Origin of the sequence: Leptolyngbya sp. CCNP1308 (assembly GCF_034932455.1) — a bacterium.
Classification (GTDB): Bacteria; Cyanobacteriota; Cyanobacteriia; order Phormidesmidales; family Phormidesmidaceae; genus Nodosilinea.
In genome coordinates this window covers 1-56,847 of the sequence record NZ_JAYGIH010000012.1, presented here as the reverse complement: position 1 = coordinate 56,847, position 56,847 = coordinate 1, and the positions used below count along the sequence as shown (strand labels likewise).

The 56,847-nt window shown below is 56.8% G+C and carries 55 protein-coding genes (1 of these 55 only partly in view); 28 read left to right on the top strand and 27 right to left on the bottom strand.

Annotation, left to right across the window (positions count from 1 at the left end; all coding sequences use genetic code 11):
* The 7 genes from VB780_RS07220 to VB780_RS07190 all read right to left on the bottom strand — a co-directional run.
* Positions 1-3 carry the 5' portion of a hypothetical protein gene (locus VB780_RS07220; protein WP_323350460.1) on the bottom strand. It extends 294 nt beyond the left edge of the window, so only the first 3 of its 297 coding nucleotides appear in the window; it begins with the start codon at positions 1-3; the stop codon falls past the left edge of the window.
* A complete protein-coding gene (locus VB780_RS07215) occupies positions 4-558 on the bottom strand; it encodes a hypothetical protein (RefSeq protein ID WP_323350459.1) in 555 nt (184 codons plus the stop codon). It abuts the gene before it with no gap.
* A gap of 110 nt (positions 559-668) precedes the next feature.
* Positions 669-1,493, bottom strand: coding sequence for a hypothetical protein (locus VB780_RS07210; protein WP_323350458.1), 825 nt, complete (start codon positions 1,491-1,493; stop codon positions 669-671).
* Entirely contained in the window at positions 1,480-2,235 is a 756-nt protein-coding gene (locus tag VB780_RS07205) for a hypothetical protein (protein WP_323350457.1), read from the bottom strand. The genes VB780_RS07210 and VB780_RS07205 overlap by 14 nt, the downstream gene beginning before the upstream one ends.
* A gap of 797 nt (positions 2,236-3,032) precedes the next feature.
* On the bottom strand, positions 3,033-3,251 hold the full coding sequence (locus tag VB780_RS07200; RefSeq protein WP_323350456.1) for a hypothetical protein: 219 nt from the start codon (positions 3,249-3,251) through the stop codon (positions 3,033-3,035).
* Between the two features lie 159 nt (positions 3,252-3,410).
* Positions 3,411-3,722 (bottom strand): hypothetical protein, encoded by a 312-nt coding sequence (locus VB780_RS07195; RefSeq protein ID WP_323350455.1) that lies wholly within the window; start codon positions 3,720-3,722, stop codon positions 3,411-3,413.
* Between the two features lie 478 nt (positions 3,723-4,200).
* Positions 4,201-5,025 (bottom strand): SDR family oxidoreductase, encoded by an 825-nt coding sequence (locus VB780_RS07190; protein WP_323350454.1) that lies wholly within the window; start codon positions 5,023-5,025, stop codon positions 4,201-4,203.
* 70 nt (positions 5,026-5,095) lie between these two features.
* On the opposite strand from VB780_RS07190, the gene VB780_RS07185 reads away from it, so the two are divergent.
* The 3 genes from VB780_RS07185 (at position 5,096) to VB780_RS07175 (ending at position 7,952) form a co-directional block, all read left to right on the top strand.
* Entirely contained in the window at positions 5,096-5,782 is a 687-nt protein-coding gene (locus VB780_RS07185) for a MerR family transcriptional regulator (RefSeq protein WP_323350453.1), read from the top strand.
* Entirely contained in the window at positions 5,779-7,050 is a 1,272-nt protein-coding gene (locus tag VB780_RS07180) for a vWA domain-containing protein (RefSeq protein ID WP_323350452.1), read from the top strand. Before VB780_RS07185 ends, VB780_RS07180 begins: the two co-directional genes overlap by 4 nt.
* Positions 7,051-7,310: 260 nt before the next feature.
* Positions 7,311-7,952, top strand: a complete 642-nt coding sequence (locus VB780_RS07175) for a Uma2 family endonuclease (RefSeq protein WP_323350451.1) — start codon at positions 7,311-7,313, stop codon at positions 7,950-7,952.
* A gap of 81 nt (positions 7,953-8,033) precedes the next feature.
* Here VB780_RS07175 and recA read toward each other — a convergent pair whose 3' ends face one another.
* A complete protein-coding gene (recA, locus tag VB780_RS07170; RefSeq protein ID WP_323350450.1) occupies positions 8,034-9,116 on the bottom strand; it encodes a recombinase RecA in 1,083 nt (360 codons plus the stop codon).
* A gap of 187 nt (positions 9,117-9,303) precedes the next feature.
* Between recA and VB780_RS07165 the strand changes: the two genes are divergently transcribed.
* Positions 9,304-9,534, top strand: coding sequence for a hypothetical protein (locus tag VB780_RS07165; protein ID WP_323350449.1), 231 nt, complete (start codon positions 9,304-9,306; stop codon positions 9,532-9,534).
* A 26-nt stretch (positions 9,535-9,560) separates the two neighbouring features.
* Here the strand turns inward: VB780_RS07165 and VB780_RS07160 are convergent, their stop codons facing one another.
* Entirely contained in the window at positions 9,561-10,337 is a 777-nt protein-coding gene (locus tag VB780_RS07160; RefSeq protein ID WP_323350448.1) for an SDR family oxidoreductase, read from the bottom strand.
* 117 nt (positions 10,338-10,454) lie between these two features.
* Between VB780_RS07160 and VB780_RS07155 the strand changes: the two genes are divergently transcribed.
* Positions 10,455-11,348 (top strand): DMT family transporter, encoded by an 894-nt coding sequence (locus VB780_RS07155; protein WP_323350447.1) that lies wholly within the window; start codon positions 10,455-10,457, stop codon positions 11,346-11,348.
* Between the two features lie 56 nt (positions 11,349-11,404).
* On the opposite strand, the gene lnt is transcribed toward VB780_RS07155, so the two are convergent.
* The 3 genes from lnt to VB780_RS07140 form a co-directional block, all read right to left on the bottom strand.
* Complete coding sequence (gene lnt, locus VB780_RS07150; RefSeq protein ID WP_323350446.1) at positions 11,405-13,048, bottom strand: apolipoprotein N-acyltransferase; 1,644 nt, start codon at positions 13,046-13,048, stop codon at positions 11,405-11,407.
* 197 nt (positions 13,049-13,245) lie between these two features.
* Positions 13,246-13,962 (bottom strand): heme oxygenase (biliverdin-producing), encoded by a 717-nt coding sequence (locus VB780_RS07145; protein ID WP_190701528.1) that lies wholly within the window; start codon positions 13,960-13,962, stop codon positions 13,246-13,248.
* A gap of 281 nt (positions 13,963-14,243) precedes the next feature.
* Positions 14,244-15,101, bottom strand: coding sequence for a universal stress protein (locus VB780_RS07140; RefSeq protein WP_323350445.1), 858 nt, complete (start codon positions 15,099-15,101; stop codon positions 14,244-14,246).
* Positions 15,102-15,334: 233 nt separating this feature from the next.
* Here VB780_RS07140 and VB780_RS07135 point away from each other — a divergent pair, with 233 nt between their 5' ends.
* The 3 genes from VB780_RS07135 (at position 15,335) to VB780_RS07125 (ending at position 16,796) form a co-directional block, all read left to right on the top strand.
* Positions 15,335-15,754 (top strand): thioesterase family protein, encoded by a 420-nt coding sequence (locus tag VB780_RS07135; RefSeq protein ID WP_323350444.1) that lies wholly within the window; start codon positions 15,335-15,337, stop codon positions 15,752-15,754.
* A 145-nt stretch (positions 15,755-15,899) separates the two neighbouring features.
* Positions 15,900-16,421: a pentapeptide repeat-containing protein gene (locus tag VB780_RS07130; protein WP_323350443.1), complete on the top strand. Its 522-nt coding sequence runs from the start codon at positions 15,900-15,902 to the stop codon at positions 16,419-16,421.
* Positions 16,422-16,445: 24 nt separating this feature from the next.
* Positions 16,446-16,796: a hypothetical protein gene (locus VB780_RS07125; protein ID WP_323350442.1), complete on the top strand. Its 351-nt coding sequence runs from the start codon at positions 16,446-16,448 to the stop codon at positions 16,794-16,796.
* Between the two features lie 46 nt (positions 16,797-16,842).
* On the opposite strand, the gene VB780_RS07120 is transcribed toward VB780_RS07125, so the two are convergent.
* A complete protein-coding gene (locus VB780_RS07120; protein WP_323350441.1) occupies positions 16,843-18,462 on the bottom strand; it encodes a radical SAM protein in 1,620 nt (539 codons plus the stop codon).
* Between the two features lie 372 nt (positions 18,463-18,834).
* On the opposite strand from VB780_RS07120, the gene VB780_RS07115 reads away from it, so the two are divergent.
* On the top strand, positions 18,835-19,791 hold the full coding sequence (locus VB780_RS07115; protein WP_323350440.1) for a tetratricopeptide repeat protein: 957 nt from the start codon (positions 18,835-18,837) through the stop codon (positions 19,789-19,791).
* A gap of 101 nt (positions 19,792-19,892) precedes the next feature.
* Here VB780_RS07115 and VB780_RS07110 read toward each other — a convergent pair whose 3' ends face one another.
* On the bottom strand, positions 19,893-20,906 hold the full coding sequence (locus VB780_RS07110; protein WP_323350439.1) for a type I glyceraldehyde-3-phosphate dehydrogenase: 1,014 nt from the start codon (positions 20,904-20,906) through the stop codon (positions 19,893-19,895).
* A gap of 552 nt (positions 20,907-21,458) precedes the next feature.
* Between VB780_RS07110 and murC the strand changes: the two genes are divergently transcribed.
* Positions 21,459-22,991 (top strand): UDP-N-acetylmuramate--L-alanine ligase, encoded by a 1,533-nt coding sequence (gene murC / locus VB780_RS07105; RefSeq protein ID WP_323350438.1) that lies wholly within the window; start codon positions 21,459-21,461, stop codon positions 22,989-22,991.
* A gap of 50 nt (positions 22,992-23,041) precedes the next feature.
* Complete coding sequence (gene murB / locus VB780_RS07100) at positions 23,042-23,953, top strand: UDP-N-acetylmuramate dehydrogenase (protein ID WP_323350437.1); 912 nt, start codon at positions 23,042-23,044, stop codon at positions 23,951-23,953.
* Here murB and VB780_RS07095 read toward each other — a convergent pair.
* From VB780_RS07095 to VB780_RS07085, 3 genes are all read right to left on the bottom strand, one after another.
* Complete coding sequence (locus VB780_RS07095; protein ID WP_323350436.1) at positions 23,950-25,131, bottom strand: FAD-binding oxidoreductase; 1,182 nt, start codon at positions 25,129-25,131, stop codon at positions 23,950-23,952. The genes murB and VB780_RS07095 overlap by 4 nt on opposite strands.
* Positions 25,132-25,219: 88 nt before the next feature.
* Positions 25,220-25,876 (bottom strand): HAS-barrel domain-containing protein, encoded by a 657-nt coding sequence (locus VB780_RS07090; RefSeq protein ID WP_323350435.1) that lies wholly within the window; start codon positions 25,874-25,876, stop codon positions 25,220-25,222.
* 8 nt (positions 25,877-25,884) lie between these two features.
* A complete protein-coding gene (locus tag VB780_RS07085) occupies positions 25,885-26,073 on the bottom strand; it encodes an NAD(P)H dehydrogenase subunit NdhS (protein WP_323350434.1) in 189 nt (62 codons plus the stop codon).
* A gap of 305 nt (positions 26,074-26,378) precedes the next feature.
* On the opposite strand from VB780_RS07085, the gene recO reads away from it, so the two are divergent.
* From recO to VB780_RS07065, 4 genes are all read left to right on the top strand, one after another.
* Positions 26,379-27,218, top strand: coding sequence for a DNA repair protein RecO (recO, locus tag VB780_RS07080; RefSeq protein ID WP_323350433.1), 840 nt, complete (start codon positions 26,379-26,381; stop codon positions 27,216-27,218).
* A 47-nt stretch (positions 27,219-27,265) separates the two neighbouring features.
* Positions 27,266-28,738, top strand: coding sequence for an MFS transporter (locus tag VB780_RS07075; RefSeq protein WP_323350432.1), 1,473 nt, complete (start codon positions 27,266-27,268; stop codon positions 28,736-28,738).
* A gap of 148 nt (positions 28,739-28,886) precedes the next feature.
* Positions 28,887-30,044, top strand: a complete 1,158-nt coding sequence (locus VB780_RS07070; RefSeq protein WP_323350431.1) for a glycosyltransferase family 4 protein — start codon at positions 28,887-28,889, stop codon at positions 30,042-30,044.
* Between the two features lie 163 nt (positions 30,045-30,207).
* On the top strand, positions 30,208-30,852 hold the full coding sequence (locus tag VB780_RS07065; protein ID WP_323350430.1) for a hypothetical protein: 645 nt from the start codon (positions 30,208-30,210) through the stop codon (positions 30,850-30,852).
* Between the two features lie 358 nt (positions 30,853-31,210).
* Here the strand turns inward: VB780_RS07065 and VB780_RS07060 are convergent, their stop codons facing one another.
* The 3 genes from VB780_RS07060 to uvrB form a co-directional block, all read right to left on the bottom strand.
* Positions 31,211-31,939 (bottom strand): hypothetical protein, encoded by a 729-nt coding sequence (locus VB780_RS07060; RefSeq protein ID WP_323350429.1) that lies wholly within the window; start codon positions 31,937-31,939, stop codon positions 31,211-31,213.
* Between the two features lie 333 nt (positions 31,940-32,272).
* A complete protein-coding gene (locus VB780_RS07055; RefSeq protein ID WP_323350428.1) occupies positions 32,273-33,157 on the bottom strand; it encodes a GGDEF domain-containing protein in 885 nt (294 codons plus the stop codon).
* Positions 33,158-33,234: 77 nt separating this feature from the next.
* Entirely contained in the window at positions 33,235-35,238 is a 2,004-nt protein-coding gene (uvrB, locus tag VB780_RS07050) for an excinuclease ABC subunit UvrB (protein WP_323350427.1), read from the bottom strand.
* Positions 35,239-35,403: 165 nt separating this feature from the next.
* On the opposite strand from uvrB, the gene VB780_RS07045 reads away from it, so the two are divergent.
* The 5 genes from VB780_RS07045 to VB780_RS07025 all read left to right on the top strand — a co-directional run bounded on the left by VB780_RS07045 (position 35,404) and on the right by VB780_RS07025 (position 40,971).
* Positions 35,404-36,744, top strand: a complete 1,341-nt coding sequence (locus VB780_RS07045; protein ID WP_323350426.1) for an acyltransferase — start codon at positions 35,404-35,406, stop codon at positions 36,742-36,744.
* Between the two features lie 142 nt (positions 36,745-36,886).
* Complete coding sequence (locus VB780_RS07040) at positions 36,887-38,326, top strand: PepSY domain-containing protein (protein WP_323350425.1); 1,440 nt, start codon at positions 36,887-36,889, stop codon at positions 38,324-38,326.
* Positions 38,326-39,120: a phytanoyl-CoA dioxygenase family protein gene (locus VB780_RS07035; protein ID WP_323350424.1), complete on the top strand. Its 795-nt coding sequence runs from the start codon at positions 38,326-38,328 to the stop codon at positions 39,118-39,120. The genes VB780_RS07040 and VB780_RS07035 overlap by 1 nt, the downstream gene beginning before the upstream one ends.
* 297 nt (positions 39,121-39,417) lie before the next feature.
* Positions 39,418-40,071 carry an alpha/beta hydrolase gene (locus tag VB780_RS07030; protein ID WP_323350423.1) on the top strand — a complete coding sequence of 218 codons (654 nt, stop codon included), beginning with the start codon at positions 39,418-39,420 and terminating at the stop codon, positions 40,069-40,071.
* A gap of 369 nt (positions 40,072-40,440) precedes the next feature.
* The gene (locus tag VB780_RS07025; RefSeq protein ID WP_323350422.1) at positions 40,441-40,971 is read left to right on the top strand and encodes a universal stress protein; all 531 of its coding nucleotides are present in this window, start codon (positions 40,441-40,443) and stop codon (positions 40,969-40,971) included.
* 182 nt (positions 40,972-41,153) lie between these two features.
* Here VB780_RS07025 and rpsD read toward each other — a convergent pair whose 3' ends face one another.
* Together rpsD and VB780_RS07015 are read right to left on the bottom strand one after the other, a co-directional pair.
* Positions 41,154-41,762, bottom strand: a complete 609-nt coding sequence (gene rpsD, locus VB780_RS07020) for a 30S ribosomal protein S4 (protein WP_323350421.1) — start codon at positions 41,760-41,762, stop codon at positions 41,154-41,156.
* Between the two features lie 173 nt (positions 41,763-41,935).
* Entirely contained in the window at positions 41,936-42,706 is a 771-nt protein-coding gene (locus tag VB780_RS07015; protein ID WP_323350420.1) for an amino acid ABC transporter ATP-binding protein, read from the bottom strand.
* A 170-nt stretch (positions 42,707-42,876) separates the two neighbouring features.
* Between VB780_RS07015 and VB780_RS07010 the strand changes: the two genes are divergently transcribed.
* Positions 42,877-44,418, top strand: a complete 1,542-nt coding sequence (locus VB780_RS07010; RefSeq protein ID WP_323350419.1) for an ABC transporter permease subunit — start codon at positions 42,877-42,879, stop codon at positions 44,416-44,418.
* A 68-nt stretch (positions 44,419-44,486) separates the two neighbouring features.
* Here VB780_RS07010 and VB780_RS07005 read toward each other — a convergent pair whose 3' ends face one another.
* From VB780_RS07005 to VB780_RS06990, 4 genes are all read right to left on the bottom strand, one after another.
* Positions 44,487-44,711, bottom strand: a complete 225-nt coding sequence (locus VB780_RS07005; protein ID WP_323350418.1) for a TfoX/Sxy family protein — start codon at positions 44,709-44,711, stop codon at positions 44,487-44,489.
* Complete coding sequence (locus VB780_RS07000) at positions 44,699-44,830, bottom strand: hypothetical protein (protein ID WP_323350417.1); 132 nt, start codon at positions 44,828-44,830, stop codon at positions 44,699-44,701. The genes VB780_RS07005 and VB780_RS07000 overlap by 13 nt, the downstream gene beginning before the upstream one ends.
* A gap of 21 nt (positions 44,831-44,851) precedes the next feature.
* A complete protein-coding gene (locus VB780_RS06995) occupies positions 44,852-45,043 on the bottom strand; it encodes a hypothetical protein (protein ID WP_323350416.1) in 192 nt (63 codons plus the stop codon).
* Between the two features lie 105 nt (positions 45,044-45,148).
* Positions 45,149-50,080, bottom strand: coding sequence for a translocation/assembly module TamB domain-containing protein (locus VB780_RS06990; protein ID WP_323350415.1), 4,932 nt, complete (start codon positions 50,078-50,080; stop codon positions 45,149-45,151).
* Here VB780_RS06990 and VB780_RS06985 point away from each other — a divergent pair.
* The 7 genes from VB780_RS06985 (at position 50,072) to VB780_RS06955 (ending at position 55,670) form a co-directional block, all read left to right on the top strand.
* Entirely contained in the window at positions 50,072-50,275 is a 204-nt protein-coding gene (locus VB780_RS06985; RefSeq protein WP_323350414.1) for a hypothetical protein, read from the top strand. The genes VB780_RS06990 and VB780_RS06985 overlap by 9 nt on opposite strands.
* Positions 50,269-50,892, top strand: coding sequence for a tRNA (adenosine(37)-N6)-threonylcarbamoyltransferase complex dimerization subunit type 1 TsaB (gene tsaB, locus VB780_RS06980; protein ID WP_323350413.1), 624 nt, complete (start codon positions 50,269-50,271; stop codon positions 50,890-50,892). Before VB780_RS06985 ends, tsaB begins: the two co-directional genes overlap by 7 nt.
* Positions 50,893-51,031: 139 nt before the next feature.
* Positions 51,032-52,693, top strand: a complete 1,662-nt coding sequence (locus VB780_RS06975; RefSeq protein WP_323350412.1) for an FAD-dependent oxidoreductase — start codon at positions 51,032-51,034, stop codon at positions 52,691-52,693.
* Complete coding sequence (locus VB780_RS06970) at positions 52,690-54,108, top strand: sensor histidine kinase (RefSeq protein WP_323350411.1); 1,419 nt, start codon at positions 52,690-52,692, stop codon at positions 54,106-54,108. The genes VB780_RS06975 and VB780_RS06970 overlap by 4 nt, the downstream gene beginning before the upstream one ends.
* A gap of 110 nt (positions 54,109-54,218) precedes the next feature.
* On the top strand, positions 54,219-54,911 hold the full coding sequence (locus VB780_RS06965; protein WP_323350410.1) for an SDR family oxidoreductase: 693 nt from the start codon (positions 54,219-54,221) through the stop codon (positions 54,909-54,911).
* Positions 54,912-54,942: 31 nt separating this feature from the next.
* Entirely contained in the window at positions 54,943-55,170 is a 228-nt protein-coding gene (locus VB780_RS06960) for a UPF0175 family protein (protein ID WP_323350409.1), read from the top strand.
* A gap of 14 nt (positions 55,171-55,184) precedes the next feature.
* Positions 55,185-55,670, top strand: a complete 486-nt coding sequence (locus VB780_RS06955) for a DUF3368 domain-containing protein (protein ID WP_323350408.1) — start codon at positions 55,185-55,187, stop codon at positions 55,668-55,670.
* 129 nt (positions 55,671-55,799) lie between these two features.
* On the opposite strand, the gene VB780_RS06950 is transcribed toward VB780_RS06955, so the two are convergent.
* A complete protein-coding gene (locus VB780_RS06950; protein WP_323350407.1) occupies positions 55,800-56,369 on the bottom strand; it encodes a hypothetical protein in 570 nt (189 codons plus the stop codon).
* Between the last annotated feature and the right edge of the window lie 478 nt (positions 56,370-56,847).

Sequence of the window (56,847 nt, the reverse complement as noted above, 5' to 3'; positions counted from 1 at the left end):
CATCTAGGCCGCCTCAATTCCCACCTGTTCACGAGTCAACGAAACCCGGCTAACCTCAAAGCCCGTCACGGCTAAGACTCGCGCTTTCACGTCTAAGAAGCTGTCGATCATGTCGTCGGTGTCAGCGGTCGCGCCAAAGGGGCAGCTAAAGCTGTCTACGTTTTCATACTTCAAATACTCTTGCTGAGTAAATTTTGAGGTAGGAGTAGAAATGGCGCGGTTTACAGCACGTTGCCAGCGCACACGGGCGGGGCGAAATTTGGGAATATTGATCATGGTACTAGCGCCTATATTGTTGCTGACCTCAGCCACACTGCTGGCATTGATGTACGTTGCCAGTGTGGTATAGCTGTCGTTATAAGCCTTTGCTGAGACAACTTCCCCAACATTGACGCTGATCGTGAAGGGTTGAATAAAGCACATGGCGTCTAGCTGTCGCGGTGTACCTTGCCCAATACGGCTGGGCCGGGTAGATGCCGTGTTCCAATAATTTACGTATGCTGTCCAGGCGTCGGCCAGCTTCTGCCCTTCTTTGATCCTTGAAAATCGTCGGCCCATGATGGCTCGCCTCGGTACACTACGCCTTCATAGTGCCCCAGCCGATCCTGATATATTTCCTGCGGAACCCTTAAGGGTTCTGCAAAATATGGATTGATAGAAGGCAGTCGTTAGCTTACCAGTGCCGATGGGTAGAGCCCCGTCCGATCCACCAGCGGGATGGCGTTAGCCATGCTGTCTATGTGGAGCGTGGCGTATTGGAACCGGACATCTGCCAATGGGCGGCGTCGGGGCGTGCGGCGAGACTCCCCATAGATAAAGTCATTGGGTGGAATAACGGGGAATGCTGCGGCTTCTGATTGGTTTTCATTGACGCTCATTTTAGCGAGGTCTATCGTATGGTTTTGAATGTCCAAAACTCTATCGATAACTTCTCTACCGTTGGCTTCAGAACGCGATAAAACCTGTAGCGAATAGCCTTTATCCCAATCGTTATAAGTACACATTGTGCGACCTTTGCGCCAGACGTAGCCGCCGCCGTTCTGAAAGTTTGTCCTAATTCGGCTGGCAAATGTTTGGGCAACTGTGGGGGTTATAGTGTCGGTTTCATAGCCCATTAATCGAAAAGATATTCGTCCCGTCACTGGATGGTAGCTCGGTTCAATATCTCCAAAGTCTTCTTGAAAATAGAGTATTATTTGCGGTTTATATCTGCGTTCAGAATTGAACGTTGTAACCGGGATGCCGATCATCGGTACGTCAAATTTCAGCCGCCGCACGTAGTTAAACAGCTCCCACCGCAGCAGGGTCATGGGTAGCGAGTCATCATCTTTGTGGGTGGCCCCATGGCGCAGGCTTCCCCGCGTGGTACTGATGTCTGGCGACCAATCCTCGCCCCCCAGGTCGGCAAAGAAGTCTCTAACCTGGCGATTGGCGTAGCGCCTGAACAAGTCTTGCAGATGCTCTGCTTCAGAGAAATTATCAGGGAGTGCCATTGGTTCCTGGCTCCATATCGGTGGCTGCTACGGCTGGGCCAGCGCGGGCATTCTCTCCGGCCTCTTCGTTGGGGGCTAAAAATTGGCTGTTATCGGGGTAGCTCTCGGGCACCATGTCGCGCACGGCGTTGGTGAAGTTTTCCCGCTGCTCTCCCAGCTCGCCTATTTCGTCCTGAATCTCTTTTACTTCACTCGTCACCATGGCGTAGCTGCTGGCGGTGTTTTCTGCCGCCTCTAGCCCGTCAAGAATGCGTGAAAACTTGCGGCGGTAGGCGTCTTGGGCTTTCACCCGTTCGGCCATCCACGGGTAGGCTCGCTCGCCCACTACGCCCCATTTCTTCAGGGCGTTGCCGATTTTGCCGGTGTTCTCGGCCGTCCACTCCAGCACTTCCTGAGTGCCGTCGTGGATGCTCCGCAGCGTCCAGACGATCATGGTGGCGCTGCTGATGATGCGGTTAGCTTTGTTCCAGGTTTCGTTCAGGCCGTGCCACCGCTCTTCTCCAAAGATGTTCTTAAAGAAGTTATTGGCCTGGGTGCCAAACCAGCCGTTCACGTCGAGGGCGTTGCCTTCCTCATCTTCGATGCCCAGCACGTCGAGACCCTGCGCCAGGGCATAGCCCAGGGTTTCGCCCACGTCGCGGCTCACCATGCTGGCGTTGTGGAGCACGGTGATCAGCGTCATGGCATTGAGCACCTTTTGAATGCGGCTCATCTCCCAGGCTTTTTCTGCGAAGGCCTGCATTTTTTGCAGGTAGGCAAAAATGCCTCCATCAGCAGCTAGACCAGCGGCCCCGCCAAGTGATCTCTCAATTTTTTTATCCAGTGCATCAAGTTTGTTGAACAGAGGAATGTTGCACCGGCATGAGTTATCGGTTTTAGTTGGCGGGCGAGGTGTGTCCCCAGCACCAGCATTACTAGGTTGAGGATTGTTTAGCGGTGTGGTGTTAGGCCCCTTTGCGGGAGAGCCTGACAACCCAGCGGCGGGGGCTACCGCTGGCATGGCATAGGGCAGGTTATACAGCCAGCCGGGCAGTGCAGGGTTTTGCTTGTCTTCGGGAGGGTTAACCGGGTCACCGGGAGTCGCTGGAGCGGTGGGTGGTGTGGGTGCGATCGTCGGAGCCGGAGGGGCAGCCGGAGCCGTGGGCGTGGCAATGAGGGGAGCCCCAACGCGCCTGTTTAAGGGGCCAGGTTCGGTTGTTCCAGGCGGATCGCCCCCTGTGTCGGGTTGACCGTCTACTCTAACGATGCTCGTGATCGATGCTGTTTTGTCAGCGTTCCAAGCAGAACCACCAAAGCCAGTGGGATACCATCCAGCGCCAGCTAACGCCGTACAGCTTGAGCCTGTTCCAGGACTGGGGAATGAACGGGAATTAACTTCAAGTCTGCCCCCGCCTGGAATGGTTACGCTTCTGACCCCGCCTATCGGCCCTCTGGTTCTAAATGTAGCTGTGCTGCCTTGACCATTTGAGGCAGTTACGACATAGCAGATCCCTGAACTCTGGCCACCCGTAAATGGTACGGCCCCTTCAAAGTCAGCAGTCAAAGGAGCGCTAACGGCCCCAGTAGCGCCGATACCAGGGTCTTTAGCACCAAAAAAATATTGAAGGGCATTTTTGCCACCCGGATATTCAATGCCCAAGCTACCGGCGATCGCATCTCCCACAGCAAAGCCAAAACCGAAGGCCAGCACTCCGGCAGCAATTGCGCCAGCGGTAGCAGCTGCACTACTCGCCGTCGCAGCTCCACCTGCAACCCCACCGCCTGCTGCTGCCGCGCCGCCGCCTACAGGGGGGAGAGGAACACGGGGAATAGGAGCGGTTGGCAGGGGCGGCCTAGGGGCAACCGGCAAGTTTCGGATCGCGGCATCGGCAGGGAGAGACCTAAGAACGGCTTCCCCGCCAGCGGTTGCATAAACCATTAGGGCAGGAGCGCCGCAGATTGGGGCTGAATACTGGTATAGGCGGGGCCTTCTTCGGCCCAATTTGTGGCTATGGGCATAGACGCCCGAATAATGGCCCTAGTCCCCGCTGGAGTCTGAACCACATCAGCAGACCCTATTGTGCGCTGACCATTATCGACAGCCGATGCCTGCAATTCTGAGTAGGTAGCAGAACCATAAATCTGGTTGTACTTCCCGCCAAAAAAGAATAAAGCTGCTTCTAAAGTGGACGGTAGATCGTCGGGAATATCCCCGCCATCTGCAACGCGTCGGAAGTCAATTGCGGTCATATTTCCTCGTTTTACCAGTGCCAGAAAGGGCCAAATTCTCATCCCAATTCTGCCCTAAACCATTAGGGACAACCAAGCAAAAATAGCCTTAAAATTAAGCAAGGATTGCAAACCCGTCAGTAGAGCCTATGTTTACCAGTGGTTTCGCCATCTAACGCAGAGGTCTGCAAAACCTCCAACCCCGGTTCGAATCCGGGTGTCGCCTTTAACGGTAAACCGCTAGATTCAGCCTCTAGAGGCTCTGACTGACGGCGAGTTCAGCACTTCGGTATGCCCCTTGCTGTTTCTGCTTGGGGCATGTTTGGACTCACCTTATCTCGACAAAGTGAACATCCCTAAGAGTTAACAACGAAGGCTTTGAATGCCAAATTGAGCGGATTGCTTGACCTCGAAAACAGACGTGGATGGAGGAGCGATCGCCCTCTTCCCCTGAAGGGTTCTGCATTTCACTAAGGCATATATTCGCTGATCACCGGCTCTACGTAAGCCCAAACTGTCGTTTGAGCAAAAACTCCATCAGCCTGGGCGGCAACAGCTGCTTAAGCAATGGCAACCATCCGCTCTTTTTTCCCAACCGGATGAGCATTGGCGGCTGCGGTCTCATTATCGCCGCAACGAGCTGTTCCGCAAACTCATCCGCTGGCGTGCCCCGTGCCTGAGAGAGCAACGCCCTGGCCCGAATCTTGGACTCCAGCGGTGCATACCACGATTCTGGCGACAGCACCCCCGCTAACCCCTGTTCTGCGGCCTGGCCGAAGTTCGACTGAATCGCGCCCGGCTGCACCGTGATCACCTGAATGCCAAAGGGGGCTAGCTCCATCCGCAGTGCTTCGGACAGACTGTGCAACGCCGCCTTCGACGCACAGTAAGCCCCGGCAAAGGGCGTCGTCACCACGCCTGAAATGCTGCCGATGTTGACGATGACGCCGGATCGCTGCCGCTTCATCACCGGGGCCACTTTCTGCGCCACTTCAAGGGGAGCCAATACATTGGTTTGAAACTGGGCATGGAGCTGGGCTGGGCTGAGATCCATCAGCGGGCCAAACTGCCCAAAGCCCGCATTGTTGACCAACAGGTCGATGCGCCCTTCCTGGGCCAGTACGGTTTCAATAACTTGCTGGATGCCTACCGAGTCCGTCACGTCCAGGAGTAAGGTCATGACGGTGTAAGCCTTCAGGTCATCTATGGCCTCTAGCCGTCTGGCCGTTGCGACCACTCGACAGCCCCGCTGATGAAACGACTGGCAGAGAGCTTTACCGATGCCCGACGAACAGCCGGTAATCAGAACGACAGGAGATACCATAGCCAGCACAAGAAAGTAACAACAAAATACGTCATTGACAGTTTAATTTGCAAGTGTCTATCATAGGCCTATGAGCATGTTGCAACAGATTGCCCAGCAGCAGCCCGAGATGGTCTTAGATCGCTTCGTTGAGGTGACCAACGACCTGTTACCCCAGTTTTTGCCCGACCAGAGTTCTGGAAATCGCGGGCAAGAACCGGTGAACCCTCGGCTGGTGCGTTACTACACCACTCAGGGGTGGTTAGACAAGCCCCTCAAGCAGGGGCGCGAAGCTCGGTACACCTACCGGCATCTACTGCAATTGTTGGTGCTGCGTCGTCTGCTGGCGGAAGGCTACAGCGCTAGCTCCATCGGCAGCCTAATTGGCGGCCAGGCTGACACAGCGCTAGAAGACATTCTGCAAGGCGGTGTGCAGCTGACGGTGGAGGCGGCAAACCCGGCGCTGGCGTTTTTGTCTCAAATTCGCGATGGGCAAGGCCCGGCCAAAGGCCAACGCCGGGAATCCTCACCATCAGACCGCTCGCCCAAGCGTTCTGCCAGTCCAGCGATGCAGGCTCATTCCGCGGCGTCTAGTCTGCCTGCCCCAGCCCCCGACTCACCACCCGAAACCTGGACTCGTCTGGAGATTCTCGACGGTTTAGAACTCCATATCCGCCAAGACTTTGCAGCTCCTGCCACCGCCCACGAGCGGAATAGTCTACTCCAACTGATTGCCGACCATCTCGCCCACCTTAAATCCACCCAGAGGCCACCATGACCCAAGCCAAACCCGCTCTTCCCACCGTCGAACTGATCCCGCTTCACGGGGCGATTGTCACCCAGCAGCCCATGACCCTCGATGTGCTGGTGCGAATCACGCCCCCCGCCGTCACCCTTAAGGCCGATCGCGTGCCGCTCAACCTCAGCCTGGCGATTGATCGTTCGGGCTCCATGCAGGGGCAAAAGATGCACTACGCCCGCGAAGCCGCCCGCTTTGCGGTGGAGAACTTGCTGCCGTGCGATCGCATCAGCATCGTCCTCTTCGATGACCGCATCGAAGCCCTGGTGCCCAGCACCTTGGCCACCGACAAAAATACCTTGTTAGAGAAGCTTAGCCACCTCCATTCGCGGGGCTCCACGGCCCTCCACGCGGGCTGGGTCGAGGGTGGGGTGCAGGTGAGCCAGTACCTCAACCCCGCCCAACTCAACCGGGTGATTGTGCTCTCCGACGGGCTGGCCAATGTGGGGGAGACTAGACCGGATGCGATCGCCAGCGATGTCCACGGCCTGGCCCAGCGCGGTGTCAGCACTACCACCCTGGGCATTGGCGATGATTACAGCGAAGACCTGCTCGCGGCGATGGCCCGCAGCGGTGACGGCAACTTTTTCCACATCGAGTCTGCTGAGCAATTGCCAACGATTTTTGAAACCGAGCTGTCGGGGCTAGCGGCTACCCTGGGTCAGCGGGTTAGCCTGGGCGTTAAGCCGGGCCAAGGTGTCACCGTTATGGATGTGCTGAATGACTTTGAGCAGACTGACACCCGGCGCTACAAACTGCCTAACCTGATGGTGGGGTCGCCCATTCAGGTGGTGGTGCGTTTGCAGGTGCCCGCCCTGAGCCAGAGCGGCGAACTCATGCAAGTGCGCCTGGCCTGGGATGACGCGGAACAGCCTGGTCGTCAGGTGCTGCGGGCCGGGCTGGAGCTGCCCCTAGTGAGTTCCGCGCAGTTCAGCGATTTCCCTGCCAACCCAGCTGTGCAAGAGCAGGTGGCGTTGCTCATGGCGGCCCGTGCCCGTCGCGAAGCGGTCATGTACTCAGACCGAGGCGACTATGCTGCTGCTGGTATGTCCCTAGCCAATGCCCGGATGGAGATGGCCGCGATGGCACCCAGTGAGGCGCTGCTAGAAGAGCAATCCATTCTGGAAGATTTAGAAGCTGACTATCAGAGTGGCAATGTGACCAGCGCCCGCAAAAAGGCATTTTCGCAGTCCTTCAACCTGTCGCGCACGGGCAAGTCTAAGCCCCGGCGCTCCATGGATTCTTAATAGGCGACGGCGTTATACGGTTGTATCGGCCTGGATATAACTATCGCAGGCCTACAACCGGGTGATCTTGACTCAAGAAAGTGGACAGACTTTCTCAGCGCTCCCAACAGCGATCGCCCTTTTCAATTTGGCCCCGACGAAGTGGTGAAAGCTCTTGTGAAGTTTTTGCCGAAAGAGTAGGGCGGTGGTGGTTCAAGGCACCGCCACGGCATCGGTTAAGATCAACGACACTAGCCACTCTGCACCAAGAGAATTCTGTAATGGCACCCTCCACGCCCACTGCCCTACAGACCGACACCTGGGTCAAGGCCACTTGGGACGACTTCGTCGCCACCCTAGACACCGCCCCCTACGACGAGAGCCGAGGCTACTTCGACAACGGCTACATGAGGATTGAGAGGGCTCCTTTAGGTGGCGGACATGCACGGCAAAATAGCGTGGTTTCCAAGGTGGTTAGTCTTTTTGCCATGGTGCGATCGCTGCGGTGCACCGAGTTTACCAACGGCAGCTTCCACAAAACTGGAGAGCGGGGCTGCCAGCCAGATGTCGCCTTCTACATTGGGCCAAACTTTCGGCTACCACCCCAAGACAATTCACCGATTGATATCAACGTCTTTGGCCCGCCGACGCTGGCGATCGAGATTGGCGGCAGCTCTTTCAAAGACGACTTGGGGGCCAAGCGACTGCTCTACGAACGGCTAGGTGTAGGCGAATACTGGGTGGTGAACGTGGCTGAGCAGCAGGTGCTGGCCTTCGCTGTGGCCGAGGGTGGCAGCCGACAGATCTGGGTGTCTGCAGTGTTGCCGGGGCTAGAATTGTCGTTGGTTGAAGAAGCGGTGGGGCGATCGCAGACCGAAGACGACACCACCCTTATGCGCTGGCTGATGGAGGCTCTAGCCTAAGCCGAGCGTACGGTAAAAGCCCAGATCGTCAACATTGAGAATCTGGGCTTTTGCATGTATTGCCTGGGTATGATCCTGGGTTTATTCGTCCTCGTCCAGGTAGGTTTCGTCTTCGACCTCGATCTCCACATCTGCAACGTCGGCCACCGCGCCGCCGATTTCGAGCTTTTCTCTCACCTGGGCTTCGACCTTGGCGGCAAACTCAGCATCCTCTTGCAGGCGCTGAATCGTGTTCTCGCGCCCCTGACCGATGTTGTCGCCTTCGTAGCTGTACCACGCCCCCTTGCGGACGATCACGCCGTGCTGCTCGGCCAGATCAACCAGACAGCCCATAGTGGAGATGCCCTGGCCAAAGAGAATATCAAATTCGCCGATGCGGAAGGGTGGGGCCACCTTGTTTTTGGCGACCTTGACCTTGGCGCGAATGCCGTACTCTTCGGTGCCTTTTTTCAGGGTTTGAATGCGGCGAATGTCGAGGCGCACCGAGGCATAGAACTTAAGGGCGTTCCCCCCGGTGGTGACTTCGGGGTTGCCGTAGGAGATGCCAATTTTTTGCCGCAGCTGGTTAAGGAAAATAACTGTACATTGCGACTTGCCAATGCTACCGGTGATCTTTCTTAGCGCTTGGCTCATCAGTCGGGCCTGGAGACCCACGTGGGCGTCGCCCATTTCGCCTTCGATCTCAGCGCGGGGCACGAGGGCGGCTACGGAATCTACAACCACCACATCAATGGCGGACGATCGCACCAGCTGATCGACCACCTCAAGCCCCATTTCACCCGTATCGGGCTGGGATACCAGCAGTTCTTCAACGTTGACTCCCAAGGCGGCGGCGTAGATCGGGTCGAGGGCATGCTCAGCATCGACAAAGGCCGCGACGCCACCCGTTTTTTGCACTTCGGCCAGCACGTGCAGGGCTACGGTGGTTTTACCCGAGCTTTCAGGGCCATAAATTTCGATCACGCGTCCCTTGGGCAGGCCGCCACCGAGGGCTAGGTCGAGGGTTAGTGCGCCGGTGGAAATCGTCTCCACCTTCATGCGGGCAGCATCGCCCAGGCGCATGATGGAGCCTTTGCCAAAGTTGCGCTCAATTTGGCCCAGCACCATCGTCAGGGCTTTTTCCTTCTCGCTTTGCTCTTTGCTTCCGCCTTTCTTTGCCGCCATAGTCGCCTCAATGCTTTAGGACAAGACCCCTGAACCCCAGGACAGTTGTCTTCAGAAAACCAGTATAGTACAATTGACCTAAATCACAATAGGTAGTTATCTGGTTCGCCCAGGATTCCTGAATCCAAATTTATTGCACCAGATATTCCTGAAAATAGCCTTCCAAACCTGTGGAGGGGGTTAGCCCATGGCAAATGATCAGCTTAATACTCTAATTGCCCTCACCGATTGGGTTGTGGCTGTCACCTATCGGCCTGCGACGGGCTTTTGCTGCTGGGTGATTACGCCCGAATTGTCTACCCTTAACGACGGCGAGACCTATGCCACCAGCGGCGCAGCCCTAGCTGCCGGGCGCAGTCTGGTGCAGTGTTCTACGGGGCCGCAGATCGACTTTAGCCGCTGCCGCCTTTCGGAATAGCATTTGAACGGAATGCTGGAGCCGTTTCACAGCCCTGGGGTGGTTTGGGCAAAGAGAGCGGCAAAATCGGTGGTGACGACGGCTCCGGGCGTACCTTCTGGCTTGGAGATCACGTCAAAGGCCTTGTTGCGGGCGGCGGGATGGAGCAAGGCTTGCACCACTACCTCTGCTACATCGGCCCGGGGAATGGACGTGGGAATGCCCTCGGGAGGATGGGCCAGCAGGGCATCGTCTTTGCTGAAAATCAGCTCTCGCTGGCCCCCCGGCTGATCTTGCAGCCCGCCCGCCCGAATGATGGTGTAGTCGAGGCCGGAGTCGATCAGGTAGGCTTCTGCCTTACGCTTCCAGATCAAAATGTTGCCGTTGGCCATGCGGTTGAGGGGGTGTTGCTCATTGGTGCCGCCCATGGAACCGACTAGGACAATATGCTTGACTCCGGCGGCCTTGGCGGCTTCGATTTGGTTGATTTGGCCGTGGTAGTCAACCTGTTCGGGGGTTCCCCCCTCGGGATAGGTGAACTCTGGCCGCTGCCCTGGTTCTGGCGGAGCTTTCATTTGGGGTACGGCGCTGGTGAGAATGACTAGGGCATCGCAGTCGGCTAGGGCGGTTTGGAGGCGATCGCGATCGCTCACATCCCCCAGGTAAAACCCCTCCGTTGTGCCAAACTGCTCTTTCACCTTTGCCTCAGAGCGGGCAAAGCCCTTGACCACAAACTGCTCTGGCTTTTGCTGAAGCTTTTGAATGGCGATCGCCCCGGTGCGCCCGGTTGCACCAGTGACTAAAACGTGGAGAGGTGTGGTCATAGAATGGTTCTTCTACGGATGGGTGATGGAGCGCGATCGACAAATTTTGCCCCGAGACGTTTTAGGGCGGTGACTTTTCTACAATACACAGCTAAGGGATGCGCCAGGGAGATCGCTGTGGAACCCGGACAAAACCAACGACAGCCGACGATGATCGGCTTTTCAGCGGTGCTGATGTGGGCCACCCTAGCCCTGCTGACCGACCTGAGCGGCACCGTGCCGCCGTTTCAGCTGACGGCGATGGCGTTTACGATCGCATTCTTCATTGGCCTGGCCGCCTGGCTGCGGGCCGGGGGCAACGTGCTGCGCCACCTGCGGCTGCCCTGGCGGGTTTGGGCCTTGGGTATTGGCGGGCTGTTTGGCTATCACTTTTTTTATTTCATGGCGCTGCGCCATGCCCCGGCGGTGGAGGCCAGCTTGATTGCCTACCTGTGGCCGCTGCTGATTGTGTTTTTTTCGGCCCTGCTGCCCGGCGAGCGACTGCGGTGGTTTCACGGGGCGGGGGCGATCGCCGGCTTTCTCGGCGCGGGTCTGCTGGTCACCAAGGGGCAGGGCTTGAGCTTTGATGCCCAATACACCACTGGGTATCTGGCGGCCCTGGTCTGCGCCCTCACCTGGTCGGGCTACTCCATTCTCTCTCGATACTTTGGAGCGATTCCGACCAATGCCGTGGGGGGCTTTTGCGGGGCCACGGCCCTGCTGGCCTGGATCTGCCACGGTCTGTTTGAACCAACAGTAGTCCCGGTAGGGTGGGAATGGGTTGCCATTCTCGCCCTGGGGCTGGGGCCGGTGGGGCTGGCCTTCTTCACTTGGGATTACGGAGTGAAGCGCGGCAATATTCGCGTGCTCGGGGCGCTCTCCTACGCGGCTCCCTTGCTCTCGACGCTGCTGCTGATTGGCTTTGGCCGGGCAGAGGCCACAGCGGTGGTGGGGTTGGCCTGTGCGCTGATCGTCGGCGGGGCGGTGTTGGCGACGCTCGATTTCTTTAGACCCCAGACGGATAAGTTTTGATTGTTGAATGTTGAGTTGAGGGGGAATAATTCAAAGTTCAAAATTCAAAACTAATATCAGCGACGATTTTCGCGCCATCCCAGCATCAGGGTCAGGCCCAACAACAGCGGTGTCAGCCAGTCGCCCCAGCGAATGTAGGGGGTGAGGCTCTGGCGGCGATCGAGGGTGGCGCGGTGGGTGAGGTAGGTATGGGGTGTGCCCAGCCAGAGGGTGCGACCGTGGTTATCCACCAGGCCAGATAGGCCGGTGTTGGTGACCCGCAGCGCCCAGCGATCGCTCTCCACCGCCCGCAGCACGTCAAACCCGTGGTGCTGCCGCATCATCCACACCGGGTAGGGGTCGTTATTAGAGGCGGTGACGATGAACTCGCCGCCGCTGCTCACCTGCGGGCGAAACAGACGGCTGTAGGCCGACTCGTAACACACGCCGACTATACCCTGGCCAACGCTAGTCTCAAACCGCTGGTCAGATGCCCCTGGCACCAGGTAGCTATCCAGCGGCGACAGGCGACTGATGAGGCGACCCAGCACGGCCTCAAAGGGCACGTATTCGCCCAGAGGCACCAGCTGCACCTTGTCGTAGCGTCCGTAGGTTTGGCCATCGGGGCGAATTTCAAGCAGGCTCTGGGTGTACTGCGATCGCCCCTCCCCTGGCACTGGCGCAAAGGTACCCAACCATAAGGGAACTCCCGCTTGCTCCACCGTGCGAATGATGGCCGCAATTTGGGGCGCATTCGGATTCCACAGCTGCGGCAGTGCTCCTTCTGGCGTCACCACTGCATCAACCCCCTGGGCCACCAGGGATTGGTAGCCGTTGGTGTAGCCCTCCAACGCCTGGTTGACTCCCTGGGGCGTGAGCTTCTCGCGGGTGGGCACATTGCCCTGGATCAGTCCCAGGGTGAGGGACTGGCTGATAGGAACGGTCTCGGCGCGGGCGTAGAGGATGGCACCGAGGGTATGACCTAGGAGAACTAAAGTGATTGCGGTGAAGGCGAGGGATCGGCGGGTGGATGAGGGGATGGGGGGATGGGGAAGGTGGAGGGATAGGGGAGATGGGGAGGGTGGGGGTGGGTTGCCCAGTAGCTTGGAGACTGGGGAAAAGGCGAGGGCGAGGAGGCCGTTGGTGGCGACCAGAATGGCGGTGATGGCTCCCGCCCCCGACAGGCGGGACAGGTGCAAGATCCACAGGTTGTTGGGGCTTTGGGTGAGGCTGAGGGGTGACCAGTCGAGGGGGCTGTGGTTGCGGAGGGCTTCGAGAGCACACCATAGGGCAGTACCGGCAAGCACCAACCAAAACCGGCGCCTGGGCCATCGATGGGTGGCCCAGGCGATCGCCCCGCCCCACGCCGCAATACAGACGGAACCCCAGAAAACGATGAAAAGCCAGGAGGAGAGGGCGATCGCAACGCTACTTCCCCAGGGCACCCCCATCCACATCAGCGGGTGCAGGTGAGTGATCCAAACCAGCGAAAAGCCGTAGTACACCAGCCCCCACAGCAGTCCATAAACCGCTGCCAGCCCCGCCGAGGGCACCGCTAGCACCACCCACCACAGCGGCACCAGCCCCACCCAGGCCAATGGCCACAGACTCCACGGCGGCAGCGCCAACGCCATCAAAATCCCGCTGAGGGCAACTAGACCCGCCTGTCGCCAGCCCCATCCGTAGGCCAAGTTCCTTAAAAACGTCGCTGCCGCCTTCATTGTCAACCTCAGCTATTCCTCCAACCCGGCATGGGATTTTCTTGAAAATGCCTTTTTAGAAGGTGGGCAGTGCCCACCCTACTGGGCGTTATGCGCCCTACGCCTACACCCCAAAAAATTGAGGAAGCGACAGCGAGTCGCTTCCTCAATACGGTAATTGAAAACAGAAAACAACGGTTTGGAATAAACCGGAGATTCTACTCGGCGGTCGCCAGCTCAGTGCTGCCCCGACGACGGCGGCTGGTCAGCGTGTTAAACAGCATTTGACCGATCGCCTTAATCAGATTTCCTTCCAGCTCTTGGAACATCTGCATATTGACGCCAAAGGCATCGTTAGCTTCTTCTACGATGCGGGCAACCATGGCATCATCCACCGGGGCCGCATCCATCGACTCGCGATACTTAGCTTTGAAGGCCTTCTCGTCCGAGATTTCGGGGAACTCGTAAAACGCCGTACCTTCGCCCTCCGAGAGGTTCATCGCCCGTTGAGCAATGCCCTTGAGAATTTGACCACCCGACAGATCGCCAATGTAGCGAGTGTAAGAATGGCTGACCAACAGTTCAGGCGCGTTATTGCCCACCTCGCGAATGCGATCGACGTAGCGTTGGCCACCAGGGGTCATCGAAATCTCATTCGCCCAGTTAGGGCCGTAGTAGTAGGCCAGATCAGACTCTAAAGATGCCTTGCGGTGTAGCTCAGGGAAGTAAATTTTAGAGACAACCGGATGGTCTTTGTGACGCTCTAGCTCTTCTTCCATCGCCGCGTAGGCGTAGTAGAAGTTGGCCACCAGCTTGCGGTAAGAGTTCTTCTCAACCACGCCCCGCAAAAAGCAGCGCACAAAGCCCATGTTTTCGGCCATGGTGTGGGCTTTCTTGGTGCCTTCGCGCAGCTCGGTGGATAGGTTACTGCTCATGCTGACTGTCTCGCTCTAGGGTGAATTAAAAGGTGAGGTTTAAACGAAGTTTCGGTTAGACAATGCTTGGCCAGGCACATCGGCCTCTCATAATCGGAGCCGTAACATGCCATGACAAAGGCCACATTTGTTTAAACTAGACCCATTTGACGACCGTTTGCATTACGAATTTTTACAGGCGGTTACCTAAAGCCATGCCCTTCTCAGGCTCTTCTCAAAATTGCTCGGGGAATCTACCGCTGCGCCCCTGCCGCCCAAAGCAAAGACGCAACGGTTAGGCATTATTTAGCTGCCATTCGGGTTAGCAGCACCGGGCAGGGAGCGTATACCCGCACAAAGTCAGTCAGCGATTCGCCCAGTACCTTATCGAGATCGGGCAGGCCTTTGGCAATGGTCGGACGGCGATCGGGGGAGCCCAGAATGATTAGATCCACGTTGCGCTCCTCCGCCAGTTGGCAAATGCGGCGACCCGGCTTGCCCTCGGGAGCCGACAGCTTGTAGGCAATACCGTACCGTTTCGCTTCGGCCGCCGCCGCTGTCAAAATGGGGTCTTGGTTGGGGTCAACGCTGGCCACATCAAAGGGCTTGGTCTTGAGGCTAGAGACCGTATGCACCAGGGTGAGTTCGCCGCCTTTAACATCGCGCAGCAGAGAAATGGCGATGTTCAGCCCCTCCCGTGCCGAGTCAGACTTATCCATGGCAACCATTACCCGCTTCATAGGGCGAATGCTGTAGATGTCATCTTTGACCAGCAGCATGGGCCGCGACGATAGCTGAAATACGTACTGGCTAACAGAATTTTCGAGAATCGCTTTGAGCCCCTGCAACCCGCGCGAGCCCATGATAATCAAGTCGGCATCGACCTCTTCTGCCACCTGAATGACCACATCCTTGGGGTCGCCCTCCCGCAGCACGGCGTTCACTCGGCTGGGATCGAGGTTGAGGTTGGTAATGGCGGTGGCCAGGGTGCGGCCCCCCGCTTCCCATTTCGAGGCCATAGCCTCGGCAGACACCTGAGATGGCACTACGTGGAGCACCGTCACTGAAGCTCGCTGCACTAACGGAATTTCCATTAGCGCTTTCATCATGGCTTCGGTGTTGCCAGTGCCAGAGTCGGCCAAAAGAATTTTTTCAATCATGGTGTCCTCGTGTGGTTGCGCTCAAAGGTCAGTAAGGATGGGCTGGTGTTCAAGGGCAGGTCTCGATGCAGAAAGCCTGAGGTGATGCCCTCTCCAACCTGACTAAGACCATCGGCTCAACGGGGTATAAAACTGAGCTAAGGTGTTCTCAACCATCATAGGCACTGGCTTTGAGCCTATTTTGGCGCGATTCATAATTTGTAGTAGAGTTCGCCCGCTGGTTGGGCCGACAGATGAAACAGCCCCACTGGTATGAGCACCGGGTCATTGTGCAGCCTCACCACACCGACTACGCGGGCGTTGTCTGGCACGGCACCTACATCGCCTGGATGGAGGAAGCCCGGGTGAACTACCTCAGCGACTGTGGGCTCACCTTTGCCGACTGGGTCAAGGCCGGGGTCGATTTGCCCGTGGTCGATTTGGGCTTGAAGTACCGGCGATCGCTCGCCCTAGGCGACACGGCTCTAGTCAAAGCCCGCCTTGAGCCTGCTAAGGGGGTTCGCATCCTCTGGCACTACGACATTCAAAACACCGCTACCCACGAAACCTGCATTGAGGGCACCGTAACGCTAGCTCCAGTGGACTTCAAAACCCGTCGGATACTGCGCCGCCTGCCTGATCACCTACAGACAGCCCTGGATGCTATGTTCTAAGGCGTGAACTCTCCTGCGGCGCAGCCTCAAAATTTTGTCCCAAAACTTTGCTCTAAAACTTTTGTAGGATGAGCAAAGCGCAGTGTGCCCATCAAGCCCTAGGGCTCAATTCCATGGGTATGGTCAAGCGCCCTCTGCTCACCCTATGGTTGCCTTGGATATGTTTCTCCCCCTCCCCCAAGCCTTTGCGGTCGTCTGCGCCTTGGTCGTCATGCTGTCCGGGTGGCTTGGTGTTGCCCCCGCCGCCTACGCCCAAGACAACACGGTCGATTACACCCTCACCGACCTCAGCTTCCGCGACTTTTCGGGTAAGCAGCTTTCGGGCACTTCCTTTGCGGCAGCAGAAATGCGAGAGGCCAACTTTGAGAAAGCCGACTTGAGCAAAACGATTCTCACCAAGGCGTCGTTTTTGCGTGCCAACCTAGCCGGGGCTAATCTGGCGGGCACCTTCGCCGATCGCGTCATTTTTGACGGGGCCGACCTCTCCAATGCCATCTTTACCGACGCGCTGCTTACCAGCAGCAGCTTTGGCGATGCCAATATCACCGGAGCCGATTTCTCTGGGGCAATTATCGATCGCTTTCAGACCGCTCAAATGTGCAAGCGCGCTGACGGGGTGAATGAGACCACCGGCATGGCGACGAGGGATAGTTTGGGCTGCCGATAGCGTTTTAGGGTACAGGTCGTTGCCATGCCTGATCAAACACCTAGTGCGCCATCGCCCAGCCCCAGCTCTGGAGCAACCGACTCACTGTGGCAGCCCTCCTGGCTGCACTGGCTAATTTCGGCGTTGAGTGGAACCGTCGAAATTACCCGGGGCACGCTTCGCGAACGAGAAGGAGACCGCGAGACTGAAGCACGAGAACGCGAAGCTGAGAGAGGAAGACGCGAAGCTCGACGCGATCGACAGGAAATACGCTACCGAAAAGCCCAGCTCCGATACCAGCTCGACCCCAGTGAACCCCACCACCGAGAGCTAGGAGTTGTGCTGGCGGCTTTGGAGGAATACGAGCAGACCCTAGGTGGGGTGATCAGCCCCTAACCTAGCCTTAGAGCCGAGGTTGCTGATTTGCCAGAGCATTCTGTTGTTACGCGGGCACGGCCTCTACCCCCGCTGATTCAAAATGCTTTTGCAGAGTGGCCTTGGGCAGCGGTCCCAGCAGGTGATCCCACGGCAGAGGTTGATCGAGATCCCAATCTTCGTGGACGTAGTAGTCTAGCGGTGGAATCTGGCCCTGGAAGTCTTTGAAGGCGCGGCGGTAGCTGCCCAGGGAGTCGCCGTAGTGGCGCACCCGTTCGAGCAGGGGGCCGAGGCGGCGATCGCCCCGCGAAATCAGCGCCTGCATCACCGACCAGTTGTAGCTTTCGGGCCGAAAGTCGATGCCCTGAGAGCGCAGGTGCTTTTGCAGATACTTGAGCCGTTTTTCGGCCTCGGGGTTGACCCCGCACCACTGAAACGGGGTGTGGGCCTTGGGCACAAAGGTGCTGCACCCGAAGGTGAGCCGCAGGCCAGGGGCGGCTTTTTTGAGCCGCAGCATCAGGGCGACGGTTTGCTCCAAATCGGCCATAGTTTCGCCCGGTATGCCCGCCATGCCGTAGAGCTTCATGGCGCTGAGGCCACCGGCCTTGGCGTTGACGGCGGCGCGCTCGATGTCGTCGGTTTCGAGCTTTTTGTTGACGATGTGGCGCACCCGCTCTGACCCGCTCTCGATCGCAATGGTGATCGAGCGGCTGTCGTGGCGGGTCAGGGTCTCAGCCAGCTTAGGGGTGACGGTGTTGGTGCGCACCGAGGAAAGACTGATTCGCACATCGTCGAACTGAGGCCGATTTATATAGTCAAGCAGCGCATCAAACTCAGGGTGTTGCGTGACAGAGGCTCCGAGCAATCCCAAACGGTTGGTAACCGCAAGCCCCCGCTCAATGGCGGGCATCAGGGATGCTTCTAAACTGGCGGGGCGAAAGGGCAGTGTCAGGTAGCTGGCCAGGCAAAAGCGGCACATCTCTGGGCAACTGCGTACCACCTCCACCATATAGATGTTTTCCCAGGCGGCGTGGGGGGTAACGACGGTCGAAGCCGACAGCACATTGCCTCGGTAGGTTTGCTTTTGCACCGCAGCGGGGATATCGGCATCGACCGGATGTACAGCCCGTACGCCTCCAGTGGGGCCGTCGTAGCTGACGGTATAGAGCGACGGGATGTATACTCCCGGCACCCTGGCCAGATGCCGCAGAGTTTCGGCACGGGAGGCGGATTTTAGCTCAACCAGAGCATCGAAAAAATCGTCTAACAGAGTCTCGCCATCCCCCAGCAAGATCACGTCAAAGAAGTCGGCAAAGGGTTCGGGGTTGGCCGTGAGCACCGGGCCACCGCCAAAAACCAGGGGGTGATCGGCGGTGCGATCGCCCGCAAACAACGGCATATCGAGCTGCTCCAGCAGCGTCAGCAGGTTGGCATAGTCCAATTCCCAGGACAGCGAAAAGCCCAGCACATCCACCACGGCAGGCAGCGGCTCATGACCATTGGTGAATAGCCGACTGACGCTGATATCGGCGCGGCGGGCCAGAGTGGCCCACACCACCTGATAGCCCAAGCTGGTAATGCCCACGCTGTACTCGTTAGGGAAGGCAAACACCACTGACAGCGCATCCTCCAAGGGGGTGGCAGGCTCAAACAGCAGGGTTTCATCCTGAAGGGGGAGGGAGGGCACAGGCAGGGTTACACATAATGAAGCTTCTCCAGTGTAATCAGTGGCAGCCGTCTTCACCCAAGCAGTGGAGGAACGGCAGGCTGAAGCCCCGTGAGACTACAGAGGTGGCAATAACGCTTTACGTAGACTCCGCCCCGGCCTGGTGCCGATCGCTCAACCGAGCTGAGGAAACGACATTTTTGTTCCCATAAACCGAGCCTAGGTCAGTTGATTTGCGCAGAAGGTGGGGTCTTCCCTCGTGAAGATGTCGTAATAGCACGGTGTCACCTTGGGGTTCATAAACCTACGATTAAGACAACGCGATCTACCTGATTCCTTCACCGTGATAACACTTCGCTAAACGCTACCGCAGCAGCTCTGCGGCTTCGGCCTATGACTTCCTCTATGCCTCCCATTCGCCCCACCTATATTCTTGCCGACGAGACCACGGTGCGCCTGCCCCGCGATCCATCGCTGCTTGCCCAGGCCGAGCGCATTGCTGAGGGCTACCACCAGTGCCAGGCGGCAGAAGCCTCCCAATGGCTCAAACAGGGGCTAGCCCACCTGCGGCAGGGGCAGTACACTCCGGCCCTATCCCTGTTGCAGCAGGCGCTTCAGAGCTACCGCAACCTGGGCGACAAAGCGCGTCAGGCCAAGGTGCTGCTCACTTTAGCCAGCCTGTACTACCGGGTGGCCGACTACCTGTGGGCAGCAGACTATGGGCGGCAGTGCTTGCGTATCGCCCGTGAGCTGGGCGACGATGCTCTGATGCAGCAGACCCTAGGCCACCTGGGCAACAGCTACCGTCACCTGGGCAACCTGCAGCGAGCGCTGGAGTACATGGGCCAAAGCCTCACTGTGGCGAAGAAAATTGGCGATCGCCCCGGCGAAATGCGATCGCTCAACAACCTGGCTATGATTTACCGCGCCAAGGGGCTCACCCGCCAGGCCGCTACCCTCTACGAAGCCAGTCTAATGATGGCCACCAGCCTGGGCGATCGCAGCACTAAGCTCCAGATTTTGCAAAACCTGGGCAACACCTATCTCACCCTGCGGGAGTACCCCCAGGCGGTTGATTGCTACGAGCGCTTTTTAAGCGTAAGCGAAAGCGGCGAGGGGGCCACTGACAACTGCACCAACCGCCGCATTCTCACCCAGCTCACTTTGGCCAGCATTGCCATGGGCGACCACAACCGGGCGATCGTGCATCTTCAGCATCACCTGTCGATCGCCTGCGCCCTGGGCGACACCAAAGGGGCCGCTGTTTTGCTCGATGACCTCAAGCGCAGCTATGTTGCCCTGAGTGAAGCTCGGGTGGCGATGCTGCGGCCAGAGCTGACCTCGGTTTAACCCAAAACTCTTCTCTCTAGGAAACCAAAAAGGGGACGCAAGTTTGCGTCCCCTTTTTACTCATCATTTGGATGACCGACTTAGCAGCAGGCCGTTTTTGCCTACTTCCAGTTAGCGGCTACCATCTCAGCCAGGTCAACCACGCGCTGGCTGTAACCCCACTCGTTGTCGTACCAGGCCACCACTTTTACCATGTCGCCGCCCATCACCATGGTCAGGCTAGAGTCAACGATCGAAGACTCGTCGGTCTTACGGTAGTCGATAGACACAAGCGGCAGATCGCTGTAGGCCAAAATCCCCTTCATAGCGCCTTCCGAGGCAGACTTCAGCACCTGGTTGACCTGATCGGCGATCGCCGGTTTCTCGACTTGAACGACCAAGTCAACTACCGACACGTTGGGGGTCGGCACCCGCAGGGCGATGCCGTTCAGTTTGCCCTCCATCTCGGGAATGACCAGAGCCACGGCCTTAGCAGCCCCAGTGGTGGTGGGCACAATGTTGAGCGCAGCAGCACGAGCCCGACGCAGGTCGCGGTGGCTGGCATCCAGCAGGCGCTGGTCGCCAGTGTAGCTGTGGGTGGTGGTCATTGTGCCCTTGATGATGCCAAAGTTGTCGTTGAGCACCTTGACCACCGGAGCCAGGCAGTTGGTGGTACAGCTGGCGTTGCTGACCACGTTGTGGCGATCGTGGGTGTACTCCTCGTGGTTGACGCCCATGACGTAGGTGCCAATGCCGCCACCCTTACCCGGCGCGGTAATCAGCACTTTCTTAGCGCCCGCTTCGATGTGGCGAGAGGCACCCTCTTCGCTGACAAACACCCCAGTGGACTCAATCACCAGGTCAATATCCCAGGCGGCCCAGGGCAGGTTGTTGGGGTTGCGATCGGAGTAGCACTTAATGCTCTTACCGTTGACGATCAGCGTGTCCTCTCCAGCGCTGACGTCGGCATCGAGGCGACCCAGCATCGAGTCGTACTTCAGCAGGTGGGAGTTAGTCTTAGGATCAGACGTATCGTTAATAGCGACCACCTCAAGCTGGCTGTTCTCGCGCGTCAACCAGCAGCGCAGAAAATTACGGCCAATGCGGCCAAAACCATTAATTGCTACTCTAACCACTGCGTTTAACCCTCTGTTGTAGTCGGACTAGGTATCTATTCTTAGACGACACCATAATATCGCAAAGCATGATCCACTTTATAGGGGCCAGCCATTGAACTGAGTCTATTTGTATTTCGAAACGACCTTGATGAGTCTATGTCAGGGTCTGGCGATCGCCCCCTCGCCGCCCCCGTTTCGGGGCTCAACCTGGAAAGCAGCATAAGTATTTCTACTTCGTCTATTCGGTTTATATAGAAAATTGATATGCGGCCCTTACGGCCTCTTTATATAGACATGAGGATAGGCAAAGACTTAGCCCACCCTATGCCCTGCCCATCGCCCCTTGGCAGTGCCCTTGGCAGCGCCCTTGGCAACGTCAGTAAGCCTTGGGCAGGCATCCTGAGGGCTGGTCAGACGCCTGAACACCCCTAAACCCCTGGAGGGATCAGAGGGGAAACCCGCCCAAGTGCCGCCCAGTCAGGCTAATAGCGATGTTTAGGCCAATTCGGCAATTCTTGCTATGATTACGCCTGACACTTGGTGTGGTGTGGTGTTGTAAGGAGTGTAACGATGCCGATTTCCGTAGATTTTACCGGCAGACCCTTTCATTTCATTGGGATAGGCGGCATTGGCATGTCGGCACTGGCCTACATCTTGACCAAGCGAAACCTGCCCGTATCGGGGTCTGACCTGCGCCTCACCCACATCACCCGTCGCCTGCAAGAGGCCGGTGCCCACATCTTTTGGCAACAAGAAGCCGCTAACTTAAGCTATTTTCTCACCACCAGCCAGCCAGCCCTGGCCACCGCAGCGGGTCGAACCGGATCTAGCGTATCGATAGGCTCTAAGGCTGTGCCACCGGTTATGGCCCCAGACGCGATTCCCCAGGTGGTTTGTTCCACCGCGATCGACACCCGTAATCCTGAATACCAGGCGGCTCTGGAGCTGGGCTGCCCTATTCTGCACCGATCTGACCTACTGGCGGCGCTGATTCGCGAGTACAGCAGCATTGCGGTCGCCGGCACCCACGGCAAAACCACCACCAGCAGCATGATTGGTCACCTGCTGCTCAACGCCAACCTCGACCCCACCATTGTTGTAGGCGGTGAGGTGTCGAGCTGGGGCGGCAATGCCCGCCTGGGCCACGGCCCTTACCTGGTCGCCGAGGCCGACGAGTCGGACGGCACCCTGGCGAAGCTGTCGGCCAGCATTGGCATTGTCACCAATATTGAGCTAGACCACACCGACCACTACCGCGACCTTGAGGACGTGGTGCAGATCTTTCAAACTTTTCAGCGCCAGTGCGGCCTGCTGGTTGCCAGCGCCGACTGCGAGGTGGTGCGCGCCAGCCTCAACCCCGACGTGACCTATAGCCTCAGCCCCAACAGCGGTGCCACTTACCACGTCACCGACGTACAGTTTGGAGCCGAAGGTACCTCAGCCCTGGTTTGGGAATTTGGCCAACCTCTGGGTGTACTGCGCCTGCGGGTGCTGGGCTGCCACAACCTCAGCAACGCCATGGCCGCCGTGGCCGTGGGGCGACACCTGGGCATTGCCTTCGATAAGATTACCGATGCGCTAGAGAAGTTTTGCGGCGCTCGCCGTCGATTTGAGCACCGGGGCAGCTATAACGGCATTCAGTTTTTTGATGACTACGCCCACCACCCCAGCGAAATTCGCGCCACCCTGGCGGCAGCTCGTATCAAAGCCGATCAGACCTTGCCCACCGACAGCCGTCAGGATAACCGCCGGGTGGTGGCGGTGTTTCAGCCCCACCGGTTTAGCCGGACGGCGGCGCTGCTGAACGACTTTACCGACGCCTTTATCGATGCCGACCAGGTGATCATGGCCGACATCTACAGCGCGGGTGAAAAGAATACCTTTGGGGTCTCGGGTCGCCAGTTGGCCGATGCTGTGGGTCACGCCCATCCTCGGGTGCTGTACGGCCACACCCTAGATGACATTCAGGCGGCCCTGGCCCACAGCTTGCGCCCCGGCGACCTGGTGATGTTTATGGGGGCGGGCAACCTCAACCAGATTATCCCCCAGGTGATGGCCTACTACGCGGAGGCCGAGGTGCCCTCGCTTCAGGAGGCCTGTTAGCACGACGGCTCTAAGGCCAGCATGGGGAGCGACTGTTGAGATCTGGGACCATGAACCAAACCCCTGGGGTCTCCCCGAATTTTGCCTGCCTGAAATCGCAGGTGTCGCTACAGCCCTTGACCACGTTTCGGGTGGGTGGCCTGGCGGAGTGGCTGGCGATGCCGCGCCACCAGAGCGAGCTAGAGCAGGTCTTAGACTGGGCGATCGCCTCCAATATCAAGATCACCCCGCTGGGGGCAGGGTCGAATCTGCTGATCAGCGATCGCGGCATTCCCGGCCTGGTGATCTGCACCCGTCGCTGGCGCGGCACTGAGTTTGACGAAGCGGGTCGCGTTACCGCAGCAGCGGGTGAGCCGCTGCCGACCCTAGCCTGGAAGGCCGCCAAGCGCGGCTGTCGCGGCCTCGAATGGGCCGTGGGCATTCCCGGTACTGTGGGCGGCGCGGTGGTGATGAATGCCGGTGCCCACGGCGGCTGCGCGGCGGATGTGCTGATTTCAGCTACCGTGCTCGACCCAGAGACCGGCATTTTGACTATGACGCCCAAGGCTTTGGCGTTTCAGTACCGTACCTCGATCCTCCAGGGGGGGCGGCGGATGGTGCTGGATGCCACCTTTCAGCTAGAGCCGGGGCACGACCCCGAGGTGGTGGTGGCCGACACCCTGGCAGGGCTGAATCAGCGCCGGGCCACCCAGCCCTACGACCTGCCCAACTGTGGCAGCGTATTTCGCAACCCCTACCCCCACACCGCCGGGACGCTGATTGAGAAAACCGGGCTGAAGGGCTACCGCATCGGCAATGCCCAGGTCTCTGAACGCCACGCCAACTTTATTGTGAACCTGGGCGGGGCCACCGCTAGGGATATTCAACACCTGATTCACCATGTGCAGGATGAGGTAGAAGCCCGCTGGGCCGTGCGCCTGCAAACTGAAGTGAAGTTTATGGGAGAGTTTTCGAGCTTTTAGGATTCTGGAGAAAAGCGATCGAGGGCCATTGCCGCGATCGCAGCATCCGGCTCACCCACCACGGTCTGGGCAAAGCGCTGGGCGATCGGCGGCAGATATACAAAGGGAGCGCTAAACCCGGCCATAACGTGGAGCCCCTCAACCCCAGGGACAGCTCCCACCAGGGGCAAGCCATCGCGGCTAAAGCTGACTCGGCAGCGCCGCCAGGTGCCCGGCACATCGGCCAGGGCAGGGATTTGAGCCGCCATGGCGGCCCGCATGGTGCGATCGCTCTCTGCCCTATCCAACGCTGCATCCAGATCCGTCAGCGTGCGGCTGATTTGGCCCAGGCAGATATGGCCGTCTAAAAACTGAATCGCCCCGCTGTCGAGGATGGCAGGGGTGACTTCATGGCCCGGCTCGTCCCACTGTCCATCGGTATCGGGCTGACTCGCCTTAGCTTCCAGGGTAAAGCGCTGGGTCTGGGCAGGCATAATCAGCGATCGCAGCTTCAGATCCAGCGGCGGCGTTTCGATCAGCTCAGCGTGGGTATAGTAGAGCGGAATGTTGACCTGGGCCTGGTGCAGCAGCGATCGGCTAAAAGCCCCCCCTGCCACCAGCACGTTCTTGGCGGGGCAGGCCTGCTCGGTGGTTAACACGCCGGTAACGCGATCGTTGATCCGCACCACATCCGCCACAGCCGCAACTATACGGGTGCCGCCCAGGTGCTGAAAGGCCTGGTTGTAGGCGCTGACCAGGGCTACTGGGGAGACATGGCCGTGGCGCACGGTGAAGGCTCCGGCGATCGCATCGGGGTTCAGCAGGGGTTCCAGCTCCTGGGCCTCGGCTGCCGACACAAACCGAGGTGGTGTCGCGCACTTGCTATAGGCTGTGGCGGCAGCTTCAGGGTCGCCGTCCGCCGCCAGGGTCAGCACCAGGTCTAGCTCGCGGAACTGGGTGTCGGCCTCCAGTTCTGCACTGAGCTGGCGCTGCTTGGCAATGCCCTCTTGACAGAGCTGCTGGGTGAGGGCGGTGCTGCCCGACCAGTAGGGAATGCCGCCATAGCTGTAGCGGGTCGCGTTACCCGGTTCCAGGGCGCGATCTAGCAGTAGCACTGAAAGCCCCTGGCGGGCCAATTCATAGCTGACCGCTGCCCCCACCAGACCGTTGCCGACCACAATCCAGTCAAAGGTTTGCATAGTTAATGATAAAGGTGTAGGGGATCGGGTCTAGGGTCTAAGGAGTTAGCCGGTTCTTCACCTGAAACCATAGACCTTATACCTGCCCTTAGGCGTAGATTTGCCCCAGGATGATCCGCAGGCGATCGTAGTCATCCTTGAGAAAAATGCTGAGGGTGCGGCCCGCCTGCACCAGCCAGGCGCGATCGAGCTTGCGAAGCTGGTAGCCCTGGCGCAGCACCGCCGCTACCAGGCTGTCTACTGGAGCGCTGCCCATGGCCAGCAGGGTTCTCAAAAAATCGAGCTGTTCGGTGAACTCAATTACGACTTCAGGCGAGCAGGCATACACCCCCTGGTGCACCTGGGGGGGCCGGGGCGGCAGGTGTTGAAAGATTGGCCCCTGGGGTCGCCCAGCTAAATCAGGGGCGCGAAAGCCCACGATCGCCGCCTTAAATTCGGTCTTGAGCATGGCAAAAATCTGCGGCTGCTGCTGGCGCAAGTCTTCGAGCGACAGCCCCAGCGCCCGCGCCCGGTGAACCGAGTCGATGGGGCTGGTGGTGGCGTGGTACACCACCCCGTAGACCGTGTTGCCCGACTCCTCATCTAGGGCGGTGACCCAGCTGCCAAAGGGGGGCATGGCCGAAAACGCCAGCGCTTCAGGCTCTAGGCACTGGGCCAAAAATTCGGTGGTGGCGGTTTCGATCACCTCAGCGATGTGATCGGGCTGGCGCGCCTGGGCCGTGGTCTGGGGCAGGGGTAAGCGCATGGCTATACCTAACGCCGCTTGCCGGAGCTGCTAACCGGTTCTAGCTCAGACATTTCAAAGGTGACTAGCTTATCCCAGTTGCCGCCCTCAAACAGCACCGCTACCTTGCCGTCGGTAATGCGCTGCACCAGACCCTGAAACCCGTAGTAGGTATCGTTAACGTTGACCACCGTAACCGGAGCCCCAGGAAAAATCATGATGACTAATGCTTTTTAATCTGCCTCTACAGTCTAAGGCAATGTGCTGAACTGGCCTATTTCTGTCAATGTATTTTGTGGCTAAAGATTTTGTGGCTAAAGGCGGCTAACGTCACAGGCCACGGTTGTTCTCGGTTGTTTTTTGGCGCGATCGCGCCACAGAGTTAAGCCATTGCCAGGGCAAGCCTTTCCCTGAGGTTTAGTTTGGTTGTGGGTGCGATCGCCCTCTACGCTGCCAAACTGTCCCAGGGCCAAGCCTTTCTTGGCTAGAGCGTTATGCTAAGGCTCTAGCCTTTACTGCCCCCATGAGCCAAACCTACAAAGCCACCGGCATCAACCTCAAGGCCATACCCCTGGGGGAAACCGATCGCCTGCTCACCATTCTCACCCCCGATGTCGGGCTGGTGCGGGCGGTGGCACCGGGGTCGCGCAAGCACCAGTCGCGGCTGGGCGGACGCAGCGATCTCTTTGTGATTAACGAATGCCTGGTGGTGAAGGGCAAGCGGCTCGACAAGCTCATTCAGGCCGAAACCCTGCGCACTTTTTCGGGGCTGAGTCAGCACCTGGGGCGACTCACCGCCAGCCAGTATCTGGCGGAGGTGGTGCTGCTGATGGCCCTCAGTGACTGTCCCCAAGGCGACCTATTTCACGTCTTCGTAGAGCACCTAGAGCGGCTTGAAACGGCGTCTCCAGGGACAGTGCTGGCGGCCCTGTGCCACGGGCTTTATCACCTACTGGCCCTGGCGGGAGTGGCCCCAGAGGTGCATCGCTGCACCCTCAGCCGGGCTGAAATTGTGCCCAACCTACTCGACCCCGCCTGGCGCGTAGAATTTAGCTGCGAAGCGGGTGGGCTGGTGCAGGTAAACGGGGCGACCCAGCTCAGCGAAGGCCAAGGCCACTACAGCAGCGCCCCCAAGCGCCCCATACTGCTCACCGCCACTGATGTGGCCCTGCTCCAGCAGCTCACCAAGCCCGAGATTTTATCTACCCTGCCCATGGGGCTAGATAATAAAGACCCTCAAACCGGAAAAACCCAGCAGTTATGGGCACGAGTTGAGCGGCTTCTGCGAGAATATACTGAGAACTACTTTGAACGTCCTATTCGGTCGGCGGCTCTGGTTGATGTCTGTTTAGCTACCCTTTAAACTGCTGGATATTGCGCCGCCCAGTGCCCAGGTTCGTTGGTTACCCCATGCTCCGTGAGTTTGAAGCTGATACAGAAGCCACCGAGGCAAACTATTTGCCTGAGGCAGAAGGTCGAGGGTCTGGCCACGGCACCGACCTGGGCCCTGGAGCAGACTCCAAAACCCAAACCGCCACTTTGCCCGCTGCCCTTGCCTCTGAAGCCGCTAACCCAGAGTCTGAGAATGGGTTTGGGGCTATTTTTCAGAACCGCAACTTTTTAATTTTGTGGATGGGCCAGCTATTTTCTCAGCTGGCCGACAAGGTCTATCTAGTGCTGATGATCGCCATCATCGCCGCCCGGTTTGAGGCCCCTGGGCAGACCATTAGTGGCTGGGTATCGGCGGTGATGATTGCGTTTACCGTGCCAGCCGTGCTGTTTGGGGCGTTGGCCGGGGTGTTTGTAGACCGCTGGCGCAAGCGCCCGGTGCTGGTGTGGTCTAACCTGCTGCGCGGCAGCCTGGTGATTGCCCTGCCCTTAGGGATTTGGCTAACGGCGGGCTGGGGTACCGTGCTGGGGCTACCGGTAGCCTTTTTGCTGCTGCTGATTGTAACGTTTCTGATCTCTACCCTGACCCAATTTTTTGCCCCAGCAGAGCAGTCGATTATTCCGCTCATTGTGGCCGAGGGAGATTTACTCTCAGCCAACTCGCTCTACACCACCACCATGATGGCCTCGGTAATCGTAGGATTTGCCGTAGGCGAACCGCTGCTGGCCCTAGCCGATCGCCTGATGCTAATCCTCGGTATAGCCAACAATGGCCCGGCTATTTTGGTCGGGTTGAGCTATGTGATGGCCGGGCTCTGCCTGATGACTATGGATCCAGGCAAAGAAAACTTATCCGCTGCCCACGAAGATTTATCTCAATTTTGGGCCGATATTAAAGACGGCTGGCGCTATCTAGGGCAGCAGGTACAGGTGCGAGTGGCCATTGTGCAGCTGGTGCTGCTGTCGTCGGTGTTTGCGGCCCTGGCGGTGCTGGCAGTGCGGCTGGCGGAGATGATTCCGGCCATCAAGGCATCGCAGTTTGGCTTTTTGCTGGCGGCGGGGGGCCTGGGCCTGGGCCTGGGGGCCGTGCTGGTGGGGAACTTTGGACCGCGCTTTCCGAGGCGCTACCTGAGTCTCTGGGGGGCTCTGGGCATGGGGGCGTGCCTCATTGCCCTCGCCTGGACGACTCAGCAGCTGTGGGCGTCAATGGCGATTATTGCCACCCTGGGGCTGTGCGGTGCCTTTGTGGGCATACCGATGCAGACCTTAATTCAAGAAAAGACGCCGGAAGCCATGCGCGGCAAAGTGTTTGGCTTGCAAAACAATATGGTCAATATTGCCCTCAGCCTGCCGCTGGCCCTGGCCAGCGTGATAGAGGCGCGCCTGGGTTTGGCTAACGTTTTTGTCGGCATGGGTGCCCTGGTAGGAGTAGGGGGAGTTGTAACCTGGTATATTGCCGATACAGCACTGAGAAAGACCCAGGCTCCGAGCTAGGTTCCATTTTTTTACCAAAGACAGATTTGCGGGCTGGGCGATTCCGGAACGGATACTCATTCCGAGTCGGTTCCCTAACGCCGCGCGAATTGCGGCGACATTGTGCTGGCGCTAGTTTCGGTTGTTTACTGGATAGACGCTAAACAGCATGCACATCGCGTGGCTTGGCAAAAAATCGCCCTTTTGCGGCAACGTCACCTATGGCCGAGAGGTCACTAATGCGCTGCTTGAACGCGGCCATCGGGTGACATTTCTGCACTTTGCTCAGTCCCAGGATGGCCACAGCCGTGGCAATCCTGCGGAGCGATCGCAGGAAGTACCGCTGCCCTTTCTGTTCAAATCGCAGATTCTCACTATCCCCTCTCTCAAGTCGGGCAAACTGCTGGCAGAGGCGCTAGAGCGGCTCCAGCCCGATCTGGTTCACGCATCGCTCACCCTATCGCCGCTCGATTTTCGGCTGCCGGAGATCTGTGCCGAACTCAATATTCCCCTGGTGGCCACCTTTCACCCCGCCTTCGATCGCCGGGTGCGCAGTTTGACCTCGGGCACCCAGCACCTCACCTACCAGCTCTACGCCCCCTGCCTGGCCAACTACGATCGCGTCATTGTCTTCTCAGACCTCCAGCGTGATCTGCTGACTAAGCTCGGGGTGCCCGACCCGACGCTGGTCGTGATTCCCAACGGGGTCGATACCCGCCGCTACTCGCCGGGGCCGTCGGCGGTCAAGGCCGATCTCTACGCTCGCCAGCTATTTGTCTACCAGGGGCGCGTTTCCCTAGAGAAGAATGTAGAAGGGCTGCTGCGGGGCTGGCGGCAGGCTGATATGGGGCCAAACTGCAAGCTGGCGATCGTCGGCAGCGGCCCTCTGGAGGCATCGCTGAAGCGCTACTACGGCGATGAAGACGACATTATCTGGCTGGGCTACCTGGCCAACGAGCAGCGCCGCATCGATATTTTGCGGGCGGCAGACGGGTTTATTTTGCCGTCGCTGGTGGAGGGGCTATCGCTGTCGCTGCTGGAGGCCATGGCCTGCGGCACGGCCTGCATTGCCACCGATGCTGGGGCCGATGGCGAGGTGCTGGCCGAAGGGGCAGGCATTGTGCTCGATACCCAGCGGGTGGCCACTCAGCTACAGACAATCCTGCCCATTCTGCGCGACCATCCTGAAATCACCCAGCTTTTGGGGTATAAGGCCCGCGAGCGGGTGCTCCAGCGCTATACCCTTAAGGACAACATTTCTGCCCTAGAGGCTATGTACAGCCAGGTAACGGCGGAACAGCGGCTGATGTGTGGGCAGCGGGCCTAGGAGCGGGTTGTAGCAGGGTGCTTCGCGATCGCCTCAACAAACCCATCATTACCGCCTGAGTTCTACCCTCGCTTTTACGATCATTGGCTCAAACTTGGGCAATCTGAAAAAATAACGGATTGGCCTTTAAGAGTAAATGAAGCTGGGTCAGGGGAGCATCAAGATGCAGAAGTCAGCGATCGCCTGTAGACCGCTTGCCGACTGGCTAGGGCAAAATGTTCGCTTTCAGGGATACTTAAGCCACTGGAAAACGGCTGACAGAACTAGCACTAGAGCTTGTCTGTTGCAGCATATTGAGGTTGTGCCTTACAAAGGTTGCAAGGCGCAAGCGAGAGCACTGAACCACATTTGGCTGTATTTAAGCGAAAAGGCCCTGGCTGAAACCCAGCTCGAGCGGTTTCGCGGATACCAGGCGGTTGGACAAGTGGTTAGCTATACTCGCAGCAATGGCACCAAGGATTTTGCCATTGATATCAATTCCTATTTCCGTATCGAGTCTTACCTTGAACGGTTGAATTTGTGTGCAGAACCAAGGCTCGATCACATCAAAGTCAGAGCGCGGCTGCTCGAAAAAATACTGAATCTGCTGGAAACCGAGGAGATAGATTTTGGCATTAAATCGTCCTACAAAGAGGTTTATCAGCACTTTCAGGAGGATTACGAATTTTGTCTCAGACAGGTTGAGATCAACGAGCGGTACGAGGCACAGAAACAGCATCGCTCCAGGCCGAATCCTGACATCCTCACATTTGCTTCAATGTCATCGAAGGCAACCAAAGTAGCTTGTAAAGGCTTTGCAGCCTCGTAATTTGTCTGATAACGGATGGACTAGGATATTGGCCTTGTCTACTGCTAGCTAGATTGTAGGGTCAGTAGTGTACAGCGATCGGCATAACGTTCCTGGTCAGCGGCGGCAGATCACCTTTGCATCACTACCAAAATCTCTCAACCGTTCGCTTCACCAGGGTTGTTAGCCCTCGCGCTCAGAGCTTGAAGTCAATCTTGCAAGAACTTTACGTGAATCACTGCCTACCCGCTCATATGCTGCACAAGAACCTCGAAGAGGACAAGCCCATTCTGGTTCCTCCTCAAAAGCGTGGCGAAAAAGGCATAGACCTGAATCTTGATTCACAGGCTCCGTAATTTCAATTGCCCTAATTATTCCTCTAACCCTGATGTACTCCACACATTTCAATGACCTCGCGTGGTTCAAGCTGATCGAACCAAAACTTACAAATTGTGTTTAGTAGACTATTCACATGACTTGCATGAGAATTGATCCAGTCAACAATGTTTTCAATGATGAAAACGTTGTTGTTTAGAGTAGAGCCGAGTCCATAGTGCATATACGAAATGCATGAATCACTCTGTATTGAGCAAGTTCCTACCCTGCCATGAGTTAGTTCTACACGAAGACGACGTAATCCTGTGAACCAATCCCTATAGGCAGCTTTCAGCCACTCATCAATCTCAGAAGGAAATCCTTCGCCATATTTGCTCGCTACCGCATTCTTGAATAGCTTTTCAGTGGACTTCTTCTGCACTCCTCGTACATCTCTGTAAATTGCATGAATAGTGTTTCGCAATCCATCCAGGCAAGAATATAGTTCACAAACTAAGGTTTCAAAAATACCCGCAAATTCTCTTGCCTTAACTCCGCTTGAGTATCCTCGCTGATCAAGAATCTGCCGTTCTTCAATAATTTCAGGAATTAAGAATGTCGCACGTTCCGCAAGAATCTTAAATTTATCTCGATGCCCTGTTATGGTGCTTAAGCCGTTGGACAATGCCCGACTCTCTGCAAACGGCGCACCATGCCATCTAGCAAATTTATCAATATAATCCCACGTATGGGGAACATAGGTAAAAACAGTTGGTAAAGTTACTGGAGGCATTTCAAATCAAATTTTTAGGACGCAAATTTCCTCTAAGATAGCGCAAAAAATAGTAAGTCTAAACTGTTTCAAGCCTCTTCCTGCACAGTCACTTCTCAAGCACGCCCGTACGGATAAATCAGAGGGCTAACAACTTATTATGCCGACGGTTTCCGTATAAATGCCTTGTAGAGGATATTTATATGGACAATTTCCGTATAATTCGCCTAGAGAGGGTAGTTATATGGAAAGTTCACTCGAAAACTTTGGCGCTGTCCGAAGATGGTGGCACACTAACGAACAGCTAATCCCGAAAATCTCGTATTCAGATTGCCGGGCTATGGTGATGCGATGTTAGTTCGTTTTTTGTTCACCAGATTCTTGGAACAGTACAACTCGCTTCTTTGTTCTCTTGGCTTCATACATGGCAGTATCGGCATTTTTGAAAAGAATGTCGGCCGTTTCTCCATCTGTGGGATATATGGCAATACCGATACTTGCTTTTATCGAAAAAACATTCTCATTAAACTTGCAGGGTTCAGCAATCCGATCTATCATCCGCTTTGCAAGAGAAATTACGTCGGCTGCTTGCTTGACTTCCAACAACAGGCAAACAAATTCGTCGCCTCCCCAACGACTCACTCTATCTTCTCCTCGTACAAAAGTTTGTAGCCGGTTTGCCACCGTCACGAGCACCTGGTCTCCCGCATCATGACCATGAGAGTCATTAATATTCTTAAATTTATCAATATCAATAAATAGGAGAGCGAGTCTCCGGTCGTGTCGCTTTGCCTGAATCAATCCGTGGTCGAGACCCTGTTCAAATAACACACGATTTGGCAGTCCGGTGAGTGCGTCCTGAAGCGCAATTTTCTGCGCTTCTTCTTCTTTGATTTGCGCTTTTGATAAATCGACGCGCACTTCGGCCAACTCGGTTTTCGTAGCGGCGAGTTCAGATTCAATACCCATTCGGTCAGCCAACTCTTTGGAAAGTTTGGTGTTGACTGACTTCAAATCGGCTGCTGCCTTTGTAACTTTATGTTCAACATCTTCATTCTGAGTAAGAGCCTGTTTTATAACCTGAACAGGGATTTCTTCTTGGTTAAGGACTTTATTTACTGATGTGAGTTCATTGGCCGCATCTTTGACGGTTTTTTTGATTTTCTCATTTTTCTTAAGCACGTGGCCAAGCGAGGCTTTCTTGACGGACGCGCTTTTGTTAGCATCTTTTGATTTCATCAGTATCTCTCTTTGTATAGAGCAGGCTAACTCATTGTTAGAGGGGAAAATTCTGCCTAATATGCCAATATGCTTCTCTAAGCCCGCTTGCCCAAGAGCTGATCGCGCAGCGACTTGATGCGATCGCGAAACTTAGCCGCCTCCTCAAAGTCGAGGTTCTTTGCGGCCTCTTTCATCTGCTTTTCAAACTGACCAATCAGTTCAGGAATTTCTTCCAGCGGCAGTTCTTCCTTGTGCTCGTAGACCTCCTCTAGCTCGTGGGCACTGAGGCGGCGCGACACTTCGAGAAACGACAGAATTGAGTTGCTGTTGCGGCGAATAATCGACGTGGGGGTAATGCCGTTCGCCTCGTTGTGGGCGGTTTGAATGGCGCGGCGACGCTCGGTTTCGCTGATCGCCCTGGCCATGCTGTCTGTGAGGTTATCGGCATAGAGAATCGCCTGACCGCGAATGTGGCGGGCGGCGCGACCGATGGTTTGGATGAGCGATCGCTCTGCCCGCAGAAACCCTTCTTTATCCGCGTCCAAAATTGCCACGAGGGAAACTTCGGGTAAATCCAACCCCTCCCGCAGCAGGTTGACCCCCACCAGCACGTCGTAGAGCCCCTCCCGCAGGTCCTGGATGATCTCAATCCGCTCAATGGAGTGGATCTCGGAGTGCAGGTAGCGCACCCGCACCCCGTGCTCGTCGAAATAGTCGGTCAGGTCTTCGGCCATGCGCTTGGTCAGGGTGGTGATCAGCACCCGCTCCTGGCGGGCGGCCCGCTCTTTGATCTCGCCCAGTAGGTCGTCCACCTGGCCCTCGGTGGGGCGCACAAAGATCTCGGGGTCGAGCACCCCGGTGGGGCGAATGATCTGCTCTACCACCTTGCCGCCTGAGATCTCCATCTCCCAGTTGCCGGGGGTGGCGGAGACAAAGATGCACTGGTTCACCTTGTCCCAAAATTCTTCGGCTTTCAGCGGGCGGTTGTCGGCGGCGCTGGGCAAACGAAAGCCGTGGTCGATCAGCACCATTTTGCGGCTGCGATCGCCGTTGTACATGCCGTGAATCTGGGGAATGGTGACGTGGGATTCGTCAATCACCAGCAGCCAGTCTTTGGGAAAGTAATCGAGCAAACATTCCGGCGGCGACCCGGCGGTGCGCCCGGCCAAATGGCGGGCGTAGTTTTCCACCCCGTTGCAGTAGCCCACCTCGCGGATCATCTCCAGGTCGTAGCGGGTGCGCTGCTCTAGGCGCTGGGCCTCCAGCAATTTCCCCTCTTTCTCCAGTTCCTCTAGGCGTTCCTTCAGCTCGTCTTGGATGGCCTGGCAGGCCTCTTCGATGCGATCGTCCGGCGTGACAAAGTGCTTGGCCGGGTAGATGCTCACCCCATCCATACTTTGCAGAGTGGCCCCGGTGATCGGATCCACATAGCGCACGGCGTCGATCTCGTCGCCAAAAAACTCAATGCGAATGATGCGGTCTTCGTAGGCGGGGCCGATTTCCAGCACATCGCCTTTAACGCGGAACTTGCCCCGGCCCAGATCTAAATCGTTGCGGGCGTACTGAATCGAGGCCAAATCGCGCAGCACCTGGCGCTGGTTCACCTCCATGCCCACCTTCAGCGGAATCGAGGCTTTCAGGTATTCCGACGGAATCCCCAGACCGTAGATACAGCTGATCGAGGCGACTACAATCACATCTTTGCGCTCGAACAGGGAGCGGGTGGCCGAGTGCCGCAGCATGTCGATCTCGTCGTTGATCGAGGCGGTCTTGGCGATGTAGGTGTCGGTGGTGGGAATGTAGGCCTCGGGCTGGTAGTAGTCGTAATAGCTAATGAAGTACTCGACCGCGTTGTCGGGGAAAAACTCGCGCAGCTCGTTGCAGAGCTGCGCGGCGAGGGTTTTGTTATGGGCTAGCACCAGGGCGGGCTTGCCAATCTTGTCGATGACGCGGGCGACGGTGTGGGTTTTGCCCGTGCCGGTGGCCCCCAGCAGGGTTTGGTACTTGGTGTTGTCTTGCAGAAACTTGGTCAAGCCTGCGATCGCCTTTGGCTGGTCTCCCGTCGGCTCAAAGGGAGCCTGAATATTGAAGTCGCCCATAGGTCAACAATCGGTACAAAGACACTACTACGTTTCTTTATGATGCCTGATTTTGCTCTCGATGGTGGTTACAGCCATGACCGATAGGGAGAAAGAGTTGGTAAGGAAAAGGACTTTAAAGCCATACCGGTATAATCAGCCAACCCTAGCAGGAGCAGTAAGCTCATGGAAACACAAGAATTCATTGTTCAAGCCACCCACCATTCTCAGCAGACAATTATCTGCTCCTTAGCAGATAAGCTACTTAGAAACCTTCCAATCCCCGTTGTTTTCTTTTATAGAGAGAGTGTAGATCAAAAGACATTGATAGACTCCCTAAAGAAAGTCCTGGGTGACTTTCCAATTTTCGCGGGAACTTTAAAGGTCAAGGGCGACGATCTGCTTTTAGATTGTAATAACAGAGGAGTGCTCTTTGCGATCGCCAAGGAAGAGGGTACAGTTGATGATCTGCTTGGTGAATTGCCAACAATTGAGAAAAAAAGACTTGTTCATACAATTGACCCTAAGCAAACGGTAGCTAGCCAAGGCCCTCTAATGACTATCAAAGTCACCTACTTTGCCTGCGGTGGCATGGTGTTGGGCATCTGTTGGCATCACTCTGTTGGAGATATGCATACCTTTATGTATTTTATGGAAGCATGGTCTAAAACAGTTAGTCAAGCCGACTACGCTATGCCTCTAATTGTGGAATCAAGAGATGGATACCTTCAGGAAAATTTAAAGGATAATCACAATACCACTCCTGGCGTGCGTTACCTAAAACTAAAAGACCTGCTCGAATTGCTATTTTACATGGCGACCAAAGCACGAGATAAGGTTAGCCTAAGGTTCTATTTTTCTGATGCTGAACTGGAGAGCATGAGGCAAGATTTTATCAAAAAATCCGGTGAGAACCTATCTAAAAATGATGTTCTTTGCGCTCATGTTTTCAGCATAATTTCTGACCTAGACGATTATAAAAAGCCCCGATATTTAGCAAGGGCGATAAACTACAGGTCTAAAATGAACCTGCCCGACAACATTATGGGGAACTTTGTTTCGAGTATTAATACATTTGTGCATAAGGAGCTTGAGCCTTTTCAATTGGCAAAACAACTGAGGAATTCGATCAATAGCTTTGAGCAAGTGCATGCGGATTTCTTTTCCACAAAAAGATACATCGAGGCTCAGGCTGGATCTAAGAAGATCGATAGATTTGTTGGGAAAAGCATTGATCCTGTTAAAAGAAATCTGCTAATGACTAGCTGGGCTAATTTTGGAATTTTTGATGTGGCATTTGGCGAGTTAAAACCATTTTATTTCAGCTCTTTTGGAGATTACCCTTTCCCTTGGATATCAAGCTTGGCTGAGGGTTTCTCAGGGAATGGATTGATTTACTCTGCACTCTTACCCACTAAGTTGGCGAAGAAGCTAGTGCAAGAGAATACTCTGCAAAGAATACACAACTATCGTGACCCCCAAGAGTCATTGCCAGAGTTGGCAGAAAAATTAGCATGGCTTCTATAGACGACACTGATCTCTTAAAGAATATTTCAACACCACAAACTTTCTATAGCAAAAGGTAAAGGCTCGACACCGTGTCTTTTGACAAAGCTTGGCGGGCAAGGCATGTTAGCTAGACCCACTGCTTCGGGCAAAACATACTGGCATGAACCCATCTAACCTAGCTATAGATCAACCCCCGACCACTCTATCGCCTGGGAATCGCTTTTATCGTACGGTGTGGCGCTGGCACTTCTACGCCGGGCTGTTTGTGATTCCCTTCATGGTTGTGCTGGCTGCGACGGGCATTGTTTATCTCTTTAAACCGCAGCTAGATGCGGCTATGTATCACGACCTCATGTTTGTGCAACCTAGTCCTGCTGTGTTGCCTTATGTGGAGCAAATCCAGACTATAGAGAGAGTCTATCCCGCAGCAGCGGTTACCCAGGTTACGCCACCCGTAGCCGCCGATCGCAGTACCGAAGTGCTGGTGACAACGGCGGATGAACGCAATTTGATGGTGTTCGTCAACCCCCACAGCGGCGAGATTTTGGGCGATCGCGATGAGGACAATAACTTCCAGGCGATCGCCCGGAAAATTCACGGCGAGTTACTGATTGGCAAGCTAGGGGATTATCTAATTGAGCTAGCCGCCTGCTGGGGTTTAGTGCTGCTAATCACAGGGCTGTATTTGTGGTGGCCGCGCCAAAAGTTTGCGGTTTTGGGCACCTTCATTCCGCGCCTCTGGAGCCAGAACAAACGGATAGTTTGGCGAGACTTACATGCCGTCCCAGGATTTTATGGCGTTCTTTTAATTGGGTTTCTGATTCTTACCGGTTTGCCCTGGACTGGTTTTTGGGGAGATACCTTTGCCCAAGTGTGGGGCCGGTTTCCAGCCCAAATGTGGGATGACATTCCCCAATCCGCTGTATTGACCGGCTCTCTCAACCAGCGAGGCCAGGTGGTGTCCTGGGCCGTAGAACAGCTGCCCATGCCTCAGTCTGCCTCAGGCCAAGCCGATCACTCGGGTCACCACGGTAATTTGATCCCGGCCCCTGGCTCGGCCTCCGGCACCGCCATTAGCCTTGACACTGTGATTGCCCTAGCCCAGGCCGAGGGCGCACCCCCCGGCTTCAATGTAACGCTGCCGGAAGGAGAGACCGGGGTTTTTACAATTTCGGCCTTCCCTCCCGACCCCACCCAAGAAGTGACCCTGCATGTTGATCAGTACAGCGGTGCCGTGCTGGCCGACGTGCGCTGGCAAGACTATGGTCTAGTCCCTAAGGCCGTGGAGATGGGAACGGCCATTCACATGGGGAAATATTTTGGCTTCGCCAATCAGTTGCTCATGCTGGTGGCGGCGTTGATCGTGCTGCTGCTGGCCATCACTGGAGCTGTAATGTGGTGGCAGCGTCGGCCCCAGGGAGCTGGGCTGATCGGCGCCCCGGCCATACCCGCCCATGTGCAGAACTGGCGCATGCCCCTGGCAATTGTTGCGGTTCTGGGGCTGGTGTTTCCCCTGGTTGGTCTTTCCCTGGTCGTTGTGCTGCTGTTGGACTACATTGTGTTGAACCGCATTCCTGCGCTTCGGCGTATTTTGGGTTGATGTTGACACCGCCAGACATCGAACAATTCATCACCAACGGCTATGTCCGGGTAGAGCAGGGGTTTTCGCGCGAACTGGCCGATACCTGTCGAGACATGCTCTGGGCCGATACGGGGTGCGACCCTGGCGATCGCACCACCTGGCAAAAGCCCGTTGTCTGGCTCGGCGACTACACCCAAGCCCCCTTCGTTCAGGCCGCCAACGGGCCAAACCTGCACGCCATGTTTGACCAACTCGCGGGGTCAGGGCAGTGGAAACCCAGATTTAGCGTCGGTTCCTTCCCCATCCGCTTTCCCTCGAGGGAAGACACTGGAGATACCGGCTGGCATGTAGATGCCAGTTTTTCGGGGGAAGACTCCGATGTCAACGACTTTTTGTCGTGGCGCATCAACATTCATTCGCGGGGTCGGGCGCTGCTGATGCTGTTTCTCTTTTCAGATGTGGGGGAGTTAGATGCGCCAACGCGAATTCGAGTCGGCTCCCATCAAACGGTGGCCCGCCTGCTCGCGCCTGCTGGAGAAAAAGGCCTGACTGCCCTAGAGTTGAGCAACCTGTTATCGGCCACAGGCGGCTGCCCCGAGATAGCCGCAACGGGGGAGGCCGGAACCGTATATCTCTGCCACCCGTTTCTGGTGCACGCAGCACAGATAAACCGTGGCTCCCAACCTCGTTTTATGGCCCAACCGCCGCTGTTTGCCGCTAAACCTTTTGATTTTGAAGGCAAGCATGAATCGTCTTATGTACCCATTGAGCAGGCGATTCGCGCCGCCCTAGGGAAGCAGGATGTTGAGTAGATATTCCCAAAAACGAAAGCAGTTCGTAGCCACGGCTGTAGTTGTGCTGGCCCTTGCCTACGCGTCCACTTGCTTAGTTCTACGGCTGCGGCAGCGTCATTTGATTTACCGGCCTGGTGCAGAACTGTCGATGCGTCCTGATGCCCCAGATTTCAACCTTCCCTACGAGAATATCTGGAACCAGTCGCCGATTCTCAGGCACAACTCCACGGCTGGTGGATTCCTGCCCCTACTCCACAGGAAAACTTTGTTCTTTTACAAAATGAGCCGACGAACATTCTGACCTCGCCCAAAGTGATGCTATACCTCTGTGGCGTCGGTCGAAACATGGGGGACTACAATTACCTGGCTCGCGTATCAGCTTTTCGGCAGTTGGGCTTTTCAGTACTGGTGTTTGACTATCGAGGGTATGGCCTAAGTGCGGGTGATTTTCCCAGGGAGGCGCAGGTTTATCAGGATAGTCAAGTCGCTTGGAATTACCTACAGAATGTGCGCCAGATTCCGCCTGAGCACATCGTAATTTATGGGGAGTCTTTGGGTGGGGCGATCGCGCTAGATTTAGCCGTCAAACATCCGGAAGCAGGTGGATTGATTATTCAAAGTTCGTTCACTTCAATGGCAGAGGCGATCGGACACAGAAAAATACTCCGACTTTTCCCAATCGATCGGCTGCTAACTGAGCGATTTGATTCGCTCTCTAAAATTCAATCGCTCCAGGTGCCAGTTTTATTTCTGCATGGCAGTGCTGATTCAGTTGTTCCCCCAGAGATGAGTCAACAGCTCTATGAGGCTTCGTCTGAACCCAAGCAATTATTTTTAATTTCTGGCGCTGACCATGTGAGAATTTATCAACCTGGAGAGCAGTCATACCTAAAAGCGATTCAAAGGTTTATTGAATTTATCCAACAGCAAAACGTGAGCCAACCCTATGAGCATTCTAAGGGTGCATAAACTTTCGAGAAAAGACGTTATTCTTTTAGTTGATGTGAAGGAAGTAATTGCGCCATGCTTCAGTCTAAGGATCGCTAGGCCCAAACCAAGCCTGGGTGCAAGGGTTAAAGATTGGCCCAGAAGGGCGTTGGCGCAGCCCCTCCAAAGGAGAACCGCATCTCTTTAAGAACTGTGAAGCCAACTGCCCGGTTTTCGCGGTTCCCGTAAGGCATTGTTACGGCGAGACTTGCCAGGCTATAGAGCTTTTTATAATAGAGGTTGTAGCCGCATCGCCCCTGGCCTGGCTCCATCGCTGTCTCTATCGCTGCACCCCATATCGTGCAACAGAGAGCCTAAAACGCGGGCCTGTCAAACAGGAGATTCACCGCCATGTTCAAAAAAATTCTGGTTGCTCTCGACAATTCTGCCCACCGGCAAGAGGTGTTTCAAAAAGCCCTCGACCTAGCCGCAGCCACTGGGGCAGATCTGATGCTCGTGCATGTGCTTTCGGCCTACGAAGAAGGCAGCCCTGGCATTCCGATTCGCTCATACCAGGCCTACTACCCTGTGCTTGAAGACTCGACCTGGCGGCTCTACCAAAAACGCTGGGAAGAATTTGAGGCCCAGGGCATTGCCCAACTGCGGCAAGAACTCGATCGCGCCAAAGCCGTTGGGGTCAGCGCCGAGTTTACCCAGGCCACGGGCGAACCCGCCGCCACTATCTGCCACGTCGCTGGCTCCTGGGGCGCTGATCTAATTATGGTGGGTAGCCACGGTCGCAAGGGCCTCAGCGAGCTGCTGCTAGGCAGCGTCAGCAACTATGTGATGCACCACGCCGACTGCTCGGTGCTGGTGGTGCATCACAACAAAGGTACCCTGACCGCCCCCGTTGAGACCGCCGTGGCCGGTACTACCGCCTAGTGCGGCCCACCGATTAGGAAATAGCTTTTTGCTCACGGATTGCCTCAGCCAGCGCAAAAAAATGGCTCCTAGCTGACGGGCCAGGAGCCAAACTATAAATTAATTGAGTAAGAGTAATGCGCTATGGGCGGTAAGCGATGACCTGTCGGCCAGCAAACAAACTCCGGTAATGACCAGCAGCCTTAGGCCTTACGGGAGTAGTACTCAACCACCAGCAGTTCGTTGACGTTGAGGGCGACCCATTCGCGCTCAATGACGCCGTTGACTTTGGCGGTGAGCTTGGCTTTGTCGAGCTCAAGGTGGGCGGGCACGTTGGCCAAGCCGGGGAACTCCAGGTTGGCTTCCACCAGTTTCTTAGAGGCGTCGCGATCGCGCACGGTGATCACATCACCGGGTCGGCACTGATAGCTGGGGATCGACACCACGCGGCCATTCACGCAGATGTGGCCGTGGTTAACGGTCTGTCGGGCCGAGGGGATGGTCGGCCCGAAACCGAGACGAAACACGGTGTTATCGAGCCGCATTTCGAGCAGTTGCAGAATGACCAATCCGGTTGAACCACCGGCCTTACGGGCTTTTTTCACGTAGCGCAGCAGCTGCTTCTCGGTCAGACCGTAGTTAAACCGCAGCTTCTGCTTTTCTTCTAGCCGCACCGCGTATTCAGACTTTTTCTTGCGGTCTTGACCGTGCTGCCCCGGGGGATAAGCCTTGCGGGGGGATTTGCGGGACAGACCCGGTAGCTCACCCAAGCGGCGTACAACCCGCAGGCGAGCGCCTCTATATCGCGCCATAAACGTTTACTCTCCGAACAATGTCTAGGTTGGAAGCAATTTCCAAAGATTCTAATCTTAGCGCTAATAGGCGATTGGATCAATGTTTGTCAGACAGGATTTGAATTTTGGGTTTTAGATGTTGGATTTCGGGTAAACAGTGCGGGCCATCTCATCCACCCCCCACCTACTCCCTAATGCTGGCTCAGGCGGCTGAGGAAGGATCTGAGGCGATCGCTGCGGGGATTGGTAAACACCTCACCGGGGATGCCCTCTTCTTCGATCACGCCGCTGTTGAAGAACAGCACCCGGTTCGAGACTTCGCGGGCAAACTGCATTTCGTGGGTGACCACAATCATGGTCATGCCTTCTTCGGCCAGCTGGCGCATGACGCCCAGCACTTCGCCCACTAGCTCGGGGTCGAGGGCGCTGGTGGGCTCGTCAAACAGGATGGCTTCGGGGCGCATGCAGAGGCTGCGGGCGATCGCCACCCGCTGCTTTTGCCCGCCGGAGAGCTGCTCGGGGTAGGCATCGGCGCGATCGCCCAGGCCCACCTTAGCCAGGTACTGGCTGGACAGGTCGCGGCAGTCGGCCTCAGAATGCTTGAGCACCTTACGGGGCGAGAGCATCAGATTCTCAATTACCGTCAGGTGAGGAAACAGATTGAAGTGCTGAAATACCATGCTCACCTGGCTGCGCAGGTGGTAGAGCGCGTTCCAGGGCAGCTTGGGGGCCGACATGTCTTGGCCCATCACCTCTAGATGGCCCTGGTTGATGGCCTCCAGCCGGTTGAGGCAGCGCAGAAACGTGCTCTTTCCGCAGCCCGAGGGGCCAATAATCGACACCACGTCGCCTTTAGTAAAGGAGGTGCTCACCCCCTTCAAGACCTCCAACGAGCCGTAGCTTTTGTGCAAATTGTCGCAGGCGATTACGGGCGTGGCGATCGCGGGCATAGTGGTCGTCATGGGCGGGCGCAATGACAGAACGTAGTCTCTACAGAGAATCACCGGCAACCGGAGACATCTGTATCGCACAATACATTTTATCCCAGAGGGAATTGACTATGGTGCAACACAATCCGGATTGCGATCGCCCGGAAGCTGCCGGAACTTAGTTGTTGTAGATTGTCGCCGCCATGGTTTTTCGTCCGTTTGGGTTGCGCTGGGTAAAGCGTTGTTTAGCATTGGTGTTGGGACTGCTGCTTGGAATCGGGGCAGCTCAGCTGACCGGCCTAGCTCAAGATGCTCCAGCGGTGTGGGAAGTGGGCACCGAACCCGCCTTCCCGCCCTTTGAGATGAAGGACGACGCCGGGAATCTGGTCGGCTTTGACATTGAGCTAATGACGGCTATGGGCGAAGCCGCCGGGCGCGAGGTGAGATTCATCACCCTGCCCTTTGATGGCCTAATTCCGGCCTTGCAGTCGAGAACTATTGATGCAGCCATCAGCGGCATGACCGTCACCGCCGAGCGAGCCCAAACCATCGATTTCACCCGACCCTACTTTAAGGCGGGTTTGGCGATCGCCGTGCGCCAAGACAACAACGACATCACCACCCTCGAAGATCTGGAGGGCAAGCGCATTGCGGTGGCAATTGGCACTACCGGAGCCGACCAGGCTGGCCAGGTAGAAGGGGCCACCGTCAGCACCTTTGACAACTCGCCTTTGGCTCTGCAAGAGCTGCTCAACGGTCGAGTAGACGCCGTGGTCAACGACTTGCCCGTTACCCTCTATGCCATTCGCGAGGCCAACCTAGAGGGCCTCAAAATCGTCGGCGAGCTAGTCACCGAAGAGTACTACGGGATCGCCATCCCTAAGAATTCTGACGAACTGGCGGCGATGAATGACGCCCTCGCCACCCTGCTGCAAGACGGCACCTACGCCGAGATCTACCAACGCTGGTTTTCCGGTGAGCCACCAGAGCTGCCGGTAGTCGCTCCATCCCTGGCAGAGGCTGGCACCGCTACGGGTCTGGCCTGGGGGCGGCTGTTCCAAAACCTGATGAAAGGCGCATGGATCACCATTCTGCTGACTGCATCTTCATTCTTGCTGGGGCTGATTGGCGGGTCGCTGGTGGCCTTTGCCATGATTTCGCCCTTTAAACCCCTGCGCTGGCTGTGCCGCATCTACGTCGATTTCTTTCGCGGCACGCCCATGCTGGTGCAGCTGTTTATGATTTACTTTGGCCTGCCCGCCCTGTTCCAGAGCCTGGGCTTTGACCTCAGCTTTAACCGCATCTTTGCCGCCGTGCTGGCCCTCAGCCTCAACGTTGCCGCCTACCTAGCGGAAATTCTGCGCGGCGGCATTCAGTCCATCGATCGCGGCCAGTGGGAGGCGGGCGAATCCCTCGCCATGAACCCGATCGAGACTATGCGCTACGTCGTCTTCCCCCAGGCCTTTCGCCGCATTTTGCCCCCGCTCGGCAACGAGTTCATCACCCTGATTAAAGACACCAGTTTGGCCGCCGTGATCGGCTTTGAGGAGCTGTTCCGCCAGGGCCAGCTGACGGTGGCGACCACCTACCGCGCCTTTGAGGTGTATTTGGCGGTGGCGATCGTCTATCTGGTGATGACCTCCCTGGCCTCCTTTGTCTTCAAGCGCCTAGAAGCCTACATGGACCCGATCAATCGGCCCAAGAAGGTGAAGAAAGACCCGGTACCCTCGGCGGTTGGGGTCTAGGGAATCGCTCTGGGGCAAATAGACGTTCTCTGACCGTGAATTTTGTAGGGGCACAGCAGGCTGTGCCCCTACCTGCGTTTTCCCCGTCGGGCGGCGGCGATCGCAGCTTCAACCCAGCTATGCAGCAGACCCAAATCGTCGTAGACGGCGGGGGGCAGTTGGTAGTACGACATGGCCACCGTCTTGCCGTTGCGGTCGTACCCAAACGGCCCCATACCCGCCTCGGTAAATTGCTCCAGGTTGCCCGCGTCGGCCTTGAAATATAGCGTTTCGTGGGCAATTAGGGCAAACATAATGCCCTCGCAGTACAGCCCATGCCAAACATAGCGCGGGCGGTCACCGGAGCCACCTGGTTGAGGTGGCTGACCACAGCTGTCTTAAAAGCCCTCGCCGCCGCTTTGGAATCAACCATAAAAGAGCTGCTCGATCGGGCCTACTCCTGATTTTGCTCTGCGCTCAGCAGGATTTGGTAGACAAAAATCTGCTTCAGGGCCGCCGTCTTTTGCGGCTGCTGGTTAGCCGAGGCGTGGATATCTGCCGCCAGCAGTACGCTGCCGGCAACCAGGGTTAAGACGATGCCCACATTGCGGAGAATGAGGCAGGTGGGAAGGCAGCGATTTTTCATGGGGGCAACCGTAGCAGTACCAGATACCAAGACCGATAGCCGGATACCTTCATTATTAAAAGCGTCTGGCGAATTTTCTGTGTAACGAAAAAGGTTTTACAAAAGTTACCGGAAGTTAACCCGGTATTCGACAAAACCCCGGCCCTGGTTATTGACGTCGGTTGACCCGCCAATGCTCCAGCGATCGCTAATGCGATAGCGAGCCGTGAGGGCAAGCGGCTGGTTTTGGTTCAGCACCTGTACCAGGGTGGCGGAGAGATTTTCGGAAATGCCCACCGTAGCTCCCACTCCAAAGCCCAGGGTGTCTTTGCTGGCGGTGGGCAGCACCGTGGTGCCAATCAGCCGCAGGCGGCGCAGGCCCAGGGAGCGGGCGATCGCATCTTGACTGTCGGCGGTAAAGGCGGCCAGCAGATTAGACCCCAACGCCAAACCCGGTTCTGCCCCGCCCAACCCAGCTAGGGAACCGCCGGTCACCATGCCCAACAGCTGATCTTGGGAATAGGGGGGATTGCTGGTGAGGGTCAGGCCGTTGACCAGACGGCTAGCCTGCCCATGCACTCGCGCCTCAATTTGCAGCTCGTCGAGAATTGTGGAGGCAGCCAGGCGATTGAGATCCGGAATTTCAGCCGCGCCCGTGGTGGAGTTGAGGGTGTTAATGCTGTACTGCCGCTGGAGGGGCACGGTTGCCTCTAAGACCAGATCGAGATGGGGATCGAGAGGGTCTTCGGGTCTAAAGCGCACCACGTTTTCACGACCCGACGCCAGAAAAAATTCGGCGGTGATGGTGTTGATCCAGCCATCGGTCAGGTAAATCGCCCCGTCGGCCGAGACTTCCGGCACCGAGCCGCTGAGGGCCACATCCCCCGTTAGACCCAGGGATAAGATCGGCAGCGCCTTGACCCGCGCTGAGTCGAGGCTCACCCGCAGGTTGTTGAACTGTACCGGCAATAGCGGGCTGACCTGGGCAAACCTGTCTCTGAAATTGCCCAGGCTGGTGGGATTGCTCAATACCTCTCTAGCCCGTGCGGTAAGCTCGCGCCCTACGGCCACCTGGGTATTTTGCAGCTGCACCTGACCGCCAATGGTGGGGGCTAACAGAGCCCGGGTGAGGGACAGTTCGCCGTTGACCCGGCTGCGCACCTCATTGGCGTAGTTGAAATTGATATCGGCCAGGGCCAGGCTCAAACCGGCGTCCGTAGCGGCGGCATCCTGGGGAATGAGGGGGAGCTGCCCTGCCAGGGTAAAGCTGCCGTCAAACAGGCTGCCGGTGAGTGACTCGACCCGCACCTGGGTGCCCTGGAGCTGAATCGCCCCGGTGAGATCGTCGAGGGAGGCCCCTAGCCACGGGCTGACAAAGCTGGCGTCATCAAAGGCAATGAGCCCCGACATCAGGGGGCGGCGGGGCGTGCCCCCCAGGCGCAGATCAACCGTGGCGCTACCGCCCCCCCAGGCCAGAGCGGGGGTGAACAGGTTCACCAGGGAGAGGGCGTCGTCTTTGAGGGTGGCCTCAAGGCTCATTTGGTCGCTGGCGGGCCGCACCGCCATAAATGGCAGCGCATAGGGAATGGTGCCCGCGAAGGTAAGTGGTTCTGGCGCTGAGCCGACGACTCGACCCTCAACGTTGAGAACGGCATCTTGGTACTCAAACCCGCTGCTGATTTCGGTGAGGGGCTGCCGGTTGACGCTGGCCTCGGCCACCGCCAACTGGCCGACCAGATCGGGGTTGGTGTAGGGGCCGGTGAGGTGAGCGTTGAGGTTGAGCAAGCCGGTAACTTCCACAGGGCTTTCGAGCAGGGTGGCGGCGGCGGTGAGGGGTAGTGTTCCGGCAGCGATAGCCAGATCAGAATTCTGCGGCGATAGATCGCCGACCAGGCTGAGGCGGGTGTCTCCAGCCCGGAACTCAACCGGGTCGAGGGAAAGTACCCGATCGCGCAGCTGCCCCCGCGCCAAAAACCGGTTGTCAAAGTCGTAGCGGCCCCAGGCCCAGTTTTGGCCGGTGAACTCAAAGTCGGCGGCGAGGCCCTCAGTCTGGGATGCTTTGACGCCCAGGGTGCCCGCCACGCGCCCTTCGAGCTGGTCGAGGGCGGGGAGCAGAGCGGTGGCTCGTTGATCTGCGCGTTCTTCCTCCATTTCTCTCAGCACCTGGGCCAGCTCGGCCTGGTCGAGCAGCGGTGCGTCGGCATCCCCCACCGAACTTACGCTCAGGTCCTCAGCGCGGCCCAGCTTAAGAGGGTTCAACAGGCGACCAACGTCGGCGTAGCTGTAGAGACTCAGCACCCGCAGGATGTCTTGAAAATCGGCGGCGGCGGTGGTGATTTCGGCCTGGCCCTGCCACTGGGGAAACAGCCGCCCGGTGCCAGTGACCAGAAACTCGGTGTTGGGACTGAGCTGGAGTGAGCCGCCCGTGAGCAGGGCTAGGCCATCGCGGTATAGCAGATTGCCGGTGAGGCGATCGCCCCCCATAGTCCCCAAAGCGGGGCGATCGAGGGCAAACTGAACCACCGCCGCTGGGTTAGTCAAGGCCGTCAAATCAATCTGGGCCGTTGCGTTGAGCAATCCGCCCAGCTGTCCTAAGTCAGGACGAGGGATAGGGCGTAGCCCCACAGCGGTCAGGTCAAAGTTCTGAATTTTCATATCCAGACTGTTGCCCCGCCGCTGGCCGCTGGCGATAAAATCTCCGCTGGCCAGCCGAAAGGCGTTGGGTCTGAGGTCAGGGGCGAGGCTGGCAGAGATCTCTGCATTCTGCCCCCGCATGTTGACGGTGACCCCAGTGCTACGGGAAGCCTGCACTGGCCCCACAACGGCTTCTACCAGGGTGAACGCATTCATTCCCACCTGGCGCAGTCCCACGGTGCCCGCTAAACGCGGATCGTCCAGACTGCCGCGCAGGGTGCCGTCAAAGGCGAGGGTGCCTCGGGGGCGCAGCCATTGGGGGCCATCGACCAGGCCGTAGGCAGCGCCCAGGTTAATGTCTGAAAGGCGAGCCGCCAGGTTGATATTGCTGATCTGAGGTAGCCTTTGCTGGGGCAAAAAGCGAATATCGACGGCCCCCTGGGCAGAGAGGTTGGGGGTGGTGGCTTCAGCAATGTCTAACCTCTGACCCGTCCAGGCAAAGCGAGTGCTGAGGGAGCCAGGCAGTACCTGATCGACCCCGGCCAGATTTATACGGGGAACATCCATCGCCGCTAGATTTAACGGCACCGCGTGGGAAAAGCGGGCCTGGCCCTGGGCGCGAATACTCTCTGGGTTCAACGCGGTGAGCGATCCCGACGCCTGGAGGTTGGTATCTAGCGTGCCTCGGAGCTGGGGCGATACCAGACCGAGAGCTAGGGTGTCGCCCGCTAGGGTGGCCTGCCAGTTGCGGCGGTTGAGGTCGGCGATCGCCCTCGCTTGCAGTTTCCCTGCCCCGACTTCAAAAACGGCCTCTTCGGCGGTAATCAGGCGATCGCTGTAGGCTAACCGTCCTCGCCCCGGAAAAGTGGACTGGGGCAGTTGCCAGGTGGCCTCTCCCTGAAGATTTGCCAGGGAGCCAGACAGCCTTGCTTCGGCTAGCAGCGGCCCCAGTCGCCAGGTTTTGGGCAGGGCCAGGCCGTAGAGAGCCGCCAGTCCATCGAGGGGCAGATCGGTCTGGGCCGTCAGCTCTAGATCGGGGGAAGGTGAGGGGGCTGTGGCCAGCCGTTGACGGTTGCGATTCCTGTAGAGATCCTGTAGGGCTCCGTTGAATAGGGCTTTACCTTGAGCGGTGATTGTGCCGCCCGTTGCGGGGCGCAGAGTGGCCTGGTGCAGGGTCGCGCCATCGAGGGTGGCCCCAAACTGGGCCGCAATGGTCTCAAAACCCAAGCGATCGATCTGCACGGTTCCCAGGTTGGCCAAACGGCCCGCTACCTGGGGTAGTTTCAGCGGCCCGGTCACCTGGGTTTCGACCTGAAACTGTCCCGCCGCCTGTACCGGCAGCGGTTGGGCAAAAGCCTCGGCCATCTGGGCCAGACTCACTTCGGGAATGGTGATGGCCATGTCGTGGCCTTGGCGAGCATCTACACTGCCTGCGGCCTTGACCAAAATAGGGCCAAACTTGAGGGAGCTATTCTCTAGGCTGCCGCCTACCCCGTTGAGCAGCAGGGTGCCGTTGATGTCTTGCAGAGCCGAGGGCAAATCGCTGAGCACGATATCGCCGTCGCGCAGCCGGGCGGTGCCCCTAACGGTGAGGGGGGCGTCGGCTTCGGGGCGATATTTGAGGTCGAGGTTAGACGATAGCTGGCCGCTGCGCACAAACAGCCCCCCGCCCAGCAGCGGGTTCACCGACTCGATGGGCAGCTGCTGGGCCTGGATGGCCAGATTCACCTGGCGGGTGTCGATTTGCCCTTCACCGCGAATTTGAAAGGCTCCGGTGTTGAGCCGCCCGCCCACCACCATCGACATGGTTTGGTTGTCGGGGCCGCTAAAGCGCACCCGCAGGTTGACGTTTTCGAGCAGCACCAAGGTGGCGCTAGAAACGCCCTCCGGCAGTTCGACAATCGAGGTGCGCGACAGGGGGCCGATCGCCAGGTTGGCATTGCGAATCTGGATGCTGCGCAGCTCGGTTCTAAAGAGTCCGTCTTCGCCCACCGACTGGGGCGGCTGAAACCGCCATTCGCCATCGAATCCCTGCTTGAGGGATACCTGGGGGTCGATAAAAATCAGACTGGGCCGCAGGGTGCGGGTGAATAGGAGTTCTAACGGGTTGAAATTGACTTCGAGGGACTGCGATCGCACCCAAGAAAAATCGTCTTCGGTGGGGGGCACAATCGACGGCCCCAAGCGCACCCCGGTGGGGCTAAAGCGCTCAAATTCGCCCACTTTGATGGGGCGACCCAGGGCATCGCTGAGGTTGCGCTGCAAAAACTGGGGCAGCTCGCGCCGGGCCAGGGCGTAACCCCACCAGCAGAAGCTGATTCCACCTAGGGCTAGCCCGCTGCCCACCAGGGCCAGCGCCCTCAGCCACCGCCGCCGGGGGGAAGGATCGGGAGGATCTAAATCTGGTGAAGACCCATGAGTCATGGCGGAATTGTGGGTTCCGTTATCGCCCTAGCCCAGAGCCAAAGCGAGAATGTCATCACTCTACAGCAAGGGCCAAAGTTTGAATATTACGAGGGCTACAAGGGCGGATTAATGCAGCGGCGGGTCTACCCGGCTCCCGGCTCCTGTATTCTTAAACTCCTGGTCTTCTGGATACCCAAACAGAGTTCATGCTAGGTCTAGCGATTCATACCTGCGGCCCCGACCTGGGGCTGGCCCTAAGCAATTTTGACGGCGAAACCCGCCACCAGACCTGGCCCCTGGGGCGCGATCTGTCCACCCAGCTACACACCATTCTGATGGCGTTTATTGCGCCCTATAGCTGGACGGATTTCTCATTTTTGGCGGTGGCCCAGGGGCCGGGAGGGTTTACGGGCACCCGCATTGGGGTGGTGACGGCGCGCACGCTGGCTCAGCAGCTAGAGATCCCGCTGTATGGGGTGTCGAGCCTAGCGGCGATCGCCCAACAGGCCCTAGACGAATCCCCGATTGGGTCTTTTTCAAATATTGCTGTAGAGATGCAGGCTCGGCGAGAGCAGTTATTCACCGCCATCTATACACCGACCGCTAACGGCCTGGAGGCATCCCACCCCGACCAGGTGCTCACGGCAGAGGCTTGGGAGCAGGCGCTGTCCCAGTATCCCCAGCCGTTTCACCGAGTGGTAGCGGGGGATGACCTGGCGGCGACGGTGGTGCAAGTGCTGAAATTGGCTGATCTGCGCTGGCAGGGAGGCGATCGCCCCGATTGGTCGTCGGTCATGCCCTACTACGGCCAGCACCCGGTAAATCTGTAAGCACCTGTGAGCAGTAGCTGAGGTATAGCTCCACGCAGATTCTTGACAGGTGGTTCGGCTACACTGGGCAGCAACGCCTTTGGCAGTCATCTCTTCACCGTCAAGGGCTAGACCGATCGCCCCCTTCAGGTCTATTGCCGTGGCCAAACCGATTATTTTCACCGTCGATGACGACCCCGATGTGCTGCAAGCGATCGCCCGCGACCTGCGGCGGCACTACGGCGAACACTACCGCGTTATGCGGGCCAGCTCGGGGGCGATCGCCTTCGAAGCCCTGCAACAGGTTGTCCAGCGCGGCGACCCGGTGGCGCTGCTGCTAGTCGATCAGCGCATGCCCGAGATGAGCGGCGTGGAATTTCTAGAGCAGGCGATCGAGCTGGTGCCCGACGTCAAGCGGGCCTTGCTCACCGCCTACAGCGACACCGATGCCGCCATTCGCGCCATCAACGAGGTCGGCCTCGACTACTACCTGATGAAGCCCTGGGATCCGCCGGAGGAGCAGCTGTACCCAGTGGTGGATGATCTGCTGGCCGACTGGCAGGCCAACTTTCGGCCCCCGTTTGAGGGCATTCGGGTAGTGGGCGATCGCTGGAATCCCCAGAGCCACGAGATCAAAGACTTTCTGGCCCGCAACCAGATCCCCTACCGCTGGCTGGATGTGGAGCGCAGCGAAGAGGCCCGCACCCTGGCGGGCTGCGTGACCCAAGCCAAACTACCCCTGGTGCTGTTCCCCGACGGGGAACCCCTGCGCCAGCCCAGCACCACAGAACTGGCGACGCGCATTGGCCTGCAAATCACGGCGGCCAAGCCCTTCTATGACCTGGTGATTGTCGGGGGCGGCCCCGCTGGGCTGGCGGCGGCGGTCTACGGTGCCTCCGAAGGGCTGCACACGGTGCTGATCGAGCGCGAGGCTCCCGGTGGCCAGGCGGGCACCAGCTCCCGCATTGAAAACTACCTGGGCTTTCCGGTGGGGCTGAGCGGCGGCGACCTGGCCCGCCGCGCCGTCACCCAAGCCCGCCGCTTTGGGGTCGAAATTCTCACCCCTCAGTCGGTGCAGTCCCTGCGAACCAACAACGACTACCGACTGCTCACCCTCAGCGACGGCAGCGAAATCAGCACCCAGGCGGTAATTTTGGCCCTGGGGGTCGCGTGGCGGCGACTCGATACGCCGGGGCTGGAGCAGTTTGCCGGGGCAGGGGTCTACTACGGCGCGGCCCAAACCGAAGCCCTGGCCTGCGAAGGAGAAGACGTCTACATCATCGGCGGAGCGAATTCGGCAGGGCAGGCGGCAATGAACTTCGCTAAGTACGCCAAGTCGGTGACGATGCTGGTGCGGGGCGACTCGCTAACCAAGAGCATGTCGCAATACCTAATCGACCAGATCGCCGCGACACCCAACATCACAGTGCAAACCCACACCAGCGTGATCGAAGCCAAGGGCGGGACGCAGCTAGAGGCGCTAGTGCTGCAAAACGCCATCACCGGAGCCACCGAAACCGTGCCCGCCCGGTCGCTGTTTATCTTTATTGGGGCCACTCCCCACACCGATTGGCTGGAGGATCTGGTACAGCGGGATGGGCGGGGCTACCTGCTCACCGGGCCAGACTTGGCCAGTACAGGAGTGCCGCCCCACCAGGTGTGGTCCCAAGAACGGCCCCCCTTTCTGCTGGAAACTAGTCTGCCCGGCGTGTTTGCGGTGGGTGACGTGCGCTGCGGGTCGATCAAGCGGGTGGCCTCTGGCGTGGGCGAAGGGTCGATCTGCGTGCAGTTTGTTCACCAGTATTTGGGGGCGGTGCGATGAGCGCGTCAGCACTGTGTTTGGAACATTTACAGGCGATCGAGCCCTTTAACCACCTGCCTCAGGAACGGCTGGAATGGGTGTGCGATCGCGCCACCTCCCTTCAGCTCTCCAAGGGCGATTACCTGGTTAAAGAAGGCGACCTCACCACCACGATCTACGTTATTGTCTCCGGTCGCCTCGGTGTTACTCGCCAGAGTGAGGGCATTGCTATGCCCATTGGCCAGCACGAAGGCTCCGGCTATATCGGCGAAATTCCGGTGCTTACCGATGAGCCTGCCCCGGTGACGCTGCAAGCGATGTCAGACTGCGAGATCCATGCGATCACCGGGGCCGACTTTCTCACCCTGCTGCACGAGTGCCGCGAGTTTGAGCGCGTAGTGTTTCGCCTGATGCAGCAGCGGGTGCGGGGGCTGGAGTCGTTTTTGCGCGGGCGCGAAAAAATGGCGGCTCTGGGTACGCTGTCGGCGGGGTTGGCCCACGAGCTGAATAACCCAGCGGCGGCGCTGGTGCGATCGCTCAGCGAGGTGGTGCCCGCCATTCGCGAGCTAGAGAAAATGAACATGCTCTACGGCCAGCAGCAGCCCGCCGAAGCCGATATCCAACGGTGGCAGCAGGTACGCGACGCGGGCTACGACACCATTCTCAAGGGCGGGGCCAATGCGGCAACAATGAGCGATCGCGAAGAGGAACTGCTCGACTGGCTCGAAGACTACGGCGTAGCCCAAGCCTGGAAGCTCGCCGAACCTCTGGCCCTGGCGGGTATTGATATCCCCACGCTAGAAAAGTTAACGGCTCCCTGGCGCGACAACCCCACCCAGCTGCGCGACATGGGTATTCGCTGGCTGGCCCTCTCCTTTGAAATGATGTCGATGATTCAGAGTGGACAGCACGGGGCCGAGCGCATCGCCACCCTGGTCAAATCGATGAAGTCTTACAGCTATATGGATCAGGGCGCACGGCAGATGGTTGACCTGCATCAGGGGCTGGAAGATACCCTGCGACTGTTTGCCTTCAAGCTGAAGCAGGGGATTAAGGTGGAGCGCGACTACGATGCCACCCTGCCCAAGCTAATGGCCCACGGCAGCGAACTAAACCAGGTGTGGACGAATTTGATCGACAATGCGATCGACGCGATGGGTGAAAAGGGGACGCTTACCCTGCGCACCTGCCATTTCCAGGGCGATGCTCGGGTAGAAATTACCGATACCGGGCCGGGCATTCCACCCGAGATTAAGTCGCGGATTTATGAGCCGTTTTTCACCACTAAAGGGGTGGGCAAAGGTTCGGGGCTGGGTCTCGAAACGGTGCTTCGTATTGTCGAAAACCGCCACCACGGCACCATTTCTGTGGAGTCTGCACCGGGGCATACCTGCTTTGCAGTCTGCCTACCCCTGGGCAAAGCAGAAGCATCCTAGCTCTCGCGGGAATTTGAGCGCTTGTCGCTCACAGCAGGTTTAGCTACGTACCACACGTACCCAATCGGCTATGGCAAGATGACCGTGAAGACCTATGGCAAATACTCAACGTGTCGAATCCTAAAACCCTACTGATTACCGGTGCATCCTCAGGTATCGGTGCCGCCACTGCCCGACAGGCGGCAGCGCAAAACTTCAACCTTGTCTTAGCTGCCCGCTCAACTGAGAAGCTGGATCAATTGGCGAAAGAGCTGGGTACCGATAACGTTCGGACTTTTGCCTGTGATGTCACTGATTATGCGGCTCAAGAAAAGTTAGTAGCTAATGCTGTAGAGGCGTTTGGCAGTCTAGATGCGGTGTTTGCCAATGCTGGTTGTGGCGGTGAGCCGGGTGGGTTTTCGGGCGCTCCTGTCGAGTCTTGGCAGCGCATTGTCAACACCAATATTTTGGGCGTTGCTTACACGCTACGGGCTAGCCTAGCAGAACTAAAGAAAGCCAAAGGTCACGTCATTATTACTGGCTCGATCGCAGGGCGTACAGTGCTGAAAGGTTCCATGTATTCAGTCTCGAAATGGGCTGTCTCAGCGATCGGCTATAACCTGCGAGAGGAGATGCGAGGCACGGGGGTGCGTGTCACGCTGATTGAACCAGGGATGGTGGATACCCCATTCTTTGATGACCCAAAGCCCGATGCTCTGCGTCCCGATGATGTGGCTCGGACGGTTCTCTTTGCGCTCTCGCAACCTCCCAATGTTGATATTGGTGAACTTGTGGTTTTGCCAACACCACCTGCTGAAGGGTAATTGACAAATTTCGAGATCTGGAGAACTAGCTATGAGCTTAACAATTTCAGATGATTTGGTAAAAGCCAGCGGCTTATCAGAGCGAGAGCTATTTTTAGAAATCGTGCTGATGTTGTTTCGACAGGAGAAAATCAGCTTGGGAAAAGCTAGCGAATTAATGGGCTTGCACCGAATGCAGTTTCAAAAATTGCTAGCCGATCGGGACATCTGTGTTCATTACGATGTCGCTGAGTTTCAAGAAGATCTCAAAGCCTTATAAGAAATAAAGTACTTGTGGTAATTGTAAGCAATACCTCACCAATCTCAAATTTGGCAAAGGTCAGTCAACTCGGCTTAATGCAGCAAGTTTATGGAAGGATTTTGATTCCACGGGCAGTGCATGAGGAATTGCTAGATCCAGGGGCTGGCGCAACTGTAATCGCGGCAGTTCAGTCAGCAGATTGGCTGGAGGTTCTTTCAGTTAAAAATCAAGAGTTGGTTAGCGAGCTAAGAACGCGAGTCAATATTGGTGAGGCTGAAGCGATCGCGCTTGCTGTCGAGGTACAAGCGCCTCGATTAATAATCGATGAACGGCTTGGCAGGCAAGCTGCAAGCAATTTGGGTATAAAGGTCATTGGAGCGTTAGGAATTCTTCTATTGGCAAAACGCCGAAAGTTAATTATAGATGTTAGGCCTATTATGGATAACTTGATTAATCAAGCTAACTTTCGCATCAGCCAGCAACTATATGCAGATGTTCTAGATGCCGCGAATGAATAAGATAAAAATTGATTAAAGTTCAATGCATCAGCCTAAAATGAACAGCCTTAACAGTCAGGTTGTGTGCAGATGAATGCCTTAAACATCAATCAAAGGTTCTCGCTTCACTACCGCACGCAGTGCTAGGCCTTACTGATCTATTTTTTGAGACCAAGCCTTGACATCATACTCCAATGTTTTAAAGTTAATGGTATATTCTAAATTCGTAGGGTAATCACTACCAACCTGTTCAAAAATGTCAATTACGCTCTGTAGTTTTACAAGGTATAAAGCCTTATTTCTCTCCTTGTCAGAACTGATAAAAATGCCATTTAAACGATAGTTTTCATCAAATAAAACCTCAAAAATATAACTATGTATAAACTGATGACAGAAAAATATTAGCTTCTTTTGAATTTTATGCCCACTATTGAGGTTGTAAAGTTTTTCTATTTTGTTTTTATTGATAAGGGTTACTGGCTCACCCATCCATTCATAAGAAAGTGCTTCTAAACTCTGATTTGCAACTGCATCTGACAACTTTTTCGATTCAATCAATTTTCGAATCGAGTAAAACCCGAGCATCATGTCTTGCTCAAGTCGAGCAAACGACGCTTCTGGCCACCGTTTCTGAAGCATTCTGGAGCGAAGACTATTGGCCTGCTTTAAGAGATCGTTTTTCCAAAATCTAGACTCATAAATCATTAATTTAACGCTCAAATATATTCATCTTTTTAGTCCTTGCTTAGATTTGCAAATCACATTGCTTTGAAAATAATTCTAAAATTTCAATTTTATTGATTGATAACAATAGTAGATTTGGGGGCATATTTTATCAGCATGACTTTGTTAGATTGCTCAATAAATGGATAAATTACTTGCAATCTAAACAGCCTATAAGGGGTAGATATGCATTAGATAACCTGAATAATAAACTTTTCATGGATGGATAGGCAGAATTATTCTATCTAAATGTTTGCCACGGCATCGTGTCATCCTCAATCCTCACGGTTGACGGGGAGCTTTTGTACCAGTACACTCATTCACTAAGCCGTTTGAGTAGAACGGTGGCCACACAGAACTCGAAAACTTTGGCGCTGCCTGCCGGTGGTGGAACACCGACAGACAGTTGCCTAAGCGAAGGGGTTACCCCCTCCGCTCGGCTTCAAAACCGTGCGTGAGACTTTCACCTCACACG

Bases quoted from the DNA above. Each gene is read 5' to 3' on its own strand.
- VB780_RS07035 (WP_323350424.1), top strand. From the start codon at position 38,326: ATGTTGACACCGCCAGACATCGAACAATTCATCACCAACGGCTATGTC.
- VB780_RS06970 (WP_323350411.1), top strand. From the start codon at position 52,690: ATGAGCGCGTCAGCACTGTGTTTGGAACATTTACAGGCGATCGAGCCC.
- murB (WP_323350437.1), top strand. From the start codon at position 23,042: ATGAACCAAACCCCTGGGGTCTCCCCGAATTTTGCCTGCCTGAAATCG.
- tsaB (WP_323350413.1), top strand. From the start codon at position 50,269: ATGCTAGGTCTAGCGATTCATACCTGCGGCCCCGACCTGGGGCTGGCC.
- VB780_RS07055 (WP_323350428.1), bottom strand. From the start codon at position 33,157: ATGAAATCAAAAGATGCTAACAAAAGCGCGTCCGTCAAGAAAGCCTCG.
- VB780_RS07085 (WP_323350434.1), bottom strand. From the start codon at position 26,073: ATGATTTTTCCTGGGGCTCCGGTTACGGTGGTCAACGTTAACGATACC.
- recO (WP_323350433.1), top strand. From the start codon at position 26,379: ATGAGCCAAACCTACAAAGCCACCGGCATCAACCTCAAGGCCATACCC.
- VB780_RS07040 (WP_323350425.1), top strand. From the start codon at position 36,887: ATGAACCCATCTAACCTAGCTATAGATCAACCCCCGACCACTCTATCG.
- VB780_RS07005 (WP_323350418.1), bottom strand. From the start codon at position 44,711: ATGTTTGCCCTAATTGCCCACGAAACGCTATATTTCAAGGCCGACGCG.
- VB780_RS07210 (WP_323350458.1), bottom strand. From the start codon at position 1,493: ATGGCACTCCCTGATAATTTCTCTGAAGCAGAGCATCTGCAAGACTTG.
- VB780_RS07025 (WP_323350422.1), top strand. From the start codon at position 40,441: ATGTTCAAAAAAATTCTGGTTGCTCTCGACAATTCTGCCCACCGGCAA.
- lnt (WP_323350446.1), bottom strand. From the start codon at position 13,048: ATGAAGGCGGCAGCGACGTTTTTAAGGAACTTGGCCTACGGATGGGGC.
- VB780_RS07070 (WP_323350431.1), top strand. From the start codon at position 28,887: ATGCACATCGCGTGGCTTGGCAAAAAATCGCCCTTTTGCGGCAACGTC.
- rpsD (WP_323350421.1), bottom strand. From the start codon at position 41,762: ATGGCGCGATATAGAGGCGCTCGCCTGCGGGTTGTACGCCGCTTGGGT.
- VB780_RS06985 (WP_323350414.1), top strand. From the start codon at position 50,072: ATGAGTCATGGCGGAATTGTGGGTTCCGTTATCGCCCTAGCCCAGAGC.
- VB780_RS07140 (WP_323350445.1), bottom strand. From the start codon at position 15,101: ATGATTGAAAAAATTCTTTTGGCCGACTCTGGCACTGGCAACACCGAA.
- VB780_RS07165 (WP_323350449.1), top strand. From the start codon at position 9,304: ATGGCAAATGATCAGCTTAATACTCTAATTGCCCTCACCGATTGGGTT.
- VB780_RS07095 (WP_323350436.1), bottom strand. From the start codon at position 25,131: ATGCAAACCTTTGACTGGATTGTGGTCGGCAACGGTCTGGTGGGGGCA.
- VB780_RS07175 (WP_323350451.1), top strand. From the start codon at position 7,311: ATGGCACCCTCCACGCCCACTGCCCTACAGACCGACACCTGGGTCAAG.
- recA (WP_323350450.1), bottom strand. From the start codon at position 9,116: ATGGCGGCAAAGAAAGGCGGAAGCAAAGAGCAAAGCGAGAAGGAAAAA.
- VB780_RS07125 (WP_323350442.1), top strand. From the start codon at position 16,446: ATGCCTGATCAAACACCTAGTGCGCCATCGCCCAGCCCCAGCTCTGGA.
- VB780_RS07145 (WP_190701528.1), bottom strand. From the start codon at position 13,962: ATGAGCAGTAACCTATCCACCGAGCTGCGCGAAGGCACCAAGAAAGCC.
- murC (WP_323350438.1), top strand. From the start codon at position 21,459: ATGCCGATTTCCGTAGATTTTACCGGCAGACCCTTTCATTTCATTGGG.
- VB780_RS07180 (WP_323350452.1), top strand. From the start codon at position 5,779: ATGACCCAAGCCAAACCCGCTCTTCCCACCGTCGAACTGATCCCGCTT.
- VB780_RS07195 (WP_323350455.1), bottom strand. From the start codon at position 3,722: ATGACCGCAATTGACTTCCGACGCGTTGCAGATGGCGGGGATATTCCC.
- VB780_RS07060 (WP_323350429.1), bottom strand. From the start codon at position 31,939: ATGCCTCCAGTAACTTTACCAACTGTTTTTACCTATGTTCCCCATACG.
- VB780_RS07185 (WP_323350453.1), top strand. From the start codon at position 5,096: ATGAGCATGTTGCAACAGATTGCCCAGCAGCAGCCCGAGATGGTCTTA.
- VB780_RS07160 (WP_323350448.1), bottom strand. From the start codon at position 10,337: ATGACCACACCTCTCCACGTTTTAGTCACTGGTGCAACCGGGCGCACC.
- VB780_RS07045 (WP_323350426.1), top strand. From the start codon at position 35,404: ATGGAAACACAAGAATTCATTGTTCAAGCCACCCACCATTCTCAGCAG.
- VB780_RS07065 (WP_323350430.1), top strand. From the start codon at position 30,208: ATGCAGAAGTCAGCGATCGCCTGTAGACCGCTTGCCGACTGGCTAGGG.
- VB780_RS07010 (WP_323350419.1), top strand. From the start codon at position 42,877: ATGGTTTTTCGTCCGTTTGGGTTGCGCTGGGTAAAGCGTTGTTTAGCA.
- VB780_RS06990 (WP_323350415.1), bottom strand. From the start codon at position 50,080: ATGACTCATGGGTCTTCACCAGATTTAGATCCTCCCGATCCTTCCCCC.
- VB780_RS07215 (WP_323350459.1), bottom strand. From the start codon at position 558: ATGGGCCGACGATTTTCAAGGATCAAAGAAGGGCAGAAGCTGGCCGAC.
- uvrB (WP_323350427.1), bottom strand. From the start codon at position 35,238: ATGGGCGACTTCAATATTCAGGCTCCCTTTGAGCCGACGGGAGACCAG.
- VB780_RS07000 (WP_323350417.1), bottom strand. From the start codon at position 44,830: ATGGTTGATTCCAAAGCGGCGGCGAGGGCTTTTAAGACAGCTGTGGTC.
- VB780_RS07115 (WP_323350440.1), top strand. From the start codon at position 18,835: ATGACTTCCTCTATGCCTCCCATTCGCCCCACCTATATTCTTGCCGAC.
- VB780_RS07075 (WP_323350432.1), top strand. From the start codon at position 27,266: ATGCTCCGTGAGTTTGAAGCTGATACAGAAGCCACCGAGGCAAACTAT.
- VB780_RS07135 (WP_323350444.1), top strand. From the start codon at position 15,335: ATGAAACAGCCCCACTGGTATGAGCACCGGGTCATTGTGCAGCCTCAC.
- VB780_RS06960 (WP_323350409.1), top strand. From the start codon at position 54,943: ATGAGCTTAACAATTTCAGATGATTTGGTAAAAGCCAGCGGCTTATCA.
- VB780_RS07090 (WP_323350435.1), bottom strand. From the start codon at position 25,876: ATGCGCTTACCCCTGCCCCAGACCACGGCCCAGGCGCGCCAGCCCGAT.
- VB780_RS07130 (WP_323350443.1), top strand. From the start codon at position 15,900: ATGGTTGCCTTGGATATGTTTCTCCCCCTCCCCCAAGCCTTTGCGGTC.
- VB780_RS07015 (WP_323350420.1), bottom strand. From the start codon at position 42,706: ATGACGACCACTATGCCCGCGATCGCCACGCCCGTAATCGCCTGCGAC.
- VB780_RS07030 (WP_323350423.1), top strand. From the start codon at position 39,418: ATGCTATACCTCTGTGGCGTCGGTCGAAACATGGGGGACTACAATTAC.
- VB780_RS07205 (WP_323350457.1), bottom strand. From the start codon at position 2,235: ATGCAGGCCTTCGCAGAAAAAGCCTGGGAGATGAGCCGCATTCAAAAG.
- VB780_RS06995 (WP_323350416.1), bottom strand. From the start codon at position 45,043: ATGAAAAATCGCTGCCTTCCCACCTGCCTCATTCTCCGCAATGTGGGC.
- VB780_RS07190 (WP_323350454.1), bottom strand. From the start codon at position 5,025: ATGGTATCTCCTGTCGTTCTGATTACCGGCTGTTCGTCGGGCATCGGT.